The organism is Oleiagrimonas citrea, from assembly GCF_012395255.1.
Classification (GTDB): domain Bacteria; phylum Pseudomonadota; class Gammaproteobacteria; order Xanthomonadales; family Rhodanobacteraceae; genus Oleiagrimonas; species Oleiagrimonas citrea.
Genome location: NZ_JAAZQD010000006.1, coordinates 57,672 through 113,980, shown reverse-complemented (window position 1 = coordinate 113,980; position 56,309 = coordinate 57,672). Strand labels below are relative to the sequence as shown.

The following is a 56,309-nucleotide window of genomic DNA, read 5'->3' as shown; positions in this document are numbered from 1 at the left end:
AACGTTTCGGGCCATCGCATCGGCACCGCCGAAGTGGAAAGCGCACTGGTCGCGCACGCCAAGGTGGCCGAGGCCGCCGTGGTCGGCTGCCCGCACGACATCAAGGGCCAGGGCATCTACGCCTATGTCACGCTGGTGTCGGGTATCGAACCCGACGATGCGCTGCGTGACGAGCTGGTCCGCTGGGTGCGTGAGCAGATCGGACCGATCGCCAAGCCCGACTTCCTGCAGTGGGCCAACGCCCTGCCGAAGACGCGTTCCGGCAAGATCATGCGCCGCATCCTGCGCAAGATCGCCGAGAATCAGCCCGAGGCGCTCGGCGACACCTCGACGCTGGCCGATCCGTCGGTGGTCGACACCCTGGTGCACGAACGTCTGTCGCAGTAACGCGCGTGCCCGTCTACACCGCCGCCGCACCTGCACGCGCCTCGCGCCATCTCGGCCTGGATGACGTGCATGTGTGGCGGTTGGCGTATCGTCACGATCAAGGGCGGACACCGCTTCGCCAGATGCTTGCCGCTTACCTCGATGTCGATCCGGCCGACGTGCATTTCCATCACGGAGAGCATGGTCGACCCGCACTCACGGGTCATGCGGAACTCGACTTCAACTGGTCGCACAGTCGGGACATCGCCCTGATCGCCATTGCTCGGTCGTTGCCGCAACTGGGCATCGATGTGGAAGCGTCGCGTCCACGGCCCCGCGCACTGCAGCTGGCCCAGCGCTTCTTCGCTGCATCCGAGCATGAGCAACTCGCCGCCCTTCCCGCTGCCAGCCAGCAGACCGCCTTCCTGCGGCTGTGGACAGCCAAGGAAGCTGTACTCAAGGCACTCGGCGAGGGTCTGCGGTACGGTCTGCACCGGGTGACCTTCGACCTCGGTCGCACTGCTCCGATCGCCCGCAGCTTCAGCGGATCCGCCGCTCCTGTGCATGCCTGGCAGCTCCATGCCATTCAGGATGCCGATTGCACAGCCAGCCTGGCCTGGCGCGGCGATGCACGCCGTGTGTACTGGTTCAGACCGGCTGATTCGATCTAGCGGGAACTTTCCCCTATTCCGGCAGTCCATAACTGTGCAAGCTCATTTGTGTCTTGCATCGTGGAATGCTGACCACACGGATGTGGTCCTCTCTTCTCTGGTTTCCCCTCGATTGAAGCGCGCGTTCCCCACGTGCGCTTTTTTTTGTCCACCTTCCGCCCGCCCGATTCTGTTCAGCACCGGATGGTTTGCGTACAGTAGGGGGCCGTCCTGCGGTGGATACCGGCATGACCGTACTCAGCGTCAACCTGAACAAGATCGCCGTGCTGCGCAATTCGCGCGGACACGATCAACCCGACATGGCGACCGCCGCTCGCGTATGCATGGATGCCGGTTGCGGTGGCATCACTGTTCATCCACGCCCCGACCAGCGCCACGTCCGTCCCGACGACGTACGCCAACTCGCCACGCAGACGCGTGACCGCGTCGAATTCAATGTCGAGGGGAATCCCTTTGCCGGCCCTCGCGAAGGCTACCCGGGCTTTCTTGAATTGATTCGCGAGGTCAGGCCGACCCAGGTCACGCTGGTGCCGGACGCCGACGACCAGATCACATCCGATCACGGTTTCGATCTGCGCAACGACATCGAGCGGCTCAAACCGGCACTTGAGGCTATCCATGCAGCCGGCGCTCGCTGCAGCCTGTTCATCAATGCCGGGCACGACGACGACGAGGGTTTTGCGCTCGCCGAGAAAGCCGGTGTGGCGCGTGTGGAAATCTACACCGGCCCCTACGCGGAAGCCTTCGCTGACGGGACGCCGCAAGTCGAGTTGGAGCGTTGCGCACAGACTGCGCGCCGGGCACATGCCGCCGGACTGGCCGTCAATGCCGGGCACGACCTGAGTCAGGCCAATCTCGGCGCCTTCAAACAGGCGATTCCCGGACTGGCTGAAGTCTCCATCGGTCACGCATTGATCGGAGAAGCGCTTTATGCCGGACTCGATGCCACGGTACGGCGCTACCTGGACATTCTCAGCTGAACGCCGATCCGCGCATCGGATCTCTTGCTTGGCCGAGATCCGTACGCCTCGTTTCAAGAGCACGCGCCAAACATGCTGACACGGCCTGATATCCACTTCCGGCCTGGATCGTCAGCGGAACGCCACTTCGCTTTTCTCGTTGAATTGCCATAAAAAAACGGGCGCCGAAGCGCCCGTCTCACGAACTTGATTGCATCAAGGGTCGTACTTTATTGATCCATGTCGCGGAAGCCGATCTTCTGCATGCCGACGCTCTTCGCGTCCGCCAGCACGTGCGCCATCACATCGTACTGAGCGTTGTCATTGGCAGCGATCTGCAGCTCTGGCTGCTTGTCTAGCTCCCTGCTTCCGTAGACTTCCAGCTGTAGCTTCAACCCGGCCTCGCTGATGGGCACGTCGTTGAGGTACAGCGAACCGTCCGCCTGGATCGTCAGCCGCAAGGGTTCCGGCGGATTTTCCGGCGGTTTGGTGTTGGGGTTCGGCTGCGGGAGATCGATGTTGATGTGGTGGGTCAACTGCGGCGCCGTGATCATGAAGATGATCAGCAGCACCAGCATCACGTCCACGAGGGGCGTGACGTTGATTTCCGACATCGCCGAGCCCGAACCTGCGTTGGAACTGAAAGCCATGTTGCATCCTCCGACGCCACGAACCCGTTCGATTCGCCTTGCCCGTAGCTTACCGCTGCCCGGACCGCGTCTGTCTACTTACTGTGATTGTGCTCAGTGGAGAACGGGGCGCATGAAGTCATGCCGCATGACGCCCCGCACGTTGCCGCCCGAAGACGGCTCCGGTCACTTCTTGCCCGTGGAAATGAATGCGGTGTGGACGATTCCCGCGTCCTTCGCATCCTTCAGCACGGCCTTGACGTCACCGACCTTCAACGCTTTGTCGGCACGAATCTGAAGTTCCGGCTGCGGACTCTGCGAGGCCGAAACCTTCAGCTTCGCGACCAGCTCAGCCTTCGTGACCGCACGGTCGTTCCAGTACATGCTGCCATCCGACTTGATTGCGAGATCGATCGGCTTGTTATTGGCCTTTTTCGTCTCGGTCTTCGGATTGGCGTTCGGAATCTCGACCTTGATCTTGTGGGTCAGCAGCGGTGCCGTGATCATGAAGATGATCAGCAGAACCAGCATCACGTCCACGAGAGGCGTGACGTTGATTTCCGACATCACGCCGCCATCATTACCTCCAGCGCTCATCCCCATGATTCAGTCCTCCACTTACTTCTTGGGCTGCGCCGGAGCGTCGACACGCGCACCAGTGGCGAAGAAGTCGTGCAGGTCATGCGCGAATTCGTCGAACTGGGCGTACGTCAGGCGGTTCGAACGCGTGAAGAAGTTGTAGGCCAGCAGGGCCGGGATAGCGGTGAACAGACCGATGGCGGTCATGATCAGGGCCTCACCGACGGGACCGGCCACGGCGGCCATGGAAGCCTCTCCGCTGGCGCCGATGCCGATCAGGGCGTTGTAGATGCCCCACACGGTACCCAGCAGACCGACGAACGGTGCCGAGGAACCGACGGTGGCCAGCAGGGTCATGCCGCCTTCCAGACGCAGGCTCTCGCGAGCCACGGCCTGACGCAGGGCGCGGTCGATGAACTCGGAACGGTTCAGCGACTCGGCCAGGCGACCGCCGTCCGAACGCTGGTGATGGGCCGCGGCCGACGCGCAGTCCAGAGCGATCTTGGAGAACGGCTCCGACCTCGGCTGGGCTTCCATCTCACGGATGGATTCCTGCGCCGACGGATTGTTCCAGAACGCGGCGATGACCTTGTCCGCACGGGAACGGATCATCGAGTTGCGAATGAAATTCGCGATGATGAAGTACCAGGACAGCAGGGACATCACCAGCAGGGTGATGAACACGATCCACCCGAGCGCGTCGAAGTTGTGGATCAGGTTGTCGAAGCCCATCTGCGAAATGGCTTGGGCGTTGGCGTCACCACCCATGCTGGGCGGCGGATTGGTCGGAGTGGTCTGTTGGAACATAACGCTACCCTTGGAAAGTCAAGCGTGAAATTTTGCTGTGGATTCGAAAAGCCTACTGAAACTCAGTAGCCACCAAGTTTGAACACGACCGGGATCTTCGCCCAGCCTTCGAAAGGAACACCGCCGCGGGTGCCGGGGTTGAACTGCCAGCGCTTCGCGGCCTGGATCGCGGCACGATCCAGCTCGTGATAGCCGCTGGACTGGTCCACCTTCACTTCCTTCGGCGAACCATCGACACCCACCAGGACCAGCAGAATCACCGTGCCTTCGTGGTGCATGCGTCGTGCACGCGACGGATACCGTGGCGGATGACGCAGCCGGTAGGAAAGATCCTGACCCGGAGCGATCGTGGTCGGCGGCGCCGGCGGTGACGGCGGCGCCGGCGGCGGGGCCGCGACAGCCATCGTCGAAGGCTCGTCGACCGGCGGCGGCGGAGCCGGCGGCGGCGGCGTCGGTGGCGGCTTGACCTGCTTGATCACCTTCGGCGGCGGAATCTTCGGCGGCTGCGGCGGCGGCGGCGGCGGCGGGGGAGGCGGCGGCGGCGGTTCGATGAAGGTCACCTGGACCACCTTGTCCTTCGCCTTCTCCTTGCTCGCCGGCGGCGCCGCTGGCGAAGCCAGCAGCAGGAGCGCGAAACCGTGCAGGGCGATGGTCACCGCCGTTGCCCAGGTCCGTCTCCAGTTGAACGGCACGCGGCCGGAGTTGTCAGTCTGTGAGGCCATTTGTGTCAGTTGCTAAACCCAACGAAATTTTGTTGTCCAGCAGTACAGGGCGACGCGCGGTAGGTTCCGCGTGTCGCCCCATCCGTGGAGCGGAAGTCATCCAAGGTACACCAGCGAAGCGGTTTTGTATAGACCCGGTTCATGTAGGTTAAATACCTTTGGATTCAACACGTTAGATAAAATTAACGTGACGCTTTTTTAAGCCATGCCTGTGCTTTGGCACGCGTGGTCGGATCCTGCTCGGCCTTCTTCATGGCCTTGATGGCTGCCGACTTGTTGTGCATGGCGCGCTCGGATTCGGCAATCACCATGTACGCTTCGCCCTCATGCTTGAGGCCGCGCTTGACGGCACCACGCGCCTTCAGTCGTGCGGCACTGTACTTTCTCTCGCTCAACAGAAGCTTCGCGCTGATCAGATCGATCTCGCCATTGGGGGCATCCTTCGATGCCTTCTCGTAGGCCGTCAGTGCACCCTTGATGTCATCGCTCAGATACGCCGCATCGCCCTCGACCTTGTAAGCCTGGTAGCCCGGCTTAACGACACCCTTGGCGATGCCTTCCTTGATCACGTCCACGGCCGCCTTGGCTTCCGGCTTCGGATTGTCGGAATCCTGCGCCTTCATGAGATGCAGCTTGGCCAGCGTGATGTAGCTCTTGCTCTCGGTGAACAGTCCCTTGCTGTTGGCCTGCTCCAGCAGCTTCATCGCCTCTTCGTACTTGTCGGCGGTGATCAGCAGCGAGACGGTATTGTTCAGCGTGGTCATATCGTCCGGGTGCTTGGCCAGCTGCGCCCGGGCCGAGGCCAGCGCCTCATCCGAATTGCCGGTCTCGGCATAGCTCGCGGCCAGGACCTGGTTCCACACGTCTTTCGGCTTGTCGGTCATCGACATGGCCTTCTTGATCGACGCGATGGCCTTCTCGTACTGACCCATCTGGTAGTAGTCGATGCCTTCAAGTCCGTACGAATCGGCCGTCTCCAGCTTGCCGCCGGCACGCCACTTCTCGACGGTATCCACCGACTGCTGGAACTGCTTGTCGGCGTGATAGAACTGCGCCAGTTCGTACTGCAGATCGAAGTAGGTGTCGTTCGGCATCACGTTCAGCGCCAACGCCTTCTTCAGCATGTCGATGGCCTTCTTCACATCGCCCTGCTTGAAGGTGACGTTGGCCATGATCTGCAGCGCGACGACCTGCGCGTACTTGGAATCGGTTGCCGTGCCGTCCACGTACGGCTGCAGCAGCTTCTGCGCCGTGGCGTAGTCACCGGTGTTGTAGGCCTTGGAAGCCTTGTTGATGGTGTCGGCGTCGTCCTGCTTCTTCAGGTCCAGCTTGGGGGCCTTGCGGACCGAATTGGGATACTTCGACTGCTGTTTCTCGCTGGCCGACTGGCTGCCGTGCGCAATGGCCGTACCACCGACCATCATGAACGCCACGGCGCCTGCCAGCAGAACCTTCGAAAACGATACCAACTTCATCGTCCACCTCGTTACGTTGCGGTAGCTGCACACGTTTCGTGCAGCGAAGACTTCAAGAGTACCCGGTCTTTTGCCGTCAGCTCAAGTCAGCAGTACGGCGCTCCGGGATGCCCAGAGTGTTGTTTTTACTGAAATTTTACATTTGCGCGCGGCCTGCATGCGTGCACGACCGCGGCTTCGCGAACCCGCGCACTCCTGCGCGGGGACGGCTCAGATATCGAGATTGGCCACGCGCAACGCGTTGCTCTCGATGAAGTCGCGACGCGGTTCCACCGCCTCGCCCATGAGCATGGAGAACATCTGATCGGCGGCCACCGCGTCTTCGATGCCGACCTGAAGCATGCGGCGGGTATCCGGATTGACCGTCGTTTCCCACAGCTGCTCGGGATTCATTTCGCCCAGACCCTTGAAGCGCTGGATGCTGCGGCCCTTCTTGGCCTCGTCCAGCAGCCACTGGCGAGCGTCGGCAAAATGCAGGACGCCACGCGAGGCATTGCCGCGACGCGCTTCAGCGCCTTCCTGTATCAGGCCATTCAGTGCACGGGCGATATGCAGTATCGGACGGAATTCCGGTCCAGAGAAAAACGGCTGATTCAGCAGCCAGGTGTGCTCGAGGCCGTGCTGGTTGCGCACCACCTCAATCGCCGCCGGCTGTTCGCCGCTGGCAGGACGCAACGCCAGACGGAAACGCGGCTTGCCCAGGCCGCTCGCGGCCAGGCGCGAGCTGAGTCCATCGAGCCAAGCCTGCATGGCCTTGGCGTCGTCCCACTGTTCCGGTTCAAGCGGCGCGTATTCGAGCATGGCCGTCCAGACCTGCGCATCGCAGCGTGCGGACAGACGCCCGATATGGTTCAGCGCCACTTGGTAATCGCGAAGCAGTTTTTCCAGCGCTTCACCGCTGATCGGCGGCGCATCCGGGGTGTATTGCAGTTCCGCGCCCTCAACTGCGTTAGAAATCAAATAGTTATCTAGGGCTGCGTCATCTTTCAGGTACAACTCGTTCTTGCCCTGCTTGATCTTGTAGAGCGGCGGCAGGCCAATGTAGACGTGACCGCGCTCGATCAGCTCCGGCATCTGCCGGTAGAAGAACGTCAGCAGCAGCGTGCGGATGTGCGAGCCGTCGACGTCGGCGTCGGTCATGATGATGATGCGGTGATAGCGCAGCTTGTCCGGGTCGTACTCGTCCTTGCCGATGCCGGTGCCCAGCGCGGTAATCAGGGTGCCGACCTCAGCCGAGGACAGCATCTTGTCGAAGCGAGCCTTCTCGACATTGAGGATCTTGCCCTTCAGCGGCAGCACAGCCTGGGTCTTGCGGTTGCGGCCCTGCTTGGCCGAACCGCCTGCGGAATCGCCCTCGACCAGGAACAGCTCGGATAGCGCGGGATCCTTTTCCTGGCAGTCGGCCAGCTTGCCGGGCAGTCCGGCGATATCCAGCGCACCCTTGCGGCGAGTCATCTCGCGTGCCTTGCGCGCGGCTTCGCGAGCGCGGGCCGCGTCGACGGCCTTGGAAGCGATCGCCTTGCCCTCGGCGGGATGCTCCAGCAGGAAGTCGCCCAGTTCCTTGTTGACGATCTGCTCGACCACGGTCTTGACCTCGGACGAGACCAGCTTGTCCTTGGTCTGCGACGAGAACTTCGGATCCGGCACCTTCACCGACAGCACCGCGATCATGCCCTCGCGCATGTCATCGCCGGCCAGGTTCACCTTGCCGCGCGACAGACCTTCCTTCTCGATATAGGTTTGCAGCGTGCGCGTCAGTGCCGCGCGGAAGCCGGTCAGATGCGTACCACCGTCGCGCTGCGGAATGTTGTTGGTGAAGCAGAACATCGTTTCCTGGTAGCCGTCGGTCCACTGCATGGCCAGTTCGACGGTGATGCCATCCTGCTCGGCGCTGATGCTGATGACGTTCGGATGCAACGCAGTCTTCAACTGCGCCAGGTGCTGCACGAAGGATTTGATGCCGCCTTCGTAGGCAAACACGTCGTGGCGATCGGTGCGCTCGTCGTGCAATTCGATGCTGACGCCGGAATTGAGGAACGCCAGTTCACGCAGACGCTTCGCCAGCACGTCGTAATGGAATTCGACGTTGGTGAAGGTCTTGGTGCTCGGCAGGAAACGGACTTGGGTACCGCTCTTGTCGGCCGGACCGATCACCTTGATCGGGAACTGCGGTTCACCGTCGGCGTATTCCTGATAATGCTCCTGACCATCGCGGTAGATGGTCAGCCACAGCTTCTCACTGAGCGCGTTCACCACCGACACGCCCACGCCGTGCAGACCACCGGACACCTTGTAGGAATTGGCGTCGAACTTGCCGCCGGCGTGCAGCACGGTCATGACGACTTCCGCGGTCGAGCGACCCTCTTCCGCATGCTGCTTGACCGGAATACCGCGACCGTTGTCCAGCACGCTGACCGAACCATCGTCGTGGATGGTCACGATCACGCGATCACAATGGCCCGCCAACGCTTCGTCGATAGAGTTGTCGACGACCTCGAACACCATGTGATGCAGGCCGGTACCGTCATCGGTATCGCCGATGTACATGCCCGGACGCTTGCGGACCGCTTCGAGACCCTTGAGGACCTTGATGCTGCTGGAATCGTAGGTTTGGTTCATGCTCGACCGCCAAAAGCCCGATCCATGCCGGGCGTGAAAATACAGAGGCTATTAGCCATTCTCTCGAGTATAGCAGGCGTCTCGCGCCACCCAGTGGAGCCTGCGTAACCGTAACGGCGGGCGCTCAGGTCGGCGGATGCCTGCGGACGTCTCCATGTTCCACGTGGAACAAAGTCGCATCGATCCCATCGAGAGCAGGAACGAAATCGGTACCCGTGATGAGTACCTGGGCCTGCACCGAAGCCAATGCAGCCGCCACGCTACGCTGATGCGCCTGATCCAACTCTGAAGCAAGATCATCGAGACACACAATCGGCCATGAACCGGATGATTCTGCATACAGGCTCCCCTGCGCCAACATGCAACCCAGTGCGCAGAGTTTTTCCTGACCACGCGAAAGATGCTCTCGCTGGGGCGCGTGCTCGAACACAACATGCCAATCCGCGCGATGTGGACCCGTGGCGGTGTGCCCCCGCATAGCGTCACGCTCGCGTCGTTGCTCGAGCGCTTCCCCGAGTGCCTGTTCCTCGCTCCAGCCACGCCGATATTCGAGGCGCACCGCTCCAAGTTCAGGCACCAGGGCATGCAGATGCTGATCAAGATGCGGCCGAAGGCGATCGATGTAATCGCGCCGTGCCGACTCCACCGCCTCCCCTGCTCGACTCATCTCAGCCTCCCAGGGTTCCAGCGCTGAAGCATCGAGCATGCGTCCCTGTACACGGAGCGTGGCATTCCGTTGTCGAAGTGCACGCTGATAACGACGCCAGTGCATGAGAAACGTGTGTTCCACGTGGAACACACCCCAATCGAGATAGCGACGGCGCTCTTCTGCAGGTCCAGCGATGAGTGCATGAGAACCCGGCTCGAAACAGATCGCGGCGCAATGGGCCACCAGTTCGCCCATGTTGCGACCCGCCTCACCGTCGATATGGGCCTGCCATCGGCCACCTTGTCGGCCAAGTCCCAGACGGTGATGCCGCTCCGCCGTGTCACTCACCTCGGCGAAGATACTCAGGCCGTCACGTCCGCGCTGAATCAAAGCTTCCCGTGCCCCACTGCGGAAAGAACGGCCATGTGAAAGCAGATAGACCGCTTCCAACACGCTGCTCTTGCCAGCCCCGTTGGGACCGATCAGCAGGTTGAGTCCTGACTCGAGCTCGATGCGGACATCATCGAGGCTGCGCAGGCTCTGAATCTGCAGGCGGCGGATATGCAATCAAACGGCTCCAGAAAAAAGAACGCCGGGCGCGTCCTGCAAGAACACGCCCGGCGTGGGTCGAATCATACGGAACGAGGATCCGCGATCAGAGGCGCAACGGCATGATGACGTGACGGATACGATCGTCCTCGCTGGACTGCAGCAGGCAGCTGGACTGCGCATCGCGAAGATTCACCTGCACCTTCTCACCGGCCAGTGCACTGAGCGCATCCATCAGGTAGCCGACATTGAAGCCCACGGCGAGATCGTCGACGCCGGTCTCGGCTTCGAGTTCCTCGACCGCCTCTTCCTGCTCCGGGTTGTGCGCAATGATGCACAGCTTGTTCGGGCTGACTTCCAGTTTCACGCCGCGATACTTTTCGTTGGAAAGAATCGCGGCACGTTGCAGCGCAGCGCGCAAGGCATCGCGCTGCAGATGCACTTCCTTGTCGGCCCCGATGGGAATCACCGCCTCGTAGTCCGGGAAGCGGCCATCGATCAGCTTGGACGTGAACGTCACTTCGCCGCGCCGCACGCGCAGATGATTGCGTCCGAACTCCAGCTCGACTTCGCCTTCTCCGGCCTCGAACAGGCCGATCAACTCCATCACGCCCTTGCGCGGAATGATGATCTGGCGGCGCGAACCGACCCCCGACGACAATGCCGTCTCGGCCAGCGCCAGACGATGACCATCAGTCGCCACGCAGCGCAGCGTGTCCTCGTTGAGATCGAGCAACATGCCATTCAGGTAATAACGCACATCCTGATTGGCCATGGCGAAGGCCGTGCGGTCCATCAGATCTTTAAGCACCGCTTCGGGGAGACGGACGCGCTCGACCAGCTCGATGTCGTCGATGGTCGGAAACTCGCTCGCCGGGAGCGTAGCCAAAGTGAACCGGCTTCGACCCGCTTTCAACGCTACGCGTTCGCCATTGAGGGCCAGGTCGATGTGCACGCCGTCCGGCAAGGCTCGAACGATGTCGAACAGCTTGCGTGCCGGAATGGTCACTTCACCGTCGCTGGCGCCTTCGACCGCGATGTTCGCGACCATCTCGACTTCCAGGTCGGTCCCGGTAAAGGCCACCTTGCCGTCTTGAGCCTGCACCAGGAGGTTGGCGAGGACGGGAAGCGTCTGCCTCCGTTCCACCACACCCACGACCTGTTGCAGGGGCTTGAGCAGCACTTCACGTTGAATCCCGAATTGCATGTCTATGCCCCTTATCCCCAATCCTATAAAAGGGTTATTTAAAGAAAAAGGCTGTAGTGGCTGGTCCTGTGGACGACGGGAAAAGCCTTAAAAGCCTTTTACATTCAGTTTGTTACGAAAAATCTTTCGGTGCGTCGTTTGTTTCGCAAGCTGTGTTTGACCTGTGGATAACTTTCGCGTCTGGCTGCATCCACCGGTTATCCACAGCTTTTCAGCCTGTGAGTATACGGATCAATTGATCCCAGTCCTGCTTCAGGCGAATGTCCTTGTCCATCAGACTCCGGATGGTGCGGCAGGCATGCAGCACCGTGGTGTGGTCGCGCCCGCCGAAGGCCTCGCCAATTTCCGGAAGGCTGTGCTCGGTCAACTCCTTGGCCAGCGTCATGGCCAGCTGTCGCGGGCGCGCCAGCGAACGCACGCGTCGCTTGGACAGCAGATCCGACAGACGCACCTGATAGTAGTCGGCGACCGTCTTCTGGATGTTCGGCACTGTCACCGCCTGTGCGTGCGTGCTGAGCAGATCCCGCAGCGTCTCCTGGGCGAAATCGGCACTAATCGCGCGGCCGAAGAAGTTGGCGCGCGCGGCCAGCGTGTTGAGCGCCCCTTCCAGGTCGCGCACGTTGGAGCGGATGCGCCGCGCCAGCAGCATGGCCACGTCCTCGGGCACATCCACGCCCTTGTCGTGGGCCTTGGACAGCAGGATCGCGGCACGGGTTTCGAAATCCGGCGGCTCGATCGCCACCGACAGGCCCCAGCCCAGACGCGACTTCAGACGCGGCTCGAGCTTGTCCACTTCCTTGGGGTAGCGGTCACAGGTCAGGATGATCTGCTGCTTGCCCTCGAACAGTGCATTGAAGGTGTGGAAGAACTCCTCCTGCGTGGTGTCCTTGCCGGCGAAAAACTGGATGTCGTCGATCAGCAGCGCGTCGACCGAACGGAAGCGGCGCTTGAAGGCGTCCATGTTCTTGGCACGCAACGCCTCAATCATGGCGCTGACGAACTGTTCCGAGCGCAGATACAGCACCTTGGTACCCGGCTTCTGCTGACAGATCAGATTGCCGGCGGCGTGCATCAGGTGGGTTTTGCCGAGTCCCGTGCCGCCGTAGAGCAGCAGCGGGTTGTAGGCGCGACCGGGATTTTGCGCCACCTGCATCGCTGCGGCTTTGCCCAGTTGGTTGGACTTGCCCTCGACGAAGGTCTCGAACGTGTAGTGCGGATCGAGATTGTGGGCGGGCGTCTCCACGACGGCATGGCCGTTGACCGCGGGCGCGGCGGTCGGTGCCGTCTTCTCCGCGCGCGGTGCGCCGGCCGAGCCGACACTCAGATAGACGGTGACCGCGGCGCCGTGGATGTGCTCGAGCACGGCGCGGATACGCTCCAGGTAATCGCTGCGCACGACGTCGAGCGTGTAGGCGTTGGGAGCGAACAGGCGCAAGGCCCCCTCATCCTCGCGTGCCTGCAGCGGCAGCAGCCAGGTATTGAGGTCCTCGGCATCGAATTCGCCTTCCAGGCGCTCCAGGCAGCGCCGCCACAAATCACTCATCTAAGCTTCACCGACATCGTTCGCGAATGCGCCGGAGCGCGCAGTTCAAGCGTCCAGTCTAGCAGCATGCGCGCGCGGCTCCGTGCGTGCGAAGCGTGGGTTGGCGGTCGCCGAAAAGCTTGACAGAAGCCGTTTTGCTTCGCATACTCCCGCGTCTTTTTCCCTATATCAGTTCTGGAGCACGCCATGAAGCGGACCTACCAGCCGAGCAAGCTCAAGCGCGCCCGCACCCACGGCTTCCGCGCCCGCATGCGCACCGCCGACGGTCGCAAGATCATCAACGCGCGCCGCGCCAAGGGTCGCAAGCGTCTGATCCCGTAAGCGGGTCGATCATGCTTGATGCCGGCATGCCGCCCTCGTCGCGGCTACGCCGCGCCGCGGACTTTGCCGCACTGCGAAAGCCGACCGGACGTCTCAGTAGCGAATGCTTCCGCATTCGTTACCGGGACAACCAGGTCGGCTTTGCGCGTTTGGGTCAGGCTGTTTCGCGGCGTGTGTCCAAGCGCGCTGTCGACCGTAATCGCATCAAGCGCATCGTGCGCGAGTCGTTCCGGCTTGCCCGCGCGCAGATGCCGCACGTGGACGTGCTGATCATCGCCAATCCCGCGGCCGCGGCGGCCTCGCGCGCTGATCTACGCGCTGATCTGGACCGTCTCTGGCAACGGCTGCAGCGGCGCGCACGTTGATGCACCGGCCCGCGCCCGGCACAATCGCGGGCTGACCTGTACGTTTCTGCCGATCCGAATGATCGGCCCATGGGCCGCACAGATGCTGCGCGGCCGACACCGGACTTCTCGTCATGCCCCAAACGCGCTCGTTCCTGCTCCTGGCGCTGGCCTTCGTCGGCTACCTGCTGTGGACCCAGTGGCAACATGATTACCACACCCCCGCCCCGGCACAGCCGGCTGCGGCCACCGCCTCGTCCGCGCCGACGCCGTCCGATCTCGATGCCAGCGTGCCCAGCGCCGCCAGCGCGCCGGCGTTGACCGCATCCGCGTCGATGCCGGCCGCGCCGTCCTCGTCGGCCGGCGTGCCCAGCGCGCCGAACCAGCGCGTCGTGGGCGCGAAGGCCGCCGCCAAGCCGACGGCCGAGCACGGCCCGCTGGTCACCGTGACCACCGACGTGCTGCGCCTGACCATCGACAGCCGTGGCGGCAGCATCATCCGCAGCGCGATGCTGAAGTATCCGGCCAAGCTGAAGTCCAAGGATTCGGTGCAGCTGTTCAGCGACAGCGCGAGTCACTTCTTTGTCGCGCAGAGCGGTCTGCTCAGCCGTGACGGTGCCGCGCCCGATCAGCGCGCCTTGTTCCACGCTGCGCGCAGCCACTACACCCTGGAACCGGGCCAGAAGAGTCTGAGCGTCGACTTCACCTGGACCGATGCCAGCGGCGTGAAAGTGGTCAAGCGCTACACCTTCACGCGCGGCAGCTACGTGGTTGGTCTGGATCAGCAGGTCGACAACGGCAGCGCCAAGGCCTGGACCGGCTGGCCGTATCGCCAGCTGCAGCGCGTGGTGCCGCCGGAACCGGTGCACAACAACTTCCTGGCCAAGTGGTCGGACCAGTCGCGTTACAGCTTCTTCGGCGCGGCGTGGTACGGACCGGAGGCGAAGTTCAACAAGATCAAGTTCGACGATTTCGCCAAGGATGCGCTGAACAAGAAGGTCACCGGTGGTTGGATGGCCATGGAGCAGCATTACTTCATGGCCGCGTGGCTGCCGCAGGAGAAGAAGGCGCAGCAGTTCAGCACGCACGTCGTCGACGGCAGCAACCCGCGTTACCTGATCCGCGAGCTGGGACCGGGCTTCCAGGTCGCGCCGGGCGCGCAGGCCGGTAGTCAGTCGCGTCTGTACGTCGGTCCGAAGCTGCGCAACGAGCTGGGCGGCATCGCGCCGGGTCTGGACCTGTCGGTCGACTACGGCATGTTCACCGTGGTCGCCGCGCCCATGCACATGCTGCTGACCTGGTTCCACCGCATGACCGGCAACTGGGGCCTGGCCATCATCCTGGTGGTGCTGCTGATCAACGTGCTGCTGTACAAGCTCAACGCCGCGCAGTACCGCTCGGCGGCGAAGATGCGCAAGCTCAAGCCGCGCATGGACGCCCTCAAGGAGCGCTACGGCGACGACAAGCAGAAGCTGCAGCAAGCCACGATGGAGATGTACAAGAAGGAGAAGATCAACCCGGTCGCCGGCTGCTTCCCGCTGCTGGTGCAGATCCCGGTCTTCTTCGCCCTGTACACCGTGCTGCGCGAGAGCGTGGAATTGCGCCAGGCGCCGTTCATCGGCTGGATCCACGATCTGTCCGCCGCCGATCCGTATTTCGTGCTGCCGATCCTGTACATGGGCGTGATGCTGCTGACCCAGCGCCTGATGCCGATGACCGCCAGCATGGACGCGACGCAGGCCAAGATCATGAAGTGGATGCCGATCATCTACCCGGTGTTCTTCGCCTTCTTCCCGTCCGGCCTGGTGCTGTACTACCTGGTCAACGGCCTGTGCCGCGTGGCGCAGCAGTGGTGGGTGATGCGCCAGTTCGACGCCGGCGATAACCACAAGGGCGGCAAGGGCGGCGGCAAGAAGCTCAAGCCGGCCTGACCGACTCATGGCGCAGCCGTTCGTGCTGCGCCATCATCGTCCGACGTGGACACCCCGACGCACACGACCGACACGACCGACACGACCGACACCATCGCCGCCATCGCCACCGCGCCTGGCGCAGGCGGTGTCGGCGTAGTGCGCGTTTCCGGTCCCGCTGTGCCAGCCATCGCCACCGCCCTGCTCGGTCGCGAACCGCAACCGCGCCATGCCCACCTGGCTTCGCTGCGCGAGGCAGACGGCAGCCTGATCGACCGCGGTCTGCTGCTGTACTTCCCCGCGCCGCACTCCTACACCGGCGAGCATGTGTTGGAACTGCAAGGCCACGGCAGCCGCGTACTGCTGGATCTGCTGCTGCGACGCGTATGTGCGCTCGGCGCTCGGCTGGCGCGGCCGGGCGAGTTCACCGAACGCGCCTTTCTCAACGGCAAGCTGGACCTGGCCCAGGCCGAGGCCGTGGCCGATCTCATCGCGGCGCGTTCCGAGACCGGCGCGCGGGCCGCGATGCGCTCGCTGGAAGGTGTGTTCTCCGAGCGTGTGCAGACGCTGCTGGAAACGCTGATCGCGCTGCGCGTGCACGTCGAGGCCGCGATCGACTTCCCCGAGGAAGAGATCGATTTTCTGGCCGATCCGGCCATCGCCGAACAGCTGCACGCGGTGCGCGGGCACCTGGATCGTCTGCTCACCGAGGCGCGCCGCGGTGTGCGTCTGAACGACGGCCTCAGCGTCGCCATCATCGGACGGCCCAACGTCGGCAAGTCGAGCCTGCTCAACGCCCTGGCCGGCGCCGAACGCGCCATTGTCACCGACATCGCCGGGACCACGCGCGACGTGCTGCGCGAAAGCCTGGATCTCGACGGCAGCCACATCGAACTGCTCGACACTGCCGGATTGCGCGACAGCGATGATCCGGTCGAGCGCGAGGGCGTGCGCCGCGCACGCGAGCATCTGACCCGCGCCGATCTGGCCCTGCTGGTCACCGACGAAGAACACGCGGTCGCCGATCAGGCCTTGTTCGCGGGTCTCCCCGAACGCGCAGTGCGTGTGGTGATCGTCAACAAGATCGATCGCGACGGTCGCGAGCCACGCCACGAGGAACGCACCGACGCGCACTGGCTGTGGCTGTCCGCACGCAGCGGCGACGGACTTGACGGCCTGCGCCGATTGCTGCGCCGGCAGGCCGGAAGCGATATCGAAGGCGCGTTCAGTGCACGCCGCCGCCACGTGCTGGCACTGGAAGCGGTCGCCGCGCATCTGGCCGCGGCCGATGAGACCCTCGCCACCACCCGCGCCGGCGAGCTGGTCGCCGAGGAACTGCGCCAGGCGCAGCGCGCACTGTCGGAGATCACCGGCGAGTACCATGCTGACGATCTGCTGGGCGCGATTTTCGGATCGTTCTGCATCGGAAAATGACTGTTCACCCATCGTGCGCTTGAGACCATGGTCTCGTCCCGCCATGTCGTAGGAAGGGAGGGACCTGCCCCGGCAAGGAGAGACGCACGTGATCGATCTGTACTACTGGCCGACACCCAACGGCCACAAGCTGACGCTGTTCCTGGAAGAGACCGGTCTTCCCTACACCATCCATCCGGTCAACATCGGTCAGGGCGACCAGTTCACGCCCGAGTTCCTGGCCATTTCGCCGAACAACAAGATGCCGGCCATCGTCGACCACAAGCCCGCGGACGGCGGTCTTCCGGTGTCGTTGTTCGAGTCCGGCGCGATCCTGCTGTACCTGGCCGAGAAGACCGGAAAGTTCCTGTCCGACGACCTGCGCACGCGCAACGTCACGCTGGAATGGCTGTTCTGGCAGATGGGCGGACTGGGCCCGATGCTTGGCCAGAACCACCACTTCAACCGCTACGCACCGGAAAAGATTCCGTACGCCATCGAGCGCTACGTCAACGAGACGCATCGCTTGTACCGCGTGCTGGACAAGCGCCTGCAGGGTCGCGCCTTCATTGCCGGCGACGACTATTCGATCGCCGACATGGCCGCCTATCCGTGGATCGTGCCGCATGAAGCGCAGCAGATGGATCTGGCCGACTTCCCGGATCTGAAGCGCTGGTTCGAGGCCATCGCCGCGCGCGAGGCCACGAAGCGTGCCTATGCGATGGGCGAGGAATATCGTTCCGACACCACCAGTGCGGAAGCCAGGAAGCATCTGTTCGGACAGCGCTGAGTGCGTCGTTCGGCGGCGTGACGGACATCCTCGCGGCGTTCGTCACGCGGTGCGTTGGGGCTGCGCGGACAGTTCGGGCTGGTCTCCGCGCCCGGCTCGCGTTTTAATCGTGCCTTCGTTCCCGCAACGCAAGGTGTACCGATGCGCGCATTCCTGCTCGCCGCCGTGCTGACGGTTGCCGCATTTCCCGTCATGGCCAAGAAACTCACCATCGAACGCATCTACGACGGCGGCAGCCTGTCCGGCGCCACCGTGCGTGGCCTGAAGGTCTCGCCGGACGGCAAACGCGTCACTTTCCTGCGCGCCAAGGCGGACGATCAGCACACCTTCGATCTGTGGGAATACAACCTTGCCGACCAGCGCATGCACATGCTGGTCGACTCGCGCACGCTGGGTGGCGATCAGCACCTGTCCGACGCCGAGAAGGCGCGCCGCGAACGCGAGCGCACCGCCGGCCTACACGGCATTCTCGATTACCAGTGGTCGCCGGACGGCAGCAAGCTGCTGATTCCGGTCGCCGGCACACTGTATCTGTACGACCTGTCCGCACCAGCGGACAAGGCGGTGACCAAGCTCGACACCGGCGGCGACGCCATCGACCCGAAGATCTCGCCCAAGGGCCACTATGTCTCCTACGTGCGCGACCAGAACCTGTGGGTGATCGATCTGGCCAACGGCCAGAGCACACAGCTTACCCAGGACGGCGGCGGCACCGTGCACAACGGCGAGGCCGAGTTCGTGGCGCAGGAGGAGATGGCGCGCAGCACCGGTTACTGGTGGGCGCCGGACGACTCATCCATCGCCTACGAGCGCTACGATGCGGCGCCGGTGCCGGTCACGCAGCGCATGGAGATCTATGCCGACCACACCGCGATGGTCGATCAGCGCTATCCGTTCGCCGGAGATCCCAATGTCACCGTGAAGCTGGGCCTGGTCTCGCCCAAGGGCGGCGCGACGCGCTGGATCGATCTCGGCGACGACCCGGACAGCTACCTCACACGCGTGAACTGGCTGCCCGACGCCACGCAGCTGAGCTACCAGTGGATGCCGCGCAGCCAGCAGAAACTGGAACTGCGCCTGGTCGATACCGCCACGCTGAAGCAGCGCGTGCTGCTGACCGAGACCAGTCGCACCTGGATCGACCTGAACGACGATCTGCGCTTCCTGCCCGACGGCCAGAGCTTCATCTGGGGCAGCGACCGCAGCGGCTATCACCATTTGTATTTGTACGGACTGGACGGAACGCTCAAGCACCCCATCAGTGCCGGCGACTGGAATCTCGATGGCCTGCTCGCCGTCGACGAGAAGAAGGGGCTCGTCTACGTCAGCTCCAATCGCGATTTCGTGCCGGACCGCCAGGTCTACGCGTTGAAGCTGGACGGCAGTGACGCCGATGCGCCGCAGCGCATCACCCAACGCGACGGCACGCATCAGGTGAAGTTCGCGCCGGACGGCAGCTTCTACGTCGACACCTTCTCCGACCCCAACACGCCGCCGCAGGTCAGCGTGCATCGCGCCGACGGCAGCTTCGTCACCTGGATCGAGGAAAACAAGCTTGACGAGAGCCATCCCTACTGGCCGTACATGGACAGCCATGTCACGCCGGAGTACGGCCACATCAAGGCCCTCGACGGCCAGGACCTGTACTACCGCGTGTACAAACCGCTGAACTTCGATCCGAACAAGAAGTATCCGGTGTTCGACACCTTCTACGGTGGCCCGCATGCGCAGGAGGTCACGCGTGGCTGGGTCGACTACTTCGCCGAGTACATGGCCCAGCAGGGCTTCGTCGTGTTCACCCTGGACAACCGCGGCATGGCGCGGCGCGGGCGCAAATTCAGCGACGCGATCTACCATCAGCTCGGTGTCGCCGAGGTCGAGGACCAGATCGCCGGCATCGACTGGCTGAAGCAGCAGCCCTGGGTCGATGCCAAGCGCATCGGCGTGTTCGGCTGGAGCTACGGCGGCTACATGACGCTGATGATGCTGGCCAAGGATTCGGCCGACCTCGCCGGCGGCGTGGCGGTGGCGCCGGTCACCGACTGGACCCTGTACGACACCTTCTACACCGAACGCTACCTGGGCCGTCCGCAGGACAACGAGGCCGGTTACACGCGCAGCTCGCCGATGGCCTGGCTGGACGGCCTGACCGCGCCGCTGATGCTGGTGCACGGCATGGCCGACGACAACGTGCTGTTCCTCAACTCCACCAAGCTGATGTCGGCGCTGCAGCAGCGCGGCATCCAGTTCGGTCTGATGACCTACCCCGGCGGCAAGCACGGCCTGAACTTGCCCGGCCAGCGCGCGCATGTGTATCACCTGATCGACGATTTCTTCGAGCGCACGGTGAAGGATCGCGATCCAGCAGCCGCGCCGGAACCGACGGCGGCCGAGGTCGACGCTGGCGCGGAATGAGCAGCGATCAGCGCCCTCAAGACCTGAATATCGCGCAGACAGGAAAGTGGCTGTATGGCGATACGGTCTTTCTCCCCGTCGACATCATCGCTTTGGACTACGACTTCTGGTACGAAATCGGCAAGGCAGATGACCAGTTGGAACCGGACGAAACCCCGCAGCAGATGGGTTCCGATGGGTATCTGTACTACGTTCGATTCCGGCGGGCCGGTCACCTCGAAGCACCGACATGGGTGGATTCCGGTGGATACGTGTGCATCCAAGATGCCATGACATATGCCGAATCCAGGGTACCGACATGCATCCACTGGAGCGGTACGGCTTCGCGGGGATAAGGATTTCGCCCCGGCTTCTTGGTTTCTTGGCTGGGCGCTGGCTGCAGGCGCTGGTTAGGACAGATGCCCAATGCCGGCGTCGCCCGGCTCCAGCGCCGGTGCGGGACCGGCGACCGCCAGCAGGGCGCTGGCGTAGGGATCGTGCATGCTGACGGTGGAGACCTCGTCCCAGCCGAACTGCGAGACTTCGCGCAGCCATTCGGCGTCGGGACTGATTTCCTGCAGGCCGAAGCTGTCGTCGTCGCTCTGCAGCAGACGACCGATGTAGCAGACCTCGGCTTCGTCCTCGCTGTCCACGTGCACGCCGATCACCGGCGCGCTTTGGGCGGCCGCCTTGATGACCTGCATCACATCGTCGAGCGGGAAGTCCAGCGGCTGGCGCGGAGCGATGCCCTTCAGCACCACGGCACGATCGATGAAACGCGCGTGGCGATCGGGCAGCTCCAGTTCGGTGACGTCGCGGTGACGCATCGCGTACAGCCCGTCGTCGCTGATGCCGTCGCCGATCACGTGCAGCAGGAAGAACTCGCGCCCGACGCCGGCGACATAGCCGGAAAAGCTGCCGTGCTCGAGATGACCGCGCCACAGCCGGATCAGCTGGCGCTGTTGTTGGGCCTGGCGCAGACGGGCGCGCTGGCCCCGGTTCTGCATGCGATGAACGGTTCCCATAGCTGTACGATTCTAGCACCGCACGCGGCGGCGCTCGTTAAAGAATGTAGCGGCTGAGGTCCTCGTCCTCGACCAGGCTTACCAGCGTGTTGTCGACATATTCGGCGTCGATCACGTATTTTTCGCCGCTTTTGTCCGTTGCTTCGTAGGAAATGTTCTCCAGCAGGCGCTCCAGCACGGTGTGCAGACGGCGCGCGCCGATGTTCTCGGTGCGGGCGTTGACCTGGAAGGCGACTTCGGCGAGACGGTCAATGCCGGAGTCCTCGAACACCAGATTCACGCCCTCGGTGTCGAGCAGCGCGACGTATTGCTTGGTCAGCGCGTTGTTCGGCTCGCGCAGGATGCGCTTGAAGTCGTCCACCGACAGCGCCGACAGCTCCACGCGGATCGGCAGACGACCCTGCAGCTCCGGAATCAGGTCCGAGGGCTTGGCCAGCGAGAATGCGCCGGAAGCGATGAACAGCATGTGGTCGGTCTTGATCGGGCCGTACTTGGTGGACACGGTCGAGCCTTCGACCAGCGGCAGCAGATCGCGCTGAACGCCTTCGCGGCTGACGCCCGATGCGCTGCCGCCGCCGAACTCCGAACGCTGCGCGACCTTGTCGATCTCGTCCAGGAACACGATGCCGTTCTGCTCGGCGGCCTCGACCGCGGCGGCGCGGATCTCTTCCTCGTTGACCAGCTTGCTGGCCTCTTCCTCGATCAGCATCGGGCGCGCGTTGGCGATGGTCAGCTTGCGCTTCTGCGTCTTGCCGCCGCCCATGTTGGCGAACATCTGCTGCAGCTGTTGGCTCATCTCTTCCATGCCCGGCGGCGACATGATCTCGACACCGACGTTCATGCTGACGTCCAGCTCGATCTCGCGATCGTCCAGCGCGCCTTCGCGCAACTGCTTGCGCAGCTTCTGCCGGGTATCGCTCTCGATGGCCGTGGGCGATGCCTGGTCCTGGCTCCAGTCGGTGGGTGCGCTGGTTTGGCGGCGGGGCAGCAGGGCGTCGAGGATACGGTCTTCGGCATGGTCCTCGGCCTGCGTGCGCACCCGCTTGGTGGCTTGTTCGCGGGTCAGCTTGAAGGCCTGGTCGGCGAGATCGCGGATGATCGACTCGACGTCCTTGCCGACGTAGCCGACCTCGGTGAACTTGGTCGCCTCGACCTTCACGAACGGCGCGTTGGCCAGCGTCGCCAGCCGCCGTGCGATCTCGGTCTTGCCGACGCCGGTGGGGCCGATCATGAGGATGTTCTTCGGCGTCACCTCGTTGCGCATCGCCGGTTCCAGTTGCATGCGCCGCCAGCGATTGCGCAGGGCGATGGCGACGGCGCGCTTGGCGTCGTTCTGGCCGATGATGTAGCGGTCGAGTTCGTTGACGATTTCGCGGGGAGTCAGTTCGGTCATGGGCTTCTTGCCGGCAGGGCAGTCGGGTACGTCGTAAGAGGGTTGAAGGCGGTCGCGTGCGGTGGTCCTGAATCGTCGGGGACGATCAGGCCTCGACGCCGATTTCCAGCTCTTCGATCGAAGTGTTGTGATTGGTGTAGATGCAGATATCTCCGGCTATCTTGAGCGCTTTTTCCACGATCGTGCGCGCATCGAGATCGGAACCTTCCATCAGCGCACGGGCCGCGGCCTGCGCGTAGGGGCCGCCGGAACCGATGGCGATCAGGCCATCCTCGGGTTCCAGCACGTCGCCGTTGCCGGAGATCAGCAGGGAATTGGTGTGGTCGGCCACCGCCAGCATCGCCTCAAGCTTGCCCAGGCGGCGGTCGGTGCGCCATTCCTTGGCCAGTTCCACCGCGGCGCGGGTCAGGTTGTGACCGTGCTTGACCAGCTTGTCCTCGAACAGCTCGAACAGGGTGAAGGCGTCGGCGGTGGCGCCGGCGAAGCCGGCCAGGATCATGCCGTCCTTGCCCAGGCGGCGGATCTTGCGCGCGTTGGCCTTCATCACCGTATTGCCGAGCGTCACCTGGCCGTCGCCGCCGATGACGACTTTGCCGTGGCGGCGGACGGAGACGATGGTGGTGGCGTGGAAACTATCCATGGACAAGCCGTTTCGTATCTGGGGAGAAACGAAACATGGGTTGTCGCCGGGCATTTCCAAGGGTGACTTCCGGCGCAGACGCGTCGGTGGTTCGGATGATTCAGGAATCGCCGTGCTTGCGCTTGGCGCGTGGATGCGCGGCATCGTAGACCTTGGCCAAGTGCTGGAAGTCCAGATGCGTGTAGATCTGCGTGGTGGCGATGTCGGCGTGGCCGAGCAGTTCCTGCACCGCGCGAAGCTCGCCGGACGATTCCAGCAGGTGGCTGGCACAGGAATGGCGCAGCAGATGCGGGTGGATGCGCTGGGCCAGACCGCGTTCCAGCGCCAGCTTCTGCATTCGCGCCTGGATCGTGCGTGGGCTGATACGCGCGCCCTTGCGTCCGCGAAAGACCGGACTCTCGGGTGCGTCGTCGAGGCTGTCGCGCAGATCCTTCAGCGCGCGGATGGCGTGGCGGCCGACCGGCACGATGCGGGTCTTGTTGCCTTTGCCTAGTACGCGCACCAGGCCGTCGTCGAGGTCCAGGTCGCGCCAGTTCAGGCCGACCAGTTCGGACAGACGCAGGCCCGAGGAATAGAACAGCTCCAGTATGGCGCGGTCGCGCAAGCCCTGCGGTCCTTCGATGGGCGTCTCCACCAGTTGCGTGGCGTCGTCCGTGTCCAGCACCTGCGGCAGCTTGCGGCGGGTCTTGGGACCGCGCACGCCGGCGCTGGGATCGTGTTCCAGCATGCCCTCGCGAATCAGCTGGCGGAACAGGCTGCGGCACGAGGACAGCAGGCGTTGCAGGCTGGTCGGCGACAGGCCCTTGCGGTGTTCGGTGGCGACGAAGGCGCGCATGCGGTCGGGCGTCAGCGCGCCGAAGTCGTCGATGTCGCGGTCGCGCATCCAGGCCAGCAGCTTGTCGGTGTCGCGACGGTAGGCGGACAGCGTGTGCGGCGACGGCGCGCGCTCGATGCGCAGACGCTCGAGCCAGGCGTGGACCTGTTCGGCCGGCCGCGGCATGTCTTCAGTCCGCGTAGCGCTGGATGGCGGCGGTGACGCTTTCGGCGATCAGTTTCAGGAACACTGCGCCCATGCCGGGATGGAAACGGTTGGCGTCGTGGCTGCCGATGGCCAGCATGCCGTGTTCGCCCAGGCGCATCAGCGCCGCCGATTGCACGCTGTCGGCCTGTTCGCCGAACAGGTACTCCAGCTTGTCCGCAGCCAGCCGGCCGACCATCGGGTCCTTGCGCGCGAAGAATTCGGCGAAGGCCGGCAGGGCGTCGGCGCCGCCGGTCTCGACACGCAGCCAGTCGGCTTCCGGCAGATCCTCGTGCGCACGAAGCAGCACCAGACGCACCAGGTCGGTGTCGAAATCCTCGGTCAGGCCGGCGACCACGCTGCGCACGCTCTCGGCCAGGCTGTCGGCGCGCACCAGACCCAGAGTCAGCGAATGCACGCGGACCATCAGCTGCTCGTTCTCGGCGGCGATCTCGATCAGGTCGGCCAGACGGCGCTCCAGATCACGGTTCTTGTCGCGCAGCACGTCCAGCTGGTAGCTGGCCAGCGAGGCCGCCGGACCGTGCTCGCGCGGCACCGTCAGGCTCATCGCCAGGTCGGGGAAATCCTTGAGGAATTGGGGATGTTTGCGCAGGTATTCGGCGATGTCCATCGCCTGCAAGCCGTCTTTGAGGGTCATTTCGGCCATGTCGTGCTCCGCGTTGGCGTGCGGCAAGTGTGCGACGTTCGTGCGGCATCGAACAAGTCGCGCGGCAAATTCATTCGGGCAGTGTGCACTTTCCCTCGAACACGAAGGCAGCTGGCCCGGTCATCCACAGGGTGTGGCCGGGGCCGTTCCAGGCGATCTGCAGTGGTCCGCCGGGCAGGCGCACTTCGACCTCGCGGCCGACGCGGCCCTGTGCATGCAGCACGGCCATGGCGGCGCATGCGCCGGTGCCGCAGGCCTGGGTCCAGCCGCTGCCACGCTCGTGCACGCGAAGCCGGATGTGGGCCATGTCTAGCACCGTGGCGAAGCCGGCGTTGCAGCCTTCGGAGAAACGCGGGTGAGCGGTGAGCTGCGGGCCAAGCCGCTCCAGCGATGGCGCGTGCAGGTCGTCGACTTCGACCACCGCGTGCGGATTGCCCATCGAGACCACGCCGACGGAGAGCGACGCGTCGTCCAGTTCGATCGGGTAGCGTTCGGCGCGCTGCGGTGTGTCGAACGGTATCGCGCCGGGCTCGAATTGCGGTTCGCCCATGTCGACGGCCGCGGTCAGCGCATCGATCAGTCGCACGGTGACCGGGCCGGAGGGGCTGCGCAGGCGGACCGTTTCGTCGAGATCGAGCAGCCCCTCGCGATGCAGCCATGCGGCCACGCAGCGCACGCCGTTGCCGCACTGGCCCACGGCCTCGCCGTCGCGGTTCCAGATGCCGTAGGCGTAGCGGCAGTCATCGTGTTCGGCGGCGTTCTCGATGCTGAGCAGTTGATCGAAGCCGATGCCGGTATGGCGATGACCGAGCGCACGGATGTCTTGCGTCGACAACGGCATCGGCCGCTGCCGGCAATCGAGCACGACGAAGTCGTTGCCGAGGCCGTGCATCTTGGTGAAGGACAGCTGCATGCCGCCTCAGTCGTCGTCGGTCGCAGTGCTGGCCGCCGAAGCCGGCTGCGCGGCGCTGGCGGGTGCAGCCGGAGCTACGGATGTGGCGGCAGCGGTCGGAGCGACCGCGGCGGCAGGCGGGTGCGGCCGGTACAGCGGTCCCTTGTTGCCGCAGGCGGAGAGCAGGCACAGCGTGCCGGCAGCGAGCATGAACAGCAGTGAACGCATGGACGATTTTCCTCGGAATCCGCGACCAGTATACGCGTCGCACAACCGTTCCATGGGTATGATGAGCGTCGATCTGTCGCCCGGAACCGTCGCGTGAACTGGACCCAGATGCTGCAATGGCCTGCCACGCTGCTGCTGATCGCAGCCGGCGTGTTGTTGCTTCTGACCATCGGCCATGGCGTGTCCTGCCGTCGCCGATGGCGCGAGGGACGCCGCGCGGCGGCGGCGTGGCGTGCGCTGCTGCTGTTGCTGTTCTTTGTTCTGGCACTGCTGGCCACGGGAGGCGGACTGGCGCTGCGCGGCTACCGCGTGCTGGGCCAGGAAACGCCGGTGGCGACCATCGTCGCGCATCGCGAATCGCCGCAGTTCTGGCATCTGTCCGTGAAACGTCCGGACGGCGAGACCGAAACCCTGCCGCTCAACGGCGACGATTTCCGGCTCGAAGCCGTGGTGGTGAAATGGCAGATGCCGGCGGTACTGTCCGGCGCGCCGCCGCTGTACCGGCTGGACCGCTTGTCCGGTCGCTACGACGACATCGGCCAGGCACGCGAGGCGCGCTCGACCATCATCGACCTGAACCAGGCCGGTGCGCTGGACCTGTTCAATCTGCGCCGGCAGTACCCGGACTACCTGCCGATGGTCGATACCGTATTCGGCAGCGGCGTGTATCTGCCGCTGGTGGATGGAGGGGTGTACCACATCAGCCTGATGGCCACCGGCGCGCTGGTGGCGCGGCCGGATGCGGCGACGCGGATGCGGCTGCGCGGCGGGCATTGATCCATCACACGTCAGGGGGGGCGCTTGTATGGCAGCACAGGACAAAGTGATTGCGAGCATTCTTGTTCTGCACAGCATGCTGGGTGCTGTATGGACGTATTGGATGGCCTCGAGGTTTGGTTTTCCCGTGCTCTTTCTTATCTTCAATATCGCGCTGGTGCTCGTCGGTCTGGCGGCTGGCATCGGTTGGTTCAGGGAGCGGCGATGGGCGGCATGGCTTGGTTCGCTGTTCTTCGCGATGCAGCTGATCCATATCGCGACGACGAACTTCCACTTTTCGTTCACGCTTGGCTTCAGCATGATTGTCGCGATGGGCTGGTTCGGCGTCGCCCGGGTGGGGATCAACCTCTTTGCCCTGGTCATGCTGTTCTGGCTGGGTGTTCGCGTCGCGGTGTCCGGTAGCCCGTTCAAGCGGTCCAGCGCGTTGCCGGACGCCAGCGGGTCCTGACGCGATGCTCGTGACACTCGCCCGTTTTCTCGATCCGTGGGAAGCCTACGTGGTGCGGGCACGGCTCGAGGCGGAGGGGATTCCGGCTACCGTGGCCTACGCCCATCACGCCATCGTGAACTGGCCCATGTCCCTGGCGCTGGGCGGTACCGCCGTGCAGGTGCCTGCGTGCTTTCTAACACTGTCTCGCACGCTTTTGACCGAGTACCGAACCGGCGTGCTGGAGGAGCAGTTGAACCAGGACATCGGCGCATGCAGCGAACACTGCCCGCACTGCGGCGCGACGGACTTCAAGCGCACAATGACTTTGCACCAGCGCATCGGCGCTCTGTTCATCGTCCTGTTCGTGGCCGCCTACCCCACGCGGCGTAGTCGGTTCATCTGCAGGAAATGCGGTGGCCGATGGAACTGGGGTGAAGAATGAGGTTCTTGCGGGGGCGGTGGGAGGCGCATGGATTCGTGAGCACGGCTGAGTGTTTCAGAAAAGCAAAGGGTGTGCTGCAAACGCTGATCGTGTTGTCGGGCCTGGCAGGCTTTTCCGCCCTCGTGATGGCGCCTGACTTCCAGCATGCGGTGGGACCGGGCCGACAGGTCGAGGGCACGGTCGAGTCTTCCGGTATGACGGAATCTGGCGGCAGTCGTCTGCATGGCCGTGTCCGCGTCCTGATGCGGGTGAGGCTTCCCGATGGTCGTGCAGTTCAGCTCGGGGTGCCGGGGTCTCAGCCGGTACGTGTCGGATCGAGAGTGCTGCTGAGCGTACAGCCGCAGAGTTCCGGTCCACCCGATTACCGCATCATCCGGTTCTACGGGCGCGACGGCTCGTGATCGGTTCGACGGATGTCCACGGGAGATGCGGTTGAACCGCGAGTCGGGCATTCAGCGCGGCGAGAGCGGCTTTTCGTACAGCAGTGCATCGGCGCCGTCTTCGTAATAGCCGGTTCGCTGCCCGCATCGCGTGTAGCCGCAGCGTTCGTACAGTGCTTGCGCGGCGGCGTTGTCGGCACGCACTTCGAGGCGTACGCGTTCGCAGTCGTGTTCGCGAGCTTCCTGTTCCACGGCATCCAATAGAAGCCGCCCGAGGCCTTGCCCTCGCACCGCCGGGTCGATGGCCAGGGAGTACAGGCGTGCCGCCGGACTGTTCTGGCGGAACAGCAGCAATGCAGAGCCGATCAGCAGTTCCCGGTGCGAGGCGACCAGCAGGCGCGCGGTCGCGCTACGAAGATGCCGGCGGTACTGCCGGCGGCTGAGCTGGTCGCCGTTGAAGCTGCGTTCCTCCAGCGCCAGTAGGGCGTCGAGATCGGCGTCCAGCGCGGGACGGATTTGAACGGGCGGCGTCGGTTCGGACATGGGCGAACTCTACGCGGGTCGGGTGACTGCGCCCAGCATCTTGAACGGGTGCTGTCGGAGCGCGATGTGCCCTCTTGCGTGCGTCTGCGGTCCTGCCACACTTCGCGAAATGGCCGCATCCGCGGCTGGCGACCGGATCGCGCCCGATGCTCTCCGGCGCGTGGACATGGCGAGGTTGCATGAGCCGGTTGGTGATTGTCGTCGAGAACCCCTCGGACTGGGGGGCGTACTACCCGTCCACGCAAGTGGTCGCTGCGCGCGATTATCTGCGCGAACCGCCGGAAAGCGGCGAACGCACGCACGTCATCAACCTCTGCCGCAGCTACAAGTACCTCGGCAATGGTTACTACGTGTCGCTGCTGGCCGAGGCGCGCGGGCACCGTGTGATTCCGTCAGTGCGCACCATCAACGGACTGCGCCGGCGTGCGCTGTACGGTCTGGACATCGAGGATCTGAACCAGAAGCTGGCACAGGTGCTCAAGGGTCGCGAGCGCGACAGTACCGACTTCGGCATCCTGGTCTACTTTGGCCAGACCGCGCATCCGCTGCTACAGGACCTGGCGAGGCAGGTATTCGAGCTGTTCCCCTGTCCCCTGCTGCGCATCGAGTTCCGCCGCGAGCGTGCCTGGCAGATCGGCGCGATCCGCCCGGTCGGCCTGCACACGCTGGACGATGCGCAGGAGGACGCCTTTGCGCAGGCGCTGGACCACTTTGCCACCAAACTGTGGCGCAAGCCGCGTGCGCGGCGCCGCTACCGCTACGACATCGCCATGCTGGTGAACCCGGACGAGGCCATGCCGCCGTCCAACCGCGGCGCGCAGAAGGCGTTCATCGCGGCCGGCAAGCAGCTCGGCGTGGAGGTCGATCCGATCGGCCCGAACGACTACGCCCGGCTGGCCGAGTACGACGGCCTGTTCATCCGCGAGACCACGGCTATCGACCATCACACCTATCGCTTCGCGCACCGCGCCGAGCAGGAGGGCATGGTGGTGATCGACGACCCGGCGTCGATCCTGCGCTGCACCAACAAGATCTTCCTGCACGACCTGCTGGTCTCGCGCAAGCTGGCTGTGCCCAGTACCGAGATCCTGTACCGCGACGATCCGGATTCACTCGATGCGTTGCCGGACAAGCTCGGCTTTCCGATCGTGCTGAAAATCCCCGATGGCGCGTTCTCGCGCGGCGTGGTCAAGGTCGAGACGGTCGAGGCGCTGAAAAAGACGGTGGCCGAACTGTTCGCGCACAGTGCGCTGCTGATCGCGCAGCAATACCTGTACACCGAATTCGACTGGCGTATCGGCGTGCTCAACCGCGAACCGCTGTACGCCTGCCAGTACTTCATGTCGCGCGGCCATTGGCAGATCTACAACCACGGCGGCACCGGGCCGAAGTCCGGCGGTTTCCGCACCCTGCCGGTACGCGAGGCGCCCAGCGACGTGGTGCGTCTGGCGGTGAAGGCGGCCAACGCGATTGGCGACGGGCTGTACGGCGTCGACCTGAAGCAGACGGCCGAACGCGCGGTGGTCATCGAGGTCAACGACAATCCGTCGATCGACGCGGGTGTCGAGGACGCCTACCTCGGCGATGACCTGTATCGCCGCATCATCCAGGAATTCGTGCGACGGCTGGAGCGCAAGCGGCTGGGCGTCACCGACTGACTGGTTCGGACGGGCAGCAGCGATCTCGCAGGCTGCCCGTCGTTGCAATCAATGCGGTCGGCGCAGCCGACGATTGCGCGCCGGCGCCAGCAAACGCAGAGGCAGGCGAGGCTGGAGCGCGATCAGCAGACAGGCCGGGGCGCCGATCAGCCAGAACAGTGTGCTGAAGCCGAGCACGCGATTGGGCCAGGCCAGCGGTGTGCACAGCAGAAGCAGGCCGCAGGCCATCCAGATCAGGGCAATTAGGGCGCGCGCGCGGCGTGGGGTGATGGGTGTATGCATGGCGGTTTCTCCTCCTTGCCACACAGCCTGCCCGGGACGCTTCTCACGGTCTGCGACAGCAGCGCATCCGTTGCTCCGTGTGCCGCGTATCTGCAAGCAGGCCCATCGCAAGGGAGATTCCCGCATGCGCATCCGATCCGTCCCCACCCTGCTTGCACTGACAGCGCTGATGGCGCTGGCCGGCTGCGCCTCGCAGCCTGCACAGATGCCCAGAACCGTCGCCCACGTCGACCTGGACCGTTACATGGGCACCTGGCACGTCATCGCCAACATTCCCAATTTCCTGGAGAAGGGCAAAGTTGCCACGGCCGACGAGTACCATCGTCGCAAGGATGGCGACATCGCCATTACCTACCATTTCCGCAAGGGCTTCGATCGCGCGCCGGACGCCTGGCACGGTAAGGGCTGGCTGCCCGACCCCAAGGACGCCGCGCACTGGAAGGTGCGTATCATCTGGCCGTTCGTATCCGACTACCTGATCCTGGCGCTGGACCCGCAGTACCGCTACGTCATGGTCGGCGTGCCCGACCGCGACCTGCTGTGGATCATGGCGCGCGGCACGACGATGCCGGACGATGTCTACCGGCAGTATGTCGAGCAGGCCCGCGCGCAGGGGTTCCCGGTCGATCAGCTCAAGCGGGTGCCGCAGACCGCGGCGCAGGTCGGTCGACCCGGTTACCAGTAAGACTGGCTACAATTGGCGCAGTCGATCTCGCAAGCAGGGGCACGCATGAGCGAAACCGCATCGCGCTACGCCGTCTTCGGCCATCCCGTCGCACATTCGTTGTCGCCGCGGATTCATCAGACTTTCGCGCGGCAATTCGGTATCGCGCTCGAGTACGAGACGATCGATGTCGCGCCGGACGATTTCGCCAACGCCGTGCGTGACTTTTTCGCCGGCGGCGGCGCGGGCGCCAATGTCACAGTGCCGCACAAGCACGCCGCGCTGGCGCTGGCCGACACGCATAGCGAAGCCGCCGCGCGTTCCGGCGCGGCCAACGTGCTGACCCCGCAGGCCGATGGCGGCCTGGCCGCGCACAACAACGACGGCGCGGGCATGGTGCGCGATCTGACCGAGCGTCATCGTCTGGACCTGCGCGGTCACGACACATTGCTGCTGGGCGCGGGCGGTGCGGCGCAGGGCGTGGCCTGGGCGCTGCTCGACGCCGGCGTCGATACACTGACCATCGTCAACCGCAGCGCCGAGCGCGCCGAGGCACTGGCCGACCGCCTCGGCGAACCGGCGCGCGCGCATGCCCGCTACTGGAACGACCTGGCTTCCATCGGCAGCTTCGATCTCATCGTCAACGCCACGTCGGCGGGTGTCCAGGGTCAGGCGCTGGATCTTCCGTTTGCGATCGTCGGCGCGCGCGCGCTGTGCTACGACCTGTCCTACGGCCAGGCCGCGACGCCGTTCCTGTCCTGGGCGCGTGCGGCCGGTGCGCGCTTCGCGCTGGACGGTCTGGGCATGCTGGTCGAGACCGCCGCCGACAGTTTCGCGCTGTGGCATGGCAAGCGGCCGGACGCCGACCCGGTCTACGACGCGCTGCGCGCGGACGGGGTCTGAACACGTCGTGGATTGCCGTTCCGGGTGCGGCGCGTGCTGCATCGCGCCGTCCATCTCCAGCCCGATCCCCGGCATGCCGCATGGCAAGCCGGCGGGCATCCCCTGCGTGCAGCTGACCGACGACTACCGCTGCGCACTGTTCGGCGACCCGCGTCGTCCGGCGGTGTGCCGGAATCTGCGGCCGGAGCCGACGATGTGCGGCAGTCATCGCGACGAGGCGCTGGCGTACTTGACCGACCTGGAGCAGCGCACCGCCTGATCTGTGCAGTGCATGGCCGTTCGGACGCGTCGGACGGCTGAGCCATCCCCGCGCAATCTTCGCGCAACATGCCCGCCCTACCATCGCCGCGCACCGCACGAGGTGTCTCCGTGACGGAGACACCTCGTCCCCCGTTTTCCCCTCGCAGCGAATATCCATGTCCGACCTCTGCCGAATCCGTCGCATGCGCGGCCGTGCCGCGTTTCCCCTGCTTTCCCTGCTCGTGATCGCACTCGCGGCCGCTGGCGTGCTGACGCATCGCTGGATGCAGCGCAAGGCCGCCGAGCGTGCGGCGTCGAAGGGTCCGGCCGTCGCGTCCAGCGCACCGCGGCAAGAAGTGGCGGTCACCGCGATGGGCCATGCGCAGCTGCTCGCGGCCGCGCGCCGTGCGCTGGCCGAGCATCGTCTGCTTGCGCCCGAAGGCGACAATGCCTTTGCCTACTACCTGGAGGCGCGCAAGCGTCAGCCGCACAACCGTGTCGTGTCCTCGGCACTGCGCGAGCTGTTTCCGTTCGCCGTGGAATCGGCCGAGCAGAGCATCAACGCGGGCCGCTTCGACGAGGCCGAACGCGAGATCGCCCTGCTCGATCGCGCCGATCCCACGAACTATTCGCTGAACATCCTGCGCGCCAAGCTGGATGCGCAGCGCAAGCTGGCGCAGACGCCTCCGCCCGCTGCGCACGGACGTTCGAAGCCGGAGGGATCGCGCGTCGCGACGACTACGGCGACGGCTCCGTCGGACGCGCCGTCGCAGACCCCGCCTCCGCCCGCACAAGCGTCCGCGCCCGCCGTCGAGCCGAAACCGGCGGCGCCCGCGCCGCAAATGGCCCAGGCAGCCCCGGTCGCGCCGACCGAGGCGCCGGTACAGCGCACGCCGCCGCTGCTGTTGCGCCGGGTACAGCCGGCCTATCCTGTCGCGGCGCGTCGCGCGCATCGTCAGGGCTGGGTCGATGTCGGCTACACGGTTGACGCCGAGGGTCATGTCGTCGACGCGCACGTGGTCGCGGCCCGACCGCGCCACATCTTCGACGTTGCCGCGCTCAACGCGGTGCGCTACTGGGAATACAAGCCGGCCCTGCGCGACGGCAAGGCCGTCGCGCAGGCGGTGCAGAGCCGCATCCTGTTCCACCTGTAGGAACGCGTCGAAGTCCCTGCGGTGCGTGGCTGCACGGAGACGCGGCGGTCAGGGCGTCTTTGCCGGAAAGCGTCCGGCGTCGACGTCCTCGATGAACCGGATCACGCCGTCCATGTAGATTTTCTGGTCGTCGTACATCGCCAGATGGCTGCCGTGCGGGCAGTACAGATAGCGCCCGTGCTGCACCCGCTCGGCCATCCGCTGCATGGCCTTCGGGTCCATCGTGCCGTAGCGCGCGCCGATGGTCAGTGTGGGTACGGCGATGTCTTTGAGCCGCGGGCGGACGTCCCAATGCTCCAGGCGGCCGCTCAGGCCCATCTCGCTGGGACCCTGCATGAGCGTGTAGATGGTCTCATTGGCGTGCTTGAGCGCGCGCATCACCGGATCGGGCCACTGTTGCGGTGGCATGCGCAGGACGTGCTTGACGTAGAAGTGCGACATCAGCAGGTCCATGTATTTCGGATCGTGGGTCTTGCCGGCCTTCTCCAGCTTCAGGATCTCGGCCAGTGCTTTCGGGTCCATCTGCGGCATCAGCACCTTGTGCGCGTAGGCGTCGTAGGCCGGTGCGCTGGCCATCATGTTGGAGATGATGAGGCCCTTCAGGTGCTGTGGATACTTCAGGGCGTACTCCAGCGCCAGGATGCCGCCCCAGGAATGGCCGTAGAGATAGAAGTTGTCGCGATTCAGGCCCAGCGCCTTGCGCACTTGCTCGACTTCGTCGACGAAGCGCGGCAGCGTCCACAGCTTGGTGTCCTCGGGCTGGTCGCTGTAGAACGAACCGAGCTGGTCGTAGTAGTAGTACTGGATGCCCGCGCCCGGGAAGTAGCTGTCGAAGGCTTCCAGGTACTCGTGCGTCATGCCCGGCCCGCCGTGCAGCAGCAGTACCTTGATCCGCGGGTTGTTGCCGACGCGCTTGGTCCACACGCGGAAGGTGCCGTCGGGCGTGGTGATCGGGATCATCTTCACGCCGCCGCTGAAGGCGTCGGGATAGCCGCTGTGATCGTAGTAGCTGGCGGGCGGCGCCTGGGTCGGCGTTTGTGCGCGCACCGGAACGGCGATGAACAGGAACGCGGCGGCCAGCACGGCCGTGCGAGCAAGAACGACGAGTCGTTGCATGAGCTCTCTCCCCGAGTGCGTTTGTCCGCATCCTACGCCGCCCGATGGCGTGGCGCGAGTGGACGCGTCACTCCAGGTAGCGGTCTTTGAGCGTCACGTAGTGCGCGGCCGAGTAGTGCAGTTGCTCGATGGCTTCGGCGTCCAGCGTGCGCACATGGCGGGCCGGATTGCCCAGCCACAGTTCGCCCTCGCCCACGACCTTGCCCGGCGGCACCAGCGCCCCGGCGCCGACGAAGGCATGGCGTTTCACCACCGCGCCGTCGAGCACCGTGGCGTGCATGCCGATCAGGCAGGCATCCTCGATCGTGCAGGCGTGGATCACGGCGCCGTGGCCGACCGTGACGTCGGCGCCGATCACGCAGGGAAAACCGCCCGGCGTGAACGGACCGTCGTGGGTGACGTGGACGATGGCGCCGTCCTGGATGTTGCTGCGCGCGCCGACGCGGATGGCGTTGACGTCGCCGCGCAGCACCGCGCCCGGCCAGATCGACACGTCGTCGCCCAGCTGTACGTCGCCGATGACCGTGGCGGCCGAGTCGACGTACACGCGTTCGCCCAGCACGGGCCGTTGGTTCTGATAGCTGCGTAGGGGGTTCATGCGCGCAGTGTAGCGAGTCAGCCGATCGGTTCGGACAGTGCCTGCAGCGTGGCGCGGTAGCCGGCCTCGACCGCGCGGTCGAAGGATTTGAAGTCCAGCAGGCCGATGCTTTCCAGGTGCGGCGCGATCACTCGGGTGGCCAGTTCGCGACGCTGGTTGGCCATGGTTTCCGCATTGACCATGCCCGAGCGCAGCAGGATGGAGCCCATGCACGGGTACAGGTCGCGTTGCATCCACTGCCGCCAGATGCCGGGTTGCCAGTCGCGGTCGACGGCGCTGGTCAGCACGTCGTCGGCGCGGATGTCGCAGGCGACGATGGTGGCCATGCCGCGGTCGTACATGACGTCGGTCGGCAGGTTGTTGATGACCGCGCCGTCGACATAGACGTGACCGTCGTGCAGCAGCGGAGGCAGCAGGCCGGGCACCGCGCTGGATGCGCGTAGCCAGCGCCACAGCTTGCCTCCGTGATGCACCGTGGCCATGCCGCGGGTGAGGTCGGACGACACGCAGAAGAACGGCAGTGGCAGATCCTCGATGTCGATGCGACCGAAGAAGCGTTGCAGCAGCCGCGAGGTGCGCTCGCCACGGCTCAGGGACATCAGCGGCAGGGTCCAGTCGCGCAGCGGCTTGCCGTCGACGAAGGCGCTGCGGTAGTTCGCGCACATGGTCTCGTGGTCCCACTGCATGGCCACGCCGGCGGCGACGATGGCGCCGATGCTGGTGCCGCCGACGCGGTCCACGTCGTAGCCCTGCTCGCGCAGCGCGCGCACCATGCCGATGGCGGCGAAACCGCGCGCGCCGCCGCCGGACAGCACCAGCCCCAGGCTGCGTCGCGCCAGCAGCCGCGCCAGTCGCTCGATGTCGGCCGCGCCGCGCAGATGATGGTGCTGGGACACGCCGTCAATGGCTTCGAGCCAGCCCCGCGCGCGTCCCGGCTCGATCGAGGAGCCGGGGTGCATCAGCAGCAGATGACGCGGACGTTCCAGGTCGGCGTGTCGAAGCAGTTCGGTCCGGTCCGGCCATGCGCTCGGCGCGCGGTCGCTGCGCACCGCCAGCAGCAGCGCGTCGGCCTGGCGGCGACACAGGTCACGCCAGCGTTCGTCACGGCCTTCGTCGACGTAGAGCACGAAGCGCATCTCGCTTTCGCGCTCGGCGAACCACGCCGGTCCGTGATCGCGGCCGAGCGCTTGGTCGATCAACAGGCAGTTGCCGAACGGTAGCAGCGCATGGCGCAGGCTTTCGGCCATGTCGCGCACGGGTACGGAGGCGTCGTGTGGCAGGATTGCGAAGGTACGCGGCAGGATGCGCGGCTCGTCGCCGCCACGGCTGAGCAGGTCGTGCAGGGCCGATTGCGCCGCACCCAGGATCGCCTGCGGATAGCGCTCACTCAGCGCGCGGAAGCTCGCCCGCGACAGACGCAGCAGCTCCGTGTCGCGCAGCGCGCGCACGGTGACCGCGCTGGGCTGGTCCAGCAGCAGGCCGACCGTGCCCAGGGTCTCGCCGCTGCCGGCCACGCCGGCCAGGTGCGGGGAGCCGCCGGCACGCGGTGGACGGAACACGCCGAGGCTTCCCGAGCGCAGCACATAGAGCGCGTCGGACGGCTCGCCCGCAGCGTACAGCAGTGCGCCGCCGGGCAAGGTCAGCGGCGCCATGTGCTCGGCGACGGAGGCGAGTACATCGTCCTCCAGTTCGCCGAACACCCGGGTACGCCGAAGCAGCGTGATCGTGTCGAGGGATCCGGACGCCATGCCGTGCATCGTAGCTTGAATTTCCCGTGCCGCATCACCACGCTTGAATCTCCCTACCGATCCTGTGAATGCGCGCATGACCACCGCCAACCCGCTGCTCGTCGAGTCCGCCCTGCCCGCGTTCGACGCCATCCGCGCCGAACATGTGCTGCCCGCCGTGGAGGCGGTGCTCGCCGAGTACCGCAGCGCCGTCACGGCGATGACGGCGGAGGGCGCTGTACACGATTTCGAGCGCGTGATGCTGGCGCAGGAGCGCCTCGAGCAGCGCCTGGGAAAGGTCTGGTCGCCCGTGTCGCACCTGCACTCGGTGGCCGACAGTCCCGCCTTGCGCGAGGCCTACGACGCGGCGCTGGAGAAGATCACCGATTTCTCCGCTGAGCTGGGCCAGAACCGTGCGCTCTACGCCGCGGTGAAGGCCGTGGCCGACGCCGAGGGCGCGACGCTGCCGGCCGATCGCCGTGCGCTGATCGATCATGCCCTGCGCGACTTCAAGCTGTCCGGCGTGGCGCTGGAGGAACCGGCGCGCAGCCGCTTCCGCGCCATCGCCAACGAGTTGTCCAAGCTGGGCACCGGCTTCGCCAACGCGGTGCTCGACGCCACCGACGCCTGGCAGCACCACATCACCGATGAACGCGATCTGGCCGGCATTCCGGCATCCGGTCGCGCGGTGCTGAGGCAGTACGCCAAGGAACAGGATCTGGACGGCTATCTGGTCACGCTGAAGCAGCCGGCGGTGCACGCCGTGATGACCTATGCCGAGGACCGTTTACTGCGCGAGAAGGTCTACTGGGCCTATCAGACACGCGCTTCCGACCAGGGTCCGGATGCCGGCAAATACGACAACTCCGAGCGTATCGAGCGCCTGATGGCGCTGCGTCACGAGGCCGCGCAGCTGCTCGGATTCGCCAACGCCGCCGAGGAATCGCTGGCGACCAAGATGGCCGAGTCGACACAGACCGTGCTCGACTTCCTTGCCGACCTGGCCGCGCGCGCCAAGCCCGTCGCGCGCAAGGAGCTGGATGCGCTGCGCGCCTTCGCCGCCGAGCGTCTGGATCTGGCCAACCTGGAACCGTGGGACGCCGGCTATGCGTCCGAGAAGCTGCGCCAGGAGCGTTACGCGCTGGACGAGGAGCAGATCAAGCCGTACTTCCCGCTGCCGTCGGTCATCGACGGCCTGTTCGCGGTCACCCAGAAGCTCTACGGCATCGAGCTGAAGCCGCGTGAAGACGTCGCCACCTGGCACGCCGACGCGCGCTACTACGATGTGCTCGATGCCGACGGCCGTGTCTTCGCCGGCGTCTACATGGATCTCTACGCCCGCTCGGGCAAACGCGGCGGCGCGTGGATGGACGTGTGCCGTTCGCGCTTCCGCGATGGCGAGGCGCTGCAATTGCCGGTCGCCTACCTGACCTGCAACTTCGCCCCGCCGACTGAGCATGCACCGGCGCTGCTGACCCACGACGACGTGCTGACGCTGTTCCACGAATTCGGCCACGGCCTGCATCACCTGCTGACCGAGGTGGACCTGCCATCCGTCGGCGGCATCGATGGCGTCGAGTGGGACGCCGTCGAGCTGCCCAGCCAGTTCATGGAGAACTTCGCCTGGAACCGCGAGGCGCTGGACCTGTTCGCAAGGCACTACCAGACCGGCGAGCGCCTGCCCGACGAGCTGTTCCAGCGCATGCTCGACGCGCGTCACTTCCATGCCGGTCTGTTCCTGGTGCGGCAGCTGGAATTCGGCCTGTTCGATTTCCACCTGCACCTGGACTACGACCCCGAGCGCGGCGCGCGCCCGATGGCGGTGCTGGAAGACGTGCGTCGTCAGGTCGCCGTGCTGCATCCGCCGGCGTGGCAGCGCTTCCCGCATGCCTTCACGCACATCTTCGCGGGCGGCTACGCGGCCGGCTACTACAGCTATCTGTGGGCCGAGGTGCTGTCGGCCGACGCCTTCGAGCGCTTCGAGCAGGCCGGCGTGATCGACCGTGAGACCGGCGAAGCCTTTCGCCGCGAAATTCTCGCCGTCGGCGCCACGCGTCCGGCGCTGGAGAGTTTCGTCGCTTTCCGCGGCCGCGCGCCGGAACCGAACGCGCTGTTGCGCAGCTACGGACTGGCCGCCTGAGACGCGTCCCGCTCGGCAAGGCCGTACAATGCACGCATGAAAATCGCTTCCTGGAACGTCAATTCACTGAAGGTTCGCCTGCCCCATCTGGAGCAGTGGCTGGCCGAGTCCAAGCCCGACGTCGTCGCGCTGCAGGAGACCAAGCTCACCGACGACAAGTTTCCCGTCGACGAGATCAAGGCGATGGGCTACGAGGTCGCTTTCTCTGGGCAGAAGACCTACAACGGCGTCGCCGTGCTGTCGCGCGAGCCGCTGACCGAGATCGTCACCGATCCGCCCAACCTCACCGATGAACAGCGGCGCATCCTCGCCGTCACCGTCGGCGACGTGCGCGTGGTCAATCTGTACGTGGTCAACGGCAAGGCCGTCGGCGACGAGAAGTACGACTACAAGCTCGACTGGCTGTCGCGCATGCGCGATTTCCTCGAAGGCGAGCTGGCGCGTCATCCGAAGCTGGTGGTGCTGGGCGATTTCAACATCGCGCCGGACGATCGCGACGTGCACGACCCCGAATCCTGGCACGAGAAGATCCTGTGTTCGAAGCCCGAGCGTGACGCGCTGAAGGCGATCACCGACCTGGGCCTGACCGACAGCTTCCGCCTGTTCGAGGACGGCGACGGCCATTTCAGCTGGTGGGACTACCGCCAGGCCGCGTTCCGGCGCAACATGGGGCTGCGTATCGATCTGATTCTGATCAGCGACGCGCTGAAGGCCGCCGCCCGCGCCGCCGCCATCGAGCGCACGCCGCGCACCTGGGAACGGCCTTCGGATCACACGCCGGTGACGCTGGAGCTGGAGGACCGATGAGAACCACCGACTGGCCAAGCTCGCTCACGAACACCGAACTCGACGAGCTCGACACCTTCCTGCGCACTGCCGCCAAGGAGGGCGATCTGCTGCTGGACGGTGTGCACGGCCTGCTCACGGCGCTGATCGTCGGTCCGGAACCGGCGCCGCCGGACGAGTGGCTGCCCGAGGTCCTGCATGCGCCGTTCGCCGACCCGCAGCAGGGCGAGCGCGTGCTGGCGTTGCTGGCCAAGCTCAACGATTCCATTGGCGCCGAGCTGGACGTGGACGCCTACGAGCCGATCCTTGGCGAACTGGATGATATCGAGGGCCCGACACTGAGCGCCGCCGGCTGGTGTGAGGGCTTCAGTCGCGGCATCGACCTGCGCGCCGGCTTCTGGGAGCACCGCCTGGCCGAGGACGTCGAACTGATCGAGCTGCTCGGCCCGATCATGGCGCTGGCCGTCGACGAAGGCGTGCTGGCCAGCGACGCCGAGTTCGAGAAGCTTTCTGACGAAGAGTACGAAGCCTGCCTGCAGCGCCTGCCCGAGGTGCTGCTGTCCGTGGCCCGCTACTGGCACGAAAAGGCTCCGAGCGAGGACGAGCGCCGCGCCGCGCACGAACGCCAGCCGGAAGAGGCGCGCACTGAAAACAAGCCGCCGCGCCAGCGGGATGGTCATTCCCTGCACTGATCGGTCGTTCTGTTTCACGCACAAAGCTGATTGCGGTCATTGAATTGGTCTTGGATCGCGAACAATGCGTTCGAGGTCCGGGGACTGGTGTTGGCGTGCCACCGGGCGCATCTTGTGCGGCAACGACGTTCCATCAGGAGCCACACATGACCACTCGTACCATCAAGCAACGTGTTCGCGGTCGCCCGACTTCCGACGGCGCCGGCGTCAAGCTGACCCGCGTGATCGGCCAGCCGACGCTGGAGATGCTCGATCCGTTCCTGCTGCTGGACGAATTCGGTTCGGACGCGGCCGACGACTACATCGCCGGTTTTCCGGAGCATCCGCATCGCGGTTTCGAGACCGTCACCTACATGCTCGACGGGCGCATGCGCCACGGCGACAACCAGGGCAACAGCGGCCTGCTCGAATCGGGCAGCGTGCAGTGGATGACGGCCGGGCGCGGCATCGTGCATTCGGAGATGCCCGAGCAGGAAGAAGGCCTGATGCGCGGCTTCCAGCTGTGGGTGAATCTGCCGGCCAAGGACAAGATGACCGCGCCGCGCTACCAGGACATCGCGCCGGAGAAGATCCCCGAGGTCGAGCCGGCCGCGGGCGTGAAGGTGCGCGTGGTGGCCGGTCGTTTCGCGGAGGTCGATGGCCCGGTGAATGGCATCGCGACCCAGCCGCTGTACCTGGACATCGCGCTCGAAGCCGGCGCGTCGCTGACCGTGCCGGTGCCGGCCGGGCACAACGCGTTCGCCTACGTGTTCGAAGGCAGCGGCGTGCAGGTGGCCGACGAGCGACTGGACCGCAGTGAACTGGCGGTGCTCAACGACGGCGACGCGGTCGTGCTGACCGCCGGCGACGAGGCGGCCCGCGTGCTGCTGGTGGCCGGCAAGCCGTTGCGCGAACCGGTGGCGCGCTATGGACCGTTCGTGATGAACACCAAGCAGCAGATCATCGAGGCCGTCGACGACTTCCGTAACGGCAAGTTCTGAGTCAGTCCGCGCGTGATGTCAGTCAGCCGGCATGTCGAAGAGCATGCCGGCTTTTTCATGCGCAACGCTTCGCGTCATTCGCTGGCAGCCTGCATCGGGCAGTAGCTGCGGATGTAGTCCATGTGCGCGGGCAGTCGGCGGACTGTGTTCTCGACGCGCTGGCGGATGCCTTCGAGGAAGTGTTGCAGTTCCTCGTCACCCATCATGTCCGGTGCGGGGTGGCGTTGGCGCGGGACGATGCCCTGGCCAAGCATGACCTGGATCCACGAGTTCTCCGCGAACAGCTCGTTGGGGACACGGAACACACGGCCGGTCTCGGCGAACAGCTCGATGCGGTGGCGCAGCGTGTCGGGGATGTCCATGGCTGCGCAGTCGCGCCAGAACGGCGTGTCGCGGCGGTCGGTGACCTTGTAGTGCAGGATCACGAAGTCGCGGATGTGGGTGATTTCGTTCTCGACCTGGCGGTTGTATTCGTCGATGTCGACCTGCTCGATCACGTGCGGGAACGACTGCAGCAGGCGCGTGATGCCGCGCTGGATCAGGTGGATGTTGGTCGACTCCAGCGGCTCCAGGAAACCGCTGGACAGACCCAGCGCGACGCAGTTGCGCTCCCAGGCCTTCGCACGCTGGCCGGGTTTGAAGCGGATCAGTCGCGGCTCGGTGCGCGGTGCGCCCTCGATGCTGCCCATCAGGGTTTCGCGTGCGGCGTCCGCGTCGGTGTAGCGGCTGGAGAATACGATGCCGTTGCCGCAGCGATGTTGCAGCGGGATGCGCCATTGCCAGCCGGCGTCGCCGGCGATCGAGCGCGTGTAGGGAATCGCGTCGCGCACCGAATCGGTCTGCACCGCCAGCGCGCTGTCGGCGAACAGCCACTGCGACCAGTCCTCAAAGGGCACGCCGAGTGCCTGCCCGATCAGCAGGGCGCGGAACCCGGTGCAGTCGATGAACAGGTCACCTTCGATCAGACGGCCGTCTTCCATGGCCAGCGCGGCGATGTCGCCGTTGTCGGCCATGCGCACTTCGGCGATGCGGCCTTCCTCGCGCTGGACGCCGAACTCCTCGCTGAAGCGGCGTAGGAAGCGCGCGTACTGCGTGGCATCGAGGTGGAAGGCGTAGTTGATGCCGTTGTCGGGCAGGTGCGCGAACTTGCGTTCCTGTGCGGCGCGCAGCTCCATGCAGTAGTCGCCATAGTCGCGCGCCAGGCCGCGCTCGCGACCCTTCAGCCAGAAATGCTGGAAGCCGGCGGTCCAGTGGTCCTTGCCGGTCAGGCCGAAGGAGTGGATGTAGTCCTTGCTGACGTCGCGCCAGCCCTCGAAGGCGATGCCGAGCTTGATGGTGGCGTGGGTGGCGGCCATGAACGCTTGCTCGTTGATGTTGAGCAGGCGGTGGAAGGTGACCAGCGTCGGGATCGTCGCTTCGCCGACGCCGACGGTGCCGATGGCATCGGATTCGACCAGGGTGATGTCGAGCACCTTGCCCAGCGTGCGCGACAGTGCCGCCGCGGCCATCCATCCGGCCGTGCCGCCGCCGGCGATGACCACGCGGCGGACGGGTTTGCGGGCGGCGGTGGAATCGGACGCTTCGCTCATGAAGGACTCCGGATCAGCGGTTCAGCCGCTGCAGCAGGCGCGCGCGCAACTCGCGCGCGGCGTTCTCGTCGATGGGCGCCAGCACGCGGCGCGCGGCTTCGGGGATGTGCCCGGTGGTGGCTTCGTCGGGTTCGAACACGTAGTGGCGGAAGGTCTCCTGCCAGATGCGACGCTGTTCGGGTGGCAGATCGCGGAGGGTCATCAGCGCCAGCATCAGCGTGTTCATGGGGGTGTCCATGTACGCCGGTACAGTGCGCCACCAGAAGTTGATCAGCACGTTGAAGGCGTCCAGCGCCTCGATGTGGTGCCACCACATGCTGGGAATGACAAGCGCGTCGCCGGCCTCCAGTTCCGCCACCTGCGCATGCGCCAGGGCATCCTCGAAGCGCGGGAAGCGCTCCAGGTCGGGCTGGTGGAAATCGACCAGGCTGACGGCCTGTCCTGCCGGCGTGAAGTCCAGCGGACCGATGTAGAGGTTGCGCAGCTGTTCGGGCGGGAACAGCGTGAAGCGGCGGCGACCGGCGACCACGCAGGCCAGGTTGTCCGGCAGATCCTGATGCGCGGCGATGCGCGAACGGTTGCCGATCCAGATGCTGGCGAGCTTCTGGTCGAGCCGGTCCAGGTCGATCGGGTTGTCTTCACGCAGGCCCGGCAGATAGGTGTCGAGCGTGGTCGAGCCGACGTAGATGGCGGGAGGGTTCGGCTGTTCGGCGGTGTCGAGCAGCTTGTCGAGCACCGCGGTCAGCGGCGCGCGCTGGCGTTGGAAGTTGAAACCGCTGAGATCGTCGTTGTAGAAGAAGCGCCCGCCGCTCTCGGGCGGCGCGACCAGCGCCACCACCGGCGCGTTGCGGTCGAAGCGGCGCAGGTAGTCCGCGGCGTCCGCCGCCGAGCGCTGCGCCGCCTGCACCATCGGCCAGTCCGCGACCAGCCCGCGCAGCAACAGCGGTTGGGTGCTGCCGAGCACCTCGTCCGGCAGCGCGCGCGGATCCAGGCCGTGGCGTTCCTCGACCGGACTAGGCATGACGCCGCCGTTCGATCAGGTCGCGGAAACGCGTGGTGGAGGCCAGCACCATGTAGGTCGGCTCCAGGTGGCCGGCGGCCGCCAGTTCGCCCAGCGTCGTGCCGTCCAGCGCGGCGAGGCGCTCCTCGTGGATAGTGTAGTAGCCGGCCAGACGGCCGTGGTTGTCGGTGTCGACCTGCACGTCCAGCACGAACGATTCCAGCAGGTCGTGCTTGAGTAGTGCATCGATGTAGGCCGGCGTGGCCTGCAGCCCCTCGTGCAGAGCCTGCAGCATCGAGCTGGCGCGGTCGAGGAATTCGGAGGTGCCGCCGTGTTCGCGGAACAGCGGCTGGCCGGTGCCGGCGGTCACGCGAGGGTGGTCGAGATCGATGTGCACCATCGGCTCGCCGTCGCTCATGCCGATCAGGAACGGCTGGCGCTCCACCGACAGCGGTACGTAGTAGGCGTCCCAGGTGTCGCCCTGCAGGAACAGGTTCTGGTCGGCCTCCAGCCCGAACAGCGCCACGGGCTGGAAGTCGCCCCGGGCGTCTTTCTGGAACACGATCGGATAGTGCGCCTGCACATTGCGGAATTCACCGGGATAGGTCAGTGCGGCCATGATGCCGTCGCCGTACTGCGCGCCGCGCGCGGTCTCGACGGTGAGGTCGCGGTGATCGATGTTGTTGAGCAGGACGTGCTGGGTCATGGATCAGATCTTCGGCAGGCCGTGGGCGTGGATGTGGTCGATCAGTTCGCGGTGGGTAGGCAGCGCCGGCAGCATGCGGCGGGCCAGGTCGGCGGCTTCGCGAAAATGCATCGCCGCGCGGCGAATGTCGTCGGAGGCACGGCCGGCGCGCAGCTGCGGTCGGAAACCCATGCCGTACAGAATGTAATGGTAGCTGGCCGAGGGAAACACCTCTTCGACCCGCACCAGGTCGTAGCGCGAGGGCGGCTGCGTGCGCCAGAGCTGCAGCAGGTCGCGTAGCGAGTCGGGCAGCGTGTCGTCGCGGCGATGGCGCCGCCAGTAGGCCGAATCGTCGCGTTGCGACAAGGCGTAGTGCAGTTTCAGGAAATCGATCACACGCTGCCAGCGGTAGGCGAAGGCTTCGTTGAAGCGGCGCGCGACCAGGTCCATGTCGGCGCGCGTCGCCGGCAGCTGGTCGGCCAGCGACGCGGCGGCGAGTTCGACCAGTGCCAGCGACGAGGCTTCCAGCGGCTCGACGAAGCCGGCGGCCATGCCGACGGCGACGCAATTGCGGTGCCAGGACACACGCCGGTAGCCGGGTTCGAAGGCGATGCGCGCAGGCGTCGGCAGTTGTGCTGCGGGCGGTCCGCCGGAGGCTTCGACGTAGTCGAAAAGGGCGGCTTCGGCCGCGTCGTCGTCGGTGTGCTCGCTGGCGTAGACCAGGCCCACGCCGCGTCGTGCGGACAGGCCGATGTCCCAGGTCCAGCCGTCGCGCTGCGCGGTGGAAATCGTCTGGCAGGCGATCGGCGCATCGGCCGAGGCGTAGGGTACCTGCACGGCGACGGCGCGGTCGTTGAACAGTACGTCTCGCACGCCGATCGAATCGATGCCGTAGTGCTGCCCCAGCAGCAGCGCGCGGCCGCCGGTGCAGTCGATGAAGAGGTCGCCTTCCAGGGAGCTGTGGTCGCGCGTCTGCAGCGAGGCGATGTCGCCGTTGTCGGCGGCATTCACCGCCAGCACGTGATCGGCGAGATGGCGCACGCCCAGCGTTTCGGTGCAGTGCGTGCGCAGGAAGACGCCGAACTTGCCGGCGTCCAGGTGATAGGCGTAGTTGGCGACCGCGGCGTATTCGGGCGTGGCCAGTTGCTTGGGCGCCTTGCCCGCCGCGCACAGGTGCGGCTGGAAGCTGACCATGTCGGCGTAGCGCGCGTCGCTCTGCATCCAGCCGGCCACCAGGTTGGCGTCGAGGAAGCCCTGTGGCAGCACGAACGGATGCAGGTAGGCGTCGTGATCTTTGCCGTCGACCCAGCCGACGAATTGGGAGCCTTGCTTGAAGGTGGCATCGCAGGCGCGGATGAAGTCCGTCTCGGCGACGCCGATGCGACGCAGGGTGTCGCGCATCGTCGGCCAGGTGCCCTCGCCGACGCCGACGGTGGGTACGTCGGGGGACTCGATCACCGTGATCGATACCGAACCTGCCGCACCGTGTTCGGCCGCGAGCACGGCGGCCGTCAGCCAGCCGGCCGATCCGCCGCCGACGATGACGATCCGCGTGATCGCCTCACTCACCGTTGCTTTCCCGCGATGCCATGCCCTACCTCGGTCGAACATGCGGGCCGCCCGAATGCTGCGGCCCGCGAATCATGCGTGCCCACCGGCAGCATAGGCTGTCGGTGGGCGGTCGTGCATCAGAACTTGTACCGCGCGCCGATCATGTAGCGCGGTCCGGTCTGCGTGGCGTACTCCAGCTGATGGATGTTGCGGCTGTACTGCCGCTGCGTCCGGTTGGTGATGTTGATGCCTTCAAGCGACAGCGAGAACCGGTCGGTCACGTTGTACGTGGCGCTGAGATCCCACTGGCCGTACGGCGCGGTGTAGATCGGGTTCGGGCCGGTGCCATCGAACAGGCTGGTCAGGAACTTGTCGCGCCAGTTGTACGCGATGCGCGCCTGCCAGGGTCCCTTCTCGTAGAAGCCGACGAAGTTGGCCGAGTTGCTCAGACCCACCAGTGCGAACTGCTGACCGATGACGCGGTTGTCGTAGGTCAGTCCGGAGTTGACGATGGTGTAGTTCGCCGCCACGCCGAAGCCGGTCTTGCCGAGCATCTGCTGGACCGTGAACTCCCAGCCGTCCAGCGTGGCCGACTTCTGGTTGGCCGGCGTGGTGACGCGGAAGTTCGCCACCGGATCGTTCGGCTGGCCGACGATGGTGCCGGTGAGGTTGCCGTTGGTGTCCGTGCCCGTCACCGTCACGCCCGGTGCGCCGGCGTAGTTGGTGAAGATGTAGTTGCGGATGCACTGCAGGTCGGTCGAGGCGCAGCCGTTGCCGATAGCGTCGTTCCAGTACGCGCCGCCGACCGGCGTGTGCAGGTTGAACGGCTGCTGGGTGATCTGCGTGGTGCCGATGTAGTTGTCGATGTTCTTGCGGAAGTACGCGACGGAGAAGTAGCTGTTGTCGCCGTAGTACCACGCATAGGACAGATCGATGTTGTGCGACAGCAGCGGTTTCAGGCCGGGATTGCCCTGCGAACCGGTGCCGCCGTCCACGCGCACCAGGGTGTCCAGCGTCTGTCCGCCCTGGATGTCGCCCCAGCCCGGTCGGCCGATGGTCTCGCCGTAGCTCAGGCGCAGCTTCATCTCGTCGGTCAGGTCGAAGCTGAGGTCGATGTCCGGCAGGAAGTAGCGATACGAGCCGGACAGGCGCGTGAAGCCGGAACCGTTCTGCAGCAGCGAGAATTCGTTGACCGAGCCCCACGAAATGCCGGTCGCGGTGGGCACCAGCGCTTCGGAAGTGACGTCGGTCTTCTCGTAACGCACGCCCACGGCGAGGCTGATCGGCACGGCCGTGTCCCAGGTCTGGCTCCACTGCAGGTAGGCGCTGCGCGACTTCTCATGTACGCGGCGGTCGGTGGTGTAGATGGGCGAAGCCTGGTAGTCCTTCGGATCGTTGCCGGCGCGAGCCCAGGCATCGGCGGCCAGCTGTCGCACCTGATCGAAGTTCCAGGTGAAGAAGGCGTCGGTGAAGTTCGGATCGTTGTGCCGGTTGAACTGGTCGAAGTACTGGCCCATGTGATCCAGGTGCCAGACCGAGTCCGGATAGTCGGCCGCGCTGGTGGCGCCGCCCCAGGTATCCAGCTGCACGTTCGAGAACGCCGAACGGTCATGCATGTCGGTCTGGTCGATGCCGAAGTCCAGGCGCGAGTAGTCCGGGAAGGTGAAGTCGCCCGACAGCTGGATCTGGTCGATCTTCATCTTCTGGTAGCTGTTGCGGAACGACGAGCCGGTGACCAGCATCTGCGACGGATCGATCTGCGTCATGCCGGCCGGCAGCTGCACGTTCAGCACCGGGAAGCTGCCGTTGTAGTCCGCCGTGGTGGTGCCGCGGAAGAAGCCGGCGGTGCCCAGCACGTTGTTGGACCCGTACGGACTGTCGGGGCCGGCCACCGCGGTGGAGTGGTGCATGTCCAGACCCAGGTTCAGGTCGTCGGTCACCTTCCAGGCCGCGTTGAAGCCCAGCGACTTGTTCTGGTTCTTGGTAGCGCTCTCGCCGCCGCCCATGGCCAGATCGCTGTTGGCCGGATTGATGATTTCCGAGTACACCAGCGGCGCGGCCACCGGACCGTCGGTCCAGGAGCTGGTCGAGGGACCGAAGTTGAACCACACCGACATCTCGTTGCGCTGCTGCTGCACCTTCTGCTCGGAGTAGGTGTAGTCCAGCGTGGTGGTCAGGTTGTCCGTCGGCTTGTACTGGAACACCACCTGGCCGTTGGTGCGCTCGCGGCGCACGCCGGTGACGCTGTAGTTGAGGTTCTGCGGCACCGAGTAGACGTCGTTCGGACCGGGACGGTTGGTGATGTTCTCCGAACCGGGCTGACCCGGCTGCGGGATCGTGCCCCAGTTGTTCTCGTCGCCGTGGAAGGTGCGCCAGCCGCTGTCGGTCTTGACCTGGCTGAAGCCGTAGTCGCGTACCTGGTAGCTGCCGCTCACACCGATGCCGAAGCGGCCGTCCGCCGAAGTGGTGCTGAAGATGCCGGACAGTTCCGGCGTCATGGTGCTGCCCTGCTTGAGCGAGCCGGGGATATTGTTGTTGGACGTGTCCCACACGCCCTTCACGCCGAAGCTGCCGTGTGTGCCGGGGTGGTCGAACGGACGCGCCGTCTTGATGTTGATGGTCGCGCCGATGCCGCCGGCGGGCGTGCTGGCGCGGCTGGTCTTGTAGACGTCGATTTCCGAGATCGCCTCGGCGGCGAGGTTGGAGAAATCGAACGCGCGCGAGTTCGAGGCACTGGTGTCGTTGATGTCCGCCGTCGGCATCTGGCGGCCGTTCAGCAGCACCAGGTTGTAGTCCGGGCCGACGCCGCGGACGGTGACCTTGGAGCCCTCGCCGTTGACGCGGTCGATGGACACGCCCGAGACGCGCTGTAGTGCTTCGGCGAGGTTGGTGTCGGGGAACTTGCCGATGTCCTCGGCGACGATGCCGTCAACGATGCCGTCGGAATAGCGCTTGAGGTTCATCGACGACTGCAGGGATGCCGAGATGCTGCCCTGCACGACCACGGCCTGCAGCTTGGTCGGATCGTTCTTCGCCTTGGCCTTGGCCTTGGAGGCGATGGACGATTGATCCTGTGTGTTGCCGTTGTTGTTGTTCTGCGCCGATTGCGCCGACACGGTGCCTGCCAGCGCCATCAGCACGGCGGAGACCAGCAGACGACGATGCGGCAGATGCTTGTGTTGCTTCATGGTTGGCCTCCCCGCGCACATCGCCGTACGGTCTGGCCGTCCGGCGCCGGTGCGTTGTGCACTGTGGATCGGTGGTTCTTGCTCATGGTTCCCCTCCTTCGATCTTTCGATCTTCTGTGACGCGCCCTGTACTTGTTGTGGGTGGACCGGTGGGCGCTTGTTGGCATGACGCGTGGTGCGGAATGTCCCCCTGAAGCGACGCCGTGCATGAAGGCGTTCGTTGGCGTCGCGTCAGTGCATGGCGGCCGCGGGGCATGCAAGCACCGTGTCCGCGTGCGAATTCAGTTCGATCTTCGACAGCGCCAGGTCCAGAGGCGCATCACTGGACAGCACGAACGGTGCGGTGACCGCGCCCATGTGCGCGCCGGCCTCGCGGAAGCATTTCAGCGGTAGCGCGACGGTCATCCAGTGCTTGTTCGGCAGTTTCGCCAGCGCGGCGCGGAACGGCACGCCGACGGTGGCTCCGTCGGCCTGGGTGACGCCGAGTGTGACCGTGCCGGAAGCCGGCACGGCGTCCGTGCGCAGGGTCATCACCAGCATCACGTCGCCGCTGGTCTGGCGGTCCAGGTCGACCGACGCCTGCGTGGTCAGCGCCAGCGTGCCGCCGGGCTTCTTCCACATCACGCGGCGCGCGTCTTCCTGGGCCCTGTAGTCGACGCCGGTGATGCGCACCGCGCCGTCACCACTCTGCGACGGTACGCTGGTCACGGCCTGGGGAACGCCGGCCGGCGTGGTCAGCATCAGGCGGAACTTGCCGACCGCCTTGCCGTGGTCGAGGTACAGCCCGGTCGGATACTGCTGGCCGACCAGCCCGGACTTCTCCGGCAGCGGACCGGCGATGTCGCGGTCTTCGTAGGTCAGGCCGAAGCCGTACGGGTATTGCGGATCGTCCGCGGTCTGCGCCACCTGCACCGCGGTGCGCGGCCAGGCGAACGAAAGCTTGCCGTGGAAGTCGTGTTGCACCGTGCCATCGGGCTTGCGCAGCAGCACGTCGGCCACGCCGCCGCCTTCCGAGCCGGGCAGCCAGGCCATGACGAAGGCATTGGACGCGTTGATCTCGCGGTTCACCCACAGCGGGCGGCCGGCCAGGAACACAGCGACAACCGGGATGCCCTCGCCGCGCAGCTTCTTGATGAGATCCAGGTCGCGGCCGCGGTTGTCGTCGAAGGCGAAGTTCTTGCGGTCGCCCTGGAACTCGGCGTACGGGTTCTCGCCGAACACCACGATGGCGACATCGGGCTTGGTCTTGAAGGCGCCGTCGACCGCCAGTTCGGCGTGACCGCCGGCGGCGGTGATCTGCTGTTTCAGGCCCGACCAGATCGACTGTGCATTGGGAAAGTCGGCCGGGGTCACACCGGTGCCCTGCCAGGTGATGGTCCAGCCGCCGGACTGCTTGGACACGCTGTTGGCACCGTCGCCCGCGACCAGCACGCGCTGGTGCGGGTTCAGCGGCAGGATGCCCCCCTTGTTCTTCAGCAGCACCAGCGACTCGCGCACAGCGCGGCGCGCTAGCGCACGATGGGCCGGCGAGCCGATCACGGACAGCGGCGTCTTGCCGGCGTCGGCCGCCTGACGGTCGAACGCGCCGGCGCGCAGCTTCACGCGCAGCACGCGGGCCACGGCGTCGTCCAGGCGCGCCTTCGAAATTTGGCCGTTCTGAACTTGCTTGAGCGTGTTGGCGAACAGCGCGCGCCAGTCTTCCGGCGTCATCAGCACATCGACGCCGGCGTTGATCGCTTTCGGGCAGCTGGCGTTGGTGCAGCCTTCGAGCTGGCCGTGCGCGTTCCAGTCGCCGACCACCAGACCGTCGAAGCCCATGCGCTTTTTCAGCACGTCGGTCAGCAAGCCGTGGTTGCCGTGCATCTTCTCGCCGTTCCAGCTGGAGAACGAAGCCATCACGGTCTGCACACCGGCGGCGATGGTGGATACGTAGCCGGCGCCGTGCACGTCGCGCAGTACCTGTTCGCTGACCTCGGTGTCACCCTGATCCTTGCCGTCGTGGGTGCCGCCGTCGCCGAGGAAATGCTTGGCTGTGGCGATCACGTGATGCGCGCCGAGGAAGTCCTTGCTGCCCGGGTCGCCCTGCAGGCCGCGCACTTCGGCGGCGCCCAGCTCGGCGACCACGGACGGATTCTGCGAGAAGCCCTCGTAGGTGCGGCCCCAGCGGTCGTTCTGCGGGACCGCCAGGGTCGGTGCGAAGGTCCAGTCGATGTCGACGGCGCGTGTCTCAGCGGCGGTGGCCGCGCCGATGGCCTTCACCAGCGCCGGGTCGCGGGTCGCGCCCAGCGCGCTGTTCTGGGGAAACAGCGTGGCGCCGACCAGATTGTTGTTGCCGTGCACGGCGTCGATGCCAAACAGCACCGGGATCGCCGGGTGGCCGGCCGGTGCGTGCGCCATCGCCGCGCGGTGGAACGCGTCGACCAGCTTGCGCCACTTTGTCGGCGAGGCGAACTCGTCGCCGTAGGCGCCACTGTTGCCGCCGGCCAGAATCGAGCCGATCGGGTAGGTCGCCAGATCCTCGGGCTTGATGGTGGTGATGTCGGCCATGACCAGCTGGCCGACTTTCTGGCGCAGCGACATGTGTGCCATCAGGTCGTGGATGCGCTTTTCGAGCGCGGGGTCGGGCGGCAGCGCCGGCGTCACCCGGGGCCAGATCTGCGGATGCACGACGGTGGAGGCGGGGGCCGGTTGAGGACCCTTGGCCAGGGCGGCACCGGCCAGCGAGAGCAACACGCCGGCGAACGCCAGACGCACGGAGGCACGAAAACAAGCACTGCTGGAACGCACGAGATTCCCCGATATCGGTTCGTTTCGGGGCGTTTTGCTTAATCGGCCCCTCCCCACGCGGACGGTGCTCCTCCCCGAGCTCCGCAGACGCGTGGGGCCGATGTTTACTCCCGTATGACAGCGCTGTCAAACCGGAGCGTGACCGTTTTCACACGGCGTTACATCCGTTTTCACGATGAGTTACAGACTTTCTGCGACTTACGGCGGGGGTGTTCGCTCAGCGTGGTGGAGCGGTGGAAGCCCGTAGCTTCAACGCATATGGCACCTGCACCATGCGGCCGGGACCCTGCCCGCGCAGGACGTCCAGCAACTGCTGGCAGGCAATGCGGCCCATGTCGCGCGCCGGCTGGTGCACGGTGGTCAGCGTCGGCCAGACCTGACGCGAGATCGGCACGTCGTCGAAGCCGCAGACGGACAGGTCGTTCGGAATCGAGAGGCCGTGCTCGTTGGCGGCCCAGAGCACGCCCGAGGCCATGTCGTCGTTGCCGGCGAAGATCGCGGTCGGCGGCCTTTCCAGTGCGAGCAGTTGCCGCGCGGCCTGCACGCCGGAATCGAACGAGAAGTCGCCCTGCACCACCAGCGCTGGTTCGACCGGAATGCCCGCGTCCGTGAGCGCTTGCCGGTAGCCGGCCAGACGCCATGTGCCGGCGCCGTGCACGGTGTGGCCGATGGCATGGGCGATGCGGCGATGGCCGAGCTGGATCAGGTGCGTGACGATTTCGCGCGCGGCCTCCTGCTCGTCCATGTACACGCCGATGGTGTCGGCGCGCTGTTTCGGCGACACGCTGGCGTAGATGACGTTGCGTTCGTGCAGCCGCTGCAGCAGGCCGGGATGGTCGCTGACCGGCGGCGTCAGCACCAGACCGTCGGGGCGATGCGCGGAGATCAGCGTGTCCACGCGTTCGACGAAGTCCGGCGCCTCGGTGTCGAGTGGGCGCACCAGCATGCTGTAGTGGCGCTGGTCGCAGGCTTCCAGCACGCCGTCCTGGACCTCGGTGAGGTAGCTCGACGACGGATTGTCGTACAGTGTGGCGACCGTGTAGGAGTGATTGCTGGCCAGACTGCGGGCAGAAAGGTGCGGACGGTAGTTGAGCTCGGCGACCACGGCGCGCACGCGCTCCCGCGTCGACTCGCGCACATTGGCTTCGTCGTTGAGCACACGCGAAACGGTCTTGGGGGAAACTCCCGCCGCGCGCGCGACGTCTTCGAGACGTACCCGCATGTGTGGCTTTCCAGGCGTGGCCGGGCAGGCCGCAGGCGGCACTATGCGTTCAAACTTTCGTCAGCACAAGGCGAGGGTCTCAAACAGACGTGAACGGCGACAATCGGCTGCATTCGGTGATTAATGCCGCATCCAGGTAACTAAAAGTGCTGAAAATCATCGATCATGCAGCCAGTATCTTTGTTGTCACGAGGAAATCATTGCGTCCAGGAAGCGCCTGAACGAAGCCCGTGCAGGGCCGTGGGCGCGCGATTGCGCTTTGCACAGAGTGCGCGATCATGAAGGTTCCCTCGAACCCGGAGTCGCATGATGCCCCGCCCCGATACCGCCTTCCTGTTCGATCTCGACGGCACCCTGGTCGATAGCGTCTATCAGCACGTTCTGGCCTGGAAACAGGCGCTGGATCGTGAGGGCATTGAACTGTCCGTGTGGCGCATCCACCGCAAGATCGGCATGAGCGGCGGCCTGTTCACCAACATCCTACTGCGCGAAACCGGCGTCGACATCACCGAGGAGCGCGTAGAGCGTCTGCGCCGTTTCCATGCCGAGGCCTACCAGCGTCAGGCTGGCGAGGGCGCGATCCGTCCGCTGCCCGGCGCGCGTGAACTGCTGACCTACCTCACCGAGCAGGAATTGCCGTGGGCCGTCGCTACCAGCGGTCGCATGGAGACTGCGGCGCACAATCTCGAAGCGCTGGGCGTCGACCCGGCGCGCGTGCCCGTGGTTACGCGCGATCAGGTGCGTTTCGCCAAGCCCGATCCGGACCTGTTTCTGGCCGCGGCCGAACGGCTGGACGTGGACATTCAGGACGCACTGATCATCGGCGACAGCATCTGGGACATGCTCGCGGCGAAGCGTGCGCGTGGGCTCGGCGTGGGCCTGCTGTCCGGCGGCTATGGCGCCGAGGAACTGCAGAGCGCCGGCGCGTTCCGTGTCTACGAGGACCCGGCCGACCTGCTCCTGCACATTGACGAGGTCGCCGCGCGGCGTTGAGTAGCATGGAGCGGGCGCAACGATGCCCGGTTCGACCTTCTCTCTTGCGCCGTGTCGGGCGCATGCATGGTGCGATCGAGCTTCGGTGAACAAGGAGCTTCTGCGATGCTCATTGTTCGCATGTCCGGTGTCTCGCGAGGCACGATACGCGTCATGACGCCGGAACGGCAGGAGCGTAGGCTGAAGATATGAAGCCGGGTCTGATCCATTCGAGAGAAACGATGACCGCTCCGACCAGCGTGCTGCGGGCCGTTGCGCAGGGTGTGCTGCTCTGCTTGCTGCTGGCGCTGGCCGGACCTGCCGTGGCGCATCGCGCCGCGCTCGACTATTTCTGGCATCCCGAGCTGGCCCCCGCGGGGCCGCTGGTGATTGTGGTCAGTCTGGACGAGCAGCAGCTGTACGCCTACCGCAACGGTGTGGCCATCGGCGTCAGTCCGATCAGCTCGGGCAAACCGGGCTACGAGACGCCGACCGGCGTGTACACGATCCTGCAGAAGAAACGCCAGCATTACTCGAATCTCTACGACGACGCGCCGATGCCGTACATGCAACGCCTGACCTGGGATGGCGTGGCGCTGCACGCGGGTTCGCTCCCGGGGCATGCTGCTTCGCACGGCTGCGTCCGCTTGCCGTCGGCGTTCGCCAGCCGGCTGTACGGCGCCACGCGGCGTGGCGACGTGGTAGTCGTGGCCGATGCGCGCGTCTCGCCGGCCACAGTTGTGCATCCGTCTGCGGTGGCGCCGATCGATCTGGCCGGGCAGCCCGTGATGCTGCTGGGCAGCCCGTTCGAGGCGAACCCGGAGCAGGATGCCGATGCGGATGCTCCCGTGAGCATCGTCGTCAGCACGACGGACGGCATGGCCTATGTATTGCGCAATGGTCGACTGGTCGCACATGCGCCGGTGACGCTGGTCCCGGGATTGTCCCTGCGCGGGATGCTGCTCTATGTCATGGGCGCCGATCGCGAGGGCGATGCGTCCGCGCAGCCTCGTTGGACCGGCTATCGCATTCTGGGCGCCGGGCCGGTACCGGATCCCGATCAACTGGCGCGTCATGTTCAATTGTCGCAGAGCTTCGGCCGCGGTCTGCGCGAGATGCTGCGTCCGGGCACTACGGTGTTGGTGACCGATCTGCCCGGTTATGGCCGTGCGCCACACCCGGTCTACGGCGCGCTGCTGCAATCCGGATCGGTGAAGCCGGCGGATCGCGCTGAACGAACAAAACGCTCGGATTCGAAGCGTCTCACGCACCCCTGATACAGAACTGGGTAAAATATAACCAACAAGTACGTTTGTACCGTCGCGCCCCAACATGAATTTCCCCAGTCCGCGTCTCCTGTGGTTTCGCCTTGTCGTGTTGCTCGTATTCCTGGGCACGGGCGCGTTTGCGCAGGCGTCCGGCTCCGGTGGCGGTTCGGGCCATGCGCTGGCCGCGGCCCTGGAAAGGGCGGCGCCGCAGGCCAATCCGCGGGTCATCGCGCTGGCCACGCGCGCCCTGGCCTGCGTGCGCAAGCACAGGACGGTACGCACCCTCAGCGTGATCGACTACTCGCTGCCTTCCACCACGCCGCGACTGTGGGTGTTCGACCTTTCGCAGCGCTCCGTGCTGTTCCATCTGCTGGTGGCACACGGCCGCAATACCGGCGGGCAGTACGCGAAGCATTTCTCCAACCGTGAAGGCAGCCTAATGTCGAGCCTGGGCACCTTCGTCACCGATGGCACCTACGTCGGCCACAACGGTTACTCATTGCGTCTGAAGGGGCTGGACGGCCGCTTCAACGATCAGGCCGAAAAGCGCGCCATCGTGATCCACGGCGCGAGCTACGTCAGCCGCCAGTTCGCCAAGGCGCAAGGACGTCTCGGCCGCAGTTGGGGTTGCCCGGCTGTGCGCAAGTCTGTCGCCAAGCCGCTGATCGACACCATTCGCAAGCAGTCGGTGGTGTTCGCCTACTACCCCGACAAGGACTGGTTGC

54 protein-coding genes (2 of these 54 cut by a window edge) are annotated in these 56,309 nt (G+C 65.4%); 26 read left to right on the top strand and 28 right to left on the bottom strand.

Annotated features, from left to right (window positions below):
* From acs to HF690_RS14050, 3 genes are all read left to right on the top strand, one after another.
* Nucleotides 1-387, top strand: partial view of an acetate--CoA ligase gene (acs, locus tag HF690_RS14060; protein WP_168609889.1) — the 3' end only. The gene continues 1,554 nt to the left of window position 1, outside the view; only the last 387 of its 1,941 coding nucleotides appear in the window; its start codon lies off the left edge, out of view; its stop codon occupies nt 385-387.
* 5 nt (nt 388-392) lie between these two features.
* Nucleotides 393-1,037, top strand: coding sequence for a 4'-phosphopantetheinyl transferase family protein (locus tag HF690_RS14055; RefSeq protein WP_338042929.1), 645 nt, complete (start codon nt 393-395; stop codon nt 1,035-1,037).
* Nucleotides 1,038-1,264: 227 nt separating this feature from the next.
* Nucleotides 1,265-2,017: a pyridoxine 5'-phosphate synthase gene (locus HF690_RS14050; RefSeq protein WP_168609888.1), complete on the top strand. Its 753-nt coding sequence runs from the start codon at nt 1,265-1,267 to the stop codon at nt 2,015-2,017.
* Nucleotides 2,018-2,226: 209 nt separating this feature from the next.
* On the opposite strand, the gene HF690_RS14045 is transcribed toward HF690_RS14050, so the two are convergent.
* The 9 genes from HF690_RS14045 to dnaA form a co-directional block, all read right to left on the bottom strand.
* On the bottom strand, nt 2,227-2,646 hold the full coding sequence (locus HF690_RS14045; protein WP_113065485.1) for an ExbD/TolR family protein: 420 nt from the start codon (nt 2,644-2,646) through the stop codon (nt 2,227-2,229).
* Between the two features lie 165 nt (nt 2,647-2,811).
* Entirely contained in the window at nt 2,812-3,228 is a 417-nt protein-coding gene (locus tag HF690_RS14040) for an ExbD/TolR family protein (RefSeq protein WP_113065486.1), read from the bottom strand.
* A 15-nt stretch (nt 3,229-3,243) separates the two neighbouring features.
* Nucleotides 3,244-3,972: a MotA/TolQ/ExbB proton channel family protein gene (locus tag HF690_RS14035; protein ID WP_113065621.1), complete on the bottom strand. Its 729-nt coding sequence runs from the start codon at nt 3,970-3,972 to the stop codon at nt 3,244-3,246.
* 101 nt (nt 3,973-4,073) lie between these two features.
* Entirely contained in the window at nt 4,074-4,733 is a 660-nt protein-coding gene (locus HF690_RS14030) for an energy transducer TonB (RefSeq protein ID WP_113065487.1), read from the bottom strand.
* A gap of 182 nt (nt 4,734-4,915) precedes the next feature.
* Entirely contained in the window at nt 4,916-6,208 is a 1,293-nt protein-coding gene (locus HF690_RS14025) for a tetratricopeptide repeat protein (protein WP_113065488.1), read from the bottom strand.
* A gap of 210 nt (nt 6,209-6,418) precedes the next feature.
* Nucleotides 6,419-8,827: a DNA topoisomerase (ATP-hydrolyzing) subunit B gene (gyrB, locus tag HF690_RS14020; protein WP_113065489.1), complete on the bottom strand. Its 2,409-nt coding sequence runs from the start codon at nt 8,825-8,827 to the stop codon at nt 6,419-6,421.
* 124 nt (nt 8,828-8,951) lie between these two features.
* Entirely contained in the window at nt 8,952-10,043 is a 1,092-nt protein-coding gene (gene recF, locus HF690_RS14015) for a DNA replication/repair protein RecF (RefSeq protein WP_168609887.1), read from the bottom strand.
* Between the two features lie 88 nt (nt 10,044-10,131).
* Nucleotides 10,132-11,232, bottom strand: coding sequence for a DNA polymerase III subunit beta (gene dnaN, locus HF690_RS14010; protein ID WP_113065491.1), 1,101 nt, complete (start codon nt 11,230-11,232; stop codon nt 10,132-10,134).
* 211 nt (nt 11,233-11,443) lie between these two features.
* Nucleotides 11,444-12,775, bottom strand: coding sequence for a chromosomal replication initiator protein DnaA (dnaA, locus tag HF690_RS14005; RefSeq protein ID WP_113065492.1), 1,332 nt, complete (start codon nt 12,773-12,775; stop codon nt 11,444-11,446).
* 186 nt (nt 12,776-12,961) lie between these two features.
* Here dnaA and rpmH point away from each other — a divergent pair, with 186 nt between their 5' ends.
* From rpmH to HF690_RS13970, 7 genes are all read left to right on the top strand, one after another.
* Entirely contained in the window at nt 12,962-13,096 is a 135-nt protein-coding gene (gene rpmH / locus HF690_RS14000) for a 50S ribosomal protein L34 (protein ID WP_113065493.1), read from the top strand.
* 11 nt (nt 13,097-13,107) lie between these two features.
* On the top strand, nt 13,108-13,461 hold the full coding sequence (gene rnpA / locus HF690_RS13995; protein ID WP_113065494.1) for a ribonuclease P protein component: 354 nt from the start codon (nt 13,108-13,110) through the stop codon (nt 13,459-13,461).
* Between the two features lie 113 nt (nt 13,462-13,574).
* Complete coding sequence (yidC, locus tag HF690_RS13990) at nt 13,575-15,371, top strand: membrane protein insertase YidC (protein ID WP_168609886.1); 1,797 nt, start codon at nt 13,575-13,577, stop codon at nt 15,369-15,371.
* A gap of 45 nt (nt 15,372-15,416) precedes the next feature.
* Nucleotides 15,417-16,784: a tRNA uridine-5-carboxymethylaminomethyl(34) synthesis GTPase MnmE gene (gene mnmE / locus HF690_RS13985; protein WP_168609885.1), complete on the top strand. Its 1,368-nt coding sequence runs from the start codon at nt 15,417-15,419 to the stop codon at nt 16,782-16,784.
* A gap of 88 nt (nt 16,785-16,872) precedes the next feature.
* The gene (locus HF690_RS13980; protein WP_168609884.1) at nt 16,873-17,553 is read left to right on the top strand and encodes a glutathione binding-like protein; all 681 of its coding nucleotides are present in this window, start codon (nt 16,873-16,875) and stop codon (nt 17,551-17,553) included.
* Nucleotides 17,554-17,694: 141 nt separating this feature from the next.
* Complete coding sequence (locus HF690_RS13975; RefSeq protein ID WP_168609883.1) at nt 17,695-19,968, top strand: S9 family peptidase; 2,274 nt, start codon at nt 17,695-17,697, stop codon at nt 19,966-19,968.
* The gene (locus HF690_RS13970; RefSeq protein ID WP_168609882.1) at nt 19,965-20,303 is read left to right on the top strand and encodes a hypothetical protein; all 339 of its coding nucleotides are present in this window, start codon (nt 19,965-19,967) and stop codon (nt 20,301-20,303) included. Before HF690_RS13975 ends, HF690_RS13970 begins: the two co-directional genes overlap by 4 nt.
* A 54-nt stretch (nt 20,304-20,357) precedes the next feature.
* Here the strand turns inward: HF690_RS13970 and HF690_RS13965 are convergent, their stop codons facing one another.
* The 7 genes from HF690_RS13965 to lptM form a co-directional block, all read right to left on the bottom strand.
* A complete protein-coding gene (locus HF690_RS13965; RefSeq protein WP_113065499.1) occupies nt 20,358-20,972 on the bottom strand; it encodes a hypothetical protein in 615 nt (204 codons plus the stop codon).
* Nucleotides 20,973-21,009: 37 nt separating this feature from the next.
* On the bottom strand, nt 21,010-22,365 hold the full coding sequence (hslU, locus tag HF690_RS13960) for an ATP-dependent protease ATPase subunit HslU (RefSeq protein WP_113065500.1): 1,356 nt from the start codon (nt 22,363-22,365) through the stop codon (nt 21,010-21,012).
* 85 nt (nt 22,366-22,450) lie between these two features.
* A complete protein-coding gene (gene hslV / locus HF690_RS13955; protein ID WP_168609881.1) occupies nt 22,451-23,005 on the bottom strand; it encodes an ATP-dependent protease subunit HslV in 555 nt (184 codons plus the stop codon).
* A gap of 100 nt (nt 23,006-23,105) precedes the next feature.
* Nucleotides 23,106-24,005: a tyrosine recombinase XerC gene (gene xerC / locus HF690_RS13950; RefSeq protein WP_168609880.1), complete on the bottom strand. Its 900-nt coding sequence runs from the start codon at nt 24,003-24,005 to the stop codon at nt 23,106-23,108.
* Between the two features lie 4 nt (nt 24,006-24,009).
* A complete protein-coding gene (locus HF690_RS13945; protein ID WP_113065623.1) occupies nt 24,010-24,690 on the bottom strand; it encodes a DUF484 family protein in 681 nt (226 codons plus the stop codon).
* A gap of 70 nt (nt 24,691-24,760) precedes the next feature.
* Entirely contained in the window at nt 24,761-25,603 is an 843-nt protein-coding gene (gene dapF, locus HF690_RS13940) for a diaminopimelate epimerase (protein WP_168609879.1), read from the bottom strand.
* Nucleotides 25,604-25,609: 6 nt separating this feature from the next.
* On the bottom strand, nt 25,610-25,810 hold the full coding sequence (gene lptM, locus HF690_RS13935; RefSeq protein ID WP_168609878.1) for an LPS translocon maturation chaperone LptM: 201 nt from the start codon (nt 25,808-25,810) through the stop codon (nt 25,610-25,612).
* 93 nt (nt 25,811-25,903) lie between these two features.
* Here lptM and HF690_RS13930 point away from each other — a divergent pair, with 93 nt between their 5' ends.
* From HF690_RS13930 to HF690_RS13915, 4 genes are read left to right on the top strand one after another with little or no spacing between them, the layout of a single operon-like run.
* Nucleotides 25,904-26,587 carry a hypothetical protein gene (locus HF690_RS13930; protein WP_168609877.1) on the top strand — a complete coding sequence of 228 codons (684 nt, stop codon included), beginning with the start codon at nt 25,904-25,906 and terminating at the stop codon, nt 26,585-26,587.
* Between the two features lie 28 nt (nt 26,588-26,615).
* A complete protein-coding gene (locus HF690_RS13925) occupies nt 26,616-27,035 on the top strand; it encodes a hypothetical protein (protein ID WP_168609876.1) in 420 nt (139 codons plus the stop codon).
* 4 nt (nt 27,036-27,039) lie between these two features.
* Nucleotides 27,040-27,459 (top strand): DUF2007 domain-containing protein, encoded by a 420-nt coding sequence (locus HF690_RS13920; RefSeq protein WP_168609875.1) that lies wholly within the window; start codon nt 27,040-27,042, stop codon nt 27,457-27,459.
* A 35-nt stretch (nt 27,460-27,494) separates the two neighbouring features.
* Nucleotides 27,495-27,860, top strand: a complete 366-nt coding sequence (locus HF690_RS13915; RefSeq protein ID WP_168609874.1) for a hypothetical protein — start codon at nt 27,495-27,497, stop codon at nt 27,858-27,860.
* Between the two features lie 51 nt (nt 27,861-27,911).
* Here the strand turns inward: HF690_RS13915 and rimI are convergent, their stop codons facing one another.
* Nucleotides 27,912-28,382 carry a ribosomal protein S18-alanine N-acetyltransferase gene (gene rimI, locus HF690_RS13910; protein ID WP_168609873.1) on the bottom strand — a complete coding sequence of 157 codons (471 nt, stop codon included), beginning with the start codon at nt 28,380-28,382 and terminating at the stop codon, nt 27,912-27,914.
* Between the two features lie 179 nt (nt 28,383-28,561).
* Here rimI and HF690_RS13905 point away from each other — a divergent pair, with 179 nt between their 5' ends.
* Nucleotides 28,562-30,040: a RimK family protein gene (locus HF690_RS13905; RefSeq protein WP_168609872.1), complete on the top strand. Its 1,479-nt coding sequence runs from the start codon at nt 28,562-28,564 to the stop codon at nt 30,038-30,040.
* 48 nt (nt 30,041-30,088) lie between these two features.
* Here HF690_RS13905 and HF690_RS13900 read toward each other — a convergent pair whose 3' ends face one another.
* Nucleotides 30,089-30,322, bottom strand: a complete 234-nt coding sequence (locus HF690_RS13900) for a hypothetical protein (protein ID WP_168184723.1) — start codon at nt 30,320-30,322, stop codon at nt 30,089-30,091.
* Between the two features lie 124 nt (nt 30,323-30,446).
* Here HF690_RS13900 and HF690_RS13895 point away from each other — a divergent pair, with 124 nt between their 5' ends.
* From HF690_RS13895 to HF690_RS13880, 4 genes are all read left to right on the top strand, one after another.
* Nucleotides 30,447-31,007 (top strand): lipocalin family protein, encoded by a 561-nt coding sequence (locus HF690_RS13895; protein ID WP_168184724.1) that lies wholly within the window; start codon nt 30,447-30,449, stop codon nt 31,005-31,007.
* Between the two features lie 45 nt (nt 31,008-31,052).
* Nucleotides 31,053-31,889, top strand: a complete 837-nt coding sequence (gene aroE, locus HF690_RS13890; protein ID WP_168609871.1) for a shikimate dehydrogenase — start codon at nt 31,053-31,055, stop codon at nt 31,887-31,889.
* Between the two features lie 7 nt (nt 31,890-31,896).
* The gene (locus HF690_RS13885; RefSeq protein WP_146742330.1) at nt 31,897-32,148 is read left to right on the top strand and encodes a YkgJ family cysteine cluster protein; all 252 of its coding nucleotides are present in this window, start codon (nt 31,897-31,899) and stop codon (nt 32,146-32,148) included.
* A gap of 157 nt (nt 32,149-32,305) precedes the next feature.
* Nucleotides 32,306-33,283, top strand: a complete 978-nt coding sequence (locus tag HF690_RS13880; RefSeq protein ID WP_168609870.1) for an energy transducer TonB — start codon at nt 32,306-32,308, stop codon at nt 33,281-33,283.
* 48 nt (nt 33,284-33,331) lie between these two features.
* Here HF690_RS13880 and HF690_RS13875 read toward each other — a convergent pair whose 3' ends face one another.
* From HF690_RS13875 to HF690_RS13865, 3 genes are all read right to left on the bottom strand, one after another.
* Nucleotides 33,332-34,399 carry a proline iminopeptidase-family hydrolase gene (locus HF690_RS13875; RefSeq protein WP_168609869.1) on the bottom strand — a complete coding sequence of 356 codons (1,068 nt, stop codon included), beginning with the start codon at nt 34,397-34,399 and terminating at the stop codon, nt 33,332-33,334.
* 67 nt (nt 34,400-34,466) lie between these two features.
* Entirely contained in the window at nt 34,467-34,997 is a 531-nt protein-coding gene (locus tag HF690_RS13870; RefSeq protein WP_168609868.1) for a gamma carbonic anhydrase family protein, read from the bottom strand.
* Nucleotides 34,998-35,014: 17 nt separating this feature from the next.
* Nucleotides 35,015-36,745, bottom strand: a complete 1,731-nt coding sequence (locus tag HF690_RS13865; RefSeq protein WP_168609867.1) for a patatin-like phospholipase family protein — start codon at nt 36,743-36,745, stop codon at nt 35,015-35,017.
* Nucleotides 36,746-36,821: 76 nt separating this feature from the next.
* Between HF690_RS13865 and HF690_RS13860 the strand changes: the two genes are divergently transcribed.
* From HF690_RS13860 to HF690_RS13845, 4 genes are all read left to right on the top strand, one after another.
* The gene (locus HF690_RS13860) at nt 36,822-38,864 is read left to right on the top strand and encodes a M3 family metallopeptidase (protein WP_168609866.1); all 2,043 of its coding nucleotides are present in this window, start codon (nt 36,822-36,824) and stop codon (nt 38,862-38,864) included.
* A gap of 36 nt (nt 38,865-38,900) precedes the next feature.
* The gene (xth, locus tag HF690_RS13855; RefSeq protein ID WP_168609865.1) at nt 38,901-39,671 is read left to right on the top strand and encodes an exodeoxyribonuclease III; all 771 of its coding nucleotides are present in this window, start codon (nt 38,901-38,903) and stop codon (nt 39,669-39,671) included.
* The gene (locus HF690_RS13850) at nt 39,668-40,342 is read left to right on the top strand and encodes a YecA/YgfB family protein (RefSeq protein ID WP_168609864.1); all 675 of its coding nucleotides are present in this window, start codon (nt 39,668-39,670) and stop codon (nt 40,340-40,342) included. Before xth ends, HF690_RS13850 begins: the two co-directional genes overlap by 4 nt.
* A 146-nt stretch (nt 40,343-40,488) precedes the next feature.
* Nucleotides 40,489-41,322, top strand: coding sequence for a pirin family protein (locus tag HF690_RS13845; protein WP_113065516.1), 834 nt, complete (start codon nt 40,489-40,491; stop codon nt 41,320-41,322).
* A gap of 74 nt (nt 41,323-41,396) precedes the next feature.
* Here HF690_RS13845 and HF690_RS13840 read toward each other — a convergent pair whose 3' ends face one another.
* The 7 genes from HF690_RS13840 to HF690_RS13810 all read right to left on the bottom strand — a co-directional run bounded on the left by HF690_RS13840 (nt 41,397) and on the right by HF690_RS13810 (nt 53,344).
* Nucleotides 41,397-42,911: a tryptophan halogenase family protein gene (locus tag HF690_RS13840; RefSeq protein ID WP_168609863.1), complete on the bottom strand. Its 1,515-nt coding sequence runs from the start codon at nt 42,909-42,911 to the stop codon at nt 41,397-41,399.
* 13 nt (nt 42,912-42,924) lie between these two features.
* Nucleotides 42,925-43,932, bottom strand: a complete 1,008-nt coding sequence (locus tag HF690_RS13835; RefSeq protein WP_168609862.1) for a cupin-like domain-containing protein — start codon at nt 43,930-43,932, stop codon at nt 42,925-42,927.
* Complete coding sequence (locus HF690_RS13830; RefSeq protein ID WP_168609861.1) at nt 43,925-44,617, bottom strand: SapC family protein; 693 nt, start codon at nt 44,615-44,617, stop codon at nt 43,925-43,927. Before HF690_RS13830 ends, HF690_RS13835 begins: the two co-directional genes overlap by 8 nt.
* 3 nt (nt 44,618-44,620) lie before the next feature.
* Entirely contained in the window at nt 44,621-46,165 is a 1,545-nt protein-coding gene (locus tag HF690_RS13825; RefSeq protein WP_205300843.1) for a tryptophan 7-halogenase, read from the bottom strand.
* 119 nt (nt 46,166-46,284) lie between these two features.
* Complete coding sequence (locus HF690_RS13820) at nt 46,285-49,335, bottom strand: TonB-dependent receptor (RefSeq protein WP_168609859.1); 3,051 nt, start codon at nt 49,333-49,335, stop codon at nt 46,285-46,287.
* A gap of 231 nt (nt 49,336-49,566) precedes the next feature.
* A complete protein-coding gene (locus HF690_RS13815) occupies nt 49,567-52,137 on the bottom strand; it encodes a glycoside hydrolase family 3 N-terminal domain-containing protein (protein ID WP_168609950.1) in 2,571 nt (856 codons plus the stop codon).
* A gap of 202 nt (nt 52,138-52,339) precedes the next feature.
* Nucleotides 52,340-53,344: a LacI family DNA-binding transcriptional regulator gene (locus tag HF690_RS13810; protein WP_168609858.1), complete on the bottom strand. Its 1,005-nt coding sequence runs from the start codon at nt 53,342-53,344 to the stop codon at nt 52,340-52,342.
* A gap of 309 nt (nt 53,345-53,653) precedes the next feature.
* Between HF690_RS13810 and HF690_RS13805 the strand changes: the two genes are divergently transcribed.
* The 3 genes from HF690_RS13805 to HF690_RS13795 form a co-directional block, all read left to right on the top strand.
* The gene (locus tag HF690_RS13805; RefSeq protein WP_113065626.1) at nt 53,654-54,337 is read left to right on the top strand and encodes an HAD family hydrolase; all 684 of its coding nucleotides are present in this window, start codon (nt 53,654-53,656) and stop codon (nt 54,335-54,337) included.
* A gap of 221 nt (nt 54,338-54,558) precedes the next feature.
* Complete coding sequence (locus HF690_RS13800) at nt 54,559-55,593, top strand: L,D-transpeptidase family protein (protein ID WP_168609857.1); 1,035 nt, start codon at nt 54,559-54,561, stop codon at nt 55,591-55,593.
* A gap of 55 nt (nt 55,594-55,648) precedes the next feature.
* Nucleotides 55,649-56,309: the 5' portion of a murein L,D-transpeptidase catalytic domain family protein gene (locus tag HF690_RS13795; RefSeq protein ID WP_168609856.1), read on the top strand. Its footprint extends 68 nt past the window's final position; 661 of the gene's 729 nt are visible here — the first part of the coding sequence; its start codon is at nt 55,649-55,651; its stop codon lies beyond the right edge, outside the window.

Excerpts from the sequence above, each read along its gene's own strand:
- xerC (WP_168609880.1), bottom strand. The coding sequence starts at position 24,005 with ATGCCGCGGCCGGCCGAACAGGTCCACGCCTGGCTCGAGCGTCTGCGC.
- HF690_RS13845 (WP_113065516.1), top strand. The coding sequence starts at position 40,489 with ATGACCACTCGTACCATCAAGCAACGTGTTCGCGGTCGCCCGACTTCC.
- rpmH (WP_113065493.1), top strand. The coding sequence starts at position 12,962 with ATGAAGCGGACCTACCAGCCGAGCAAGCTCAAGCGCGCCCGCACCCAC.
- HF690_RS13800 (WP_168609857.1), top strand. The coding sequence starts at position 54,559 with ATGACCGCTCCGACCAGCGTGCTGCGGGCCGTTGCGCAGGGTGTGCTG.
- HF690_RS14025 (WP_113065488.1), bottom strand. The coding sequence starts at position 6,208 with ATGAAGTTGGTATCGTTTTCGAAGGTTCTGCTGGCAGGCGCCGTGGCG.
- aroE (WP_168609871.1), top strand. The coding sequence starts at position 31,053 with ATGAGCGAAACCGCATCGCGCTACGCCGTCTTCGGCCATCCCGTCGCA.
- HF690_RS13835 (WP_168609862.1), bottom strand. The coding sequence starts at position 43,932 with ATGCCTAGTCCGGTCGAGGAACGCCACGGCCTGGATCCGCGCGCGCTG.
- HF690_RS14050 (WP_168609888.1), top strand. The coding sequence starts at position 1,265 with ATGACCGTACTCAGCGTCAACCTGAACAAGATCGCCGTGCTGCGCAAT.
- hslU (WP_113065500.1), bottom strand. The coding sequence starts at position 22,365 with ATGACCGAACTGACTCCCCGCGAAATCGTCAACGAACTCGACCGCTAC.
- HF690_RS13840 (WP_168609863.1), bottom strand. The coding sequence starts at position 42,911 with ATGAGCGAAGCGTCCGATTCCACCGCCGCCCGCAAACCCGTCCGCCGC.
- HF690_RS13945 (WP_113065623.1), bottom strand. The coding sequence starts at position 24,690 with ATGGCCGAAATGACCCTCAAAGACGGCTTGCAGGCGATGGACATCGCC.
- gyrB (WP_113065489.1), bottom strand. The coding sequence starts at position 8,827 with ATGAACCAAACCTACGATTCCAGCAGCATCAAGGTCCTCAAGGGTCTC.
- HF690_RS13875 (WP_168609869.1), bottom strand. The coding sequence starts at position 34,399 with ATGCAACGACTCGTCGTTCTTGCTCGCACGGCCGTGCTGGCCGCCGCG.
- HF690_RS13965 (WP_113065499.1), bottom strand. The coding sequence starts at position 20,972 with ATGGGAACCGTTCATCGCATGCAGAACCGGGGCCAGCGCGCCCGTCTG.
- HF690_RS13880 (WP_168609870.1), top strand. The coding sequence starts at position 32,306 with ATGTCCGACCTCTGCCGAATCCGTCGCATGCGCGGCCGTGCCGCGTTT.
- HF690_RS13925 (WP_168609876.1), top strand. The coding sequence starts at position 26,616 with ATGGCAGCACAGGACAAAGTGATTGCGAGCATTCTTGTTCTGCACAGC.
- xth (WP_168609865.1), top strand. The coding sequence starts at position 38,901 with ATGAAAATCGCTTCCTGGAACGTCAATTCACTGAAGGTTCGCCTGCCC.
- dnaN (WP_113065491.1), bottom strand. The coding sequence starts at position 11,232 with ATGCAATTCGGGATTCAACGTGAAGTGCTGCTCAAGCCCCTGCAACAG.
- HF690_RS13850 (WP_168609864.1), top strand. The coding sequence starts at position 39,668 with ATGAGAACCACCGACTGGCCAAGCTCGCTCACGAACACCGAACTCGAC.
- HF690_RS13870 (WP_168609868.1), bottom strand. The coding sequence starts at position 34,997 with ATGAACCCCCTACGCAGCTATCAGAACCAACGGCCCGTGCTGGGCGAA.
- HF690_RS14045 (WP_113065485.1), bottom strand. The coding sequence starts at position 2,646 with ATGGCTTTCAGTTCCAACGCAGGTTCGGGCTCGGCGATGTCGGAAATC.
- HF690_RS13900 (WP_168184723.1), bottom strand. The coding sequence starts at position 30,322 with ATGCATACACCCATCACCCCACGCCGCGCGCGCGCCCTAATTGCCCTG.
- HF690_RS13820 (WP_168609859.1), bottom strand. The coding sequence starts at position 49,335 with ATGAAGCAACACAAGCATCTGCCGCATCGTCGTCTGCTGGTCTCCGCC.
- HF690_RS13865 (WP_168609867.1), bottom strand. The coding sequence starts at position 36,745 with ATGGCGTCCGGATCCCTCGACACGATCACGCTGCTTCGGCGTACCCGG.
- HF690_RS13830 (WP_168609861.1), bottom strand. The coding sequence starts at position 44,617 with ATGACCCAGCACGTCCTGCTCAACAACATCGATCACCGCGACCTCACC.
- HF690_RS13810 (WP_168609858.1), bottom strand. The coding sequence starts at position 53,344 with ATGCGGGTACGTCTCGAAGACGTCGCGCGCGCGGCGGGAGTTTCCCCC.
- dnaA (WP_113065492.1), bottom strand. The coding sequence starts at position 12,775 with ATGAGTGATTTGTGGCGGCGCTGCCTGGAGCGCCTGGAAGGCGAATTC.
- rnpA (WP_113065494.1), top strand. The coding sequence starts at position 13,108 with ATGCTTGATGCCGGCATGCCGCCCTCGTCGCGGCTACGCCGCGCCGCG.
- HF690_RS14030 (WP_113065487.1), bottom strand. The coding sequence starts at position 4,733 with ATGGCCTCACAGACTGACAACTCCGGCCGCGTGCCGTTCAACTGGAGA.
- yidC (WP_168609886.1), top strand. The coding sequence starts at position 13,575 with ATGCCCCAAACGCGCTCGTTCCTGCTCCTGGCGCTGGCCTTCGTCGGC.
- HF690_RS13970 (WP_168609882.1), top strand. The coding sequence starts at position 19,965 with ATGAGCAGCGATCAGCGCCCTCAAGACCTGAATATCGCGCAGACAGGA.
- HF690_RS13975 (WP_168609883.1), top strand. The coding sequence starts at position 17,695 with ATGCGCGCATTCCTGCTCGCCGCCGTGCTGACGGTTGCCGCATTTCCC.
- HF690_RS13920 (WP_168609875.1), top strand. The coding sequence starts at position 27,040 with ATGCTCGTGACACTCGCCCGTTTTCTCGATCCGTGGGAAGCCTACGTG.
- dapF (WP_168609879.1), bottom strand. The coding sequence starts at position 25,603 with ATGCAGCTGTCCTTCACCAAGATGCACGGCCTCGGCAACGACTTCGTC.
- HF690_RS13860 (WP_168609866.1), top strand. The coding sequence starts at position 36,822 with ATGACCACCGCCAACCCGCTGCTCGTCGAGTCCGCCCTGCCCGCGTTC.
- lptM (WP_168609878.1), bottom strand. The coding sequence starts at position 25,810 with ATGCGTTCACTGCTGTTCATGCTCGCTGCCGGCACGCTGTGCCTGCTC.
- HF690_RS13805 (WP_113065626.1), top strand. The coding sequence starts at position 53,654 with ATGCCCCGCCCCGATACCGCCTTCCTGTTCGATCTCGACGGCACCCTG.
- HF690_RS14035 (WP_113065621.1), bottom strand. The coding sequence starts at position 3,972 with ATGGGTGGTGACGCCAACGCCCAAGCCATTTCGCAGATGGGCTTCGAC.
- HF690_RS13905 (WP_168609872.1), top strand. The coding sequence starts at position 28,562 with ATGAGCCGGTTGGTGATTGTCGTCGAGAACCCCTCGGACTGGGGGGCG.
- hslV (WP_168609881.1), bottom strand. The coding sequence starts at position 23,005 with ATGGATAGTTTCCACGCCACCACCATCGTCTCCGTCCGCCGCCACGGC.
- HF690_RS14040 (WP_113065486.1), bottom strand. The coding sequence starts at position 3,228 with ATGGGGATGAGCGCTGGAGGTAATGATGGCGGCGTGATGTCGGAAATC.
- rimI (WP_168609873.1), bottom strand. The coding sequence starts at position 28,382 with ATGTCCGAACCGACGCCGCCCGTTCAAATCCGTCCCGCGCTGGACGCC.
- HF690_RS13895 (WP_168184724.1), top strand. The coding sequence starts at position 30,447 with ATGCGCATCCGATCCGTCCCCACCCTGCTTGCACTGACAGCGCTGATG.